The organism is Exiguobacterium acetylicum (genome assembly GCF_022170825.1).
Classification (GTDB): domain Bacteria; phylum Bacillota; class Bacilli; order Exiguobacteriales; family Exiguobacteriaceae; genus Exiguobacterium_A; species Exiguobacterium_A acetylicum_B.
Genome location: NZ_CP081878.1, coordinates 1,475,434 through 1,529,728, shown reverse-complemented (window position 1 = coordinate 1,529,728; position 54,295 = coordinate 1,475,434). Strand labels below are relative to the sequence as shown.

At 46.7% G+C, this 54,295-nt stretch carries 73 protein-coding genes (2 of these 73 running past the window's edge); 32 read left to right on the top strand and 41 right to left on the bottom strand.

Annotated features, from left to right (window positions below):
• The 4 genes from K6T22_RS07945 to K6T22_RS07930 all read left to right on the top strand — a co-directional run.
• Positions 1-125: the 3' portion of an ROK family protein gene (locus K6T22_RS07945; protein ID WP_238239866.1), read on the top strand. It extends 859 nt beyond the left edge of the window; 125 of the gene's 984 nt are visible here — the last part of the coding sequence; its start codon lies off the left edge, out of view; the stop codon is at positions 123-125.
• A complete protein-coding gene (locus K6T22_RS07940) occupies positions 122-1,285 on the top strand; it encodes an MFS transporter (protein WP_238239865.1) in 1,164 nt (387 codons plus the stop codon). Before K6T22_RS07945 ends, K6T22_RS07940 begins: the two co-directional genes overlap by 4 nt.
• A 20-nt stretch (positions 1,286-1,305) precedes the next feature.
• Positions 1,306-1,683: a VOC family protein gene (locus K6T22_RS07935; protein WP_238239863.1), complete on the top strand. Its 378-nt coding sequence runs from the start codon at positions 1,306-1,308 to the stop codon at positions 1,681-1,683.
• Positions 1,684-1,918: 235 nt separating this feature from the next.
• Positions 1,919-2,158, top strand: coding sequence for a hypothetical protein (locus tag K6T22_RS07930; RefSeq protein ID WP_238239861.1), 240 nt, complete (start codon positions 1,919-1,921; stop codon positions 2,156-2,158).
• A 34-nt stretch (positions 2,159-2,192) separates the two neighbouring features.
• Here the strand turns inward: K6T22_RS07930 and K6T22_RS07925 are convergent, their stop codons facing one another.
• Entirely contained in the window at positions 2,193-2,804 is a 612-nt protein-coding gene (locus tag K6T22_RS07925) for a DUF3885 domain-containing protein (RefSeq protein WP_238239860.1), read from the bottom strand.
• Between the two features lie 127 nt (positions 2,805-2,931).
• On the opposite strand from K6T22_RS07925, the gene K6T22_RS07920 reads away from it, so the two are divergent.
• Positions 2,932-3,399, top strand: coding sequence for a GNAT family N-acetyltransferase (locus K6T22_RS07920; protein WP_238239859.1), 468 nt, complete (start codon positions 2,932-2,934; stop codon positions 3,397-3,399).
• Positions 3,400-3,509: 110 nt separating this feature from the next.
• On the opposite strand, the gene K6T22_RS07915 is transcribed toward K6T22_RS07920, so the two are convergent.
• Positions 3,510-3,839, bottom strand: a complete 330-nt coding sequence (locus K6T22_RS07915) for a DUF3784 domain-containing protein (RefSeq protein ID WP_425293149.1) — start codon at positions 3,837-3,839, stop codon at positions 3,510-3,512.
• Positions 3,840-5,047: 1,208 nt separating this feature from the next.
• On the opposite strand from K6T22_RS07915, the gene K6T22_RS07910 reads away from it, so the two are divergent.
• On the top strand, positions 5,048-8,269 hold the full coding sequence (locus K6T22_RS07910; RefSeq protein ID WP_238239858.1) for an ABC transporter permease: 3,222 nt from the start codon (positions 5,048-5,050) through the stop codon (positions 8,267-8,269).
• Between the two features lie 136 nt (positions 8,270-8,405).
• On the opposite strand, the gene K6T22_RS07905 is transcribed toward K6T22_RS07910, so the two are convergent.
• A complete protein-coding gene (locus tag K6T22_RS07905; RefSeq protein WP_238239857.1) occupies positions 8,406-8,690 on the bottom strand; it encodes a hypothetical protein in 285 nt (94 codons plus the stop codon).
• Positions 8,687-8,989, bottom strand: coding sequence for a DUF2089 family protein (locus tag K6T22_RS07900; RefSeq protein ID WP_238239856.1), 303 nt, complete (start codon positions 8,987-8,989; stop codon positions 8,687-8,689). The genes K6T22_RS07905 and K6T22_RS07900 overlap by 4 nt, the downstream gene beginning before the upstream one ends.
• Before the next feature lie 186 nt (positions 8,990-9,175).
• Here K6T22_RS07900 and K6T22_RS07895 point away from each other — a divergent pair, with 186 nt between their 5' ends.
• From K6T22_RS07895 to K6T22_RS07885, 3 genes are read left to right on the top strand one after another with little or no spacing between them, the layout of a single operon-like run.
• Positions 9,176-9,589: a DUF4064 domain-containing protein gene (locus K6T22_RS07895; RefSeq protein ID WP_238239855.1), complete on the top strand. Its 414-nt coding sequence runs from the start codon at positions 9,176-9,178 to the stop codon at positions 9,587-9,589.
• A gap of 28 nt (positions 9,590-9,617) precedes the next feature.
• Positions 9,618-10,307, top strand: coding sequence for an ABC transporter permease (locus tag K6T22_RS07890; RefSeq protein WP_238239854.1), 690 nt, complete (start codon positions 9,618-9,620; stop codon positions 10,305-10,307).
• Complete coding sequence (locus tag K6T22_RS07885) at positions 10,307-11,236, top strand: ABC transporter ATP-binding protein (protein ID WP_238239853.1); 930 nt, start codon at positions 10,307-10,309, stop codon at positions 11,234-11,236. The genes K6T22_RS07890 and K6T22_RS07885 overlap by 1 nt, the downstream gene beginning before the upstream one ends.
• Before the next feature lie 118 nt (positions 11,237-11,354).
• On the opposite strand, the gene K6T22_RS07880 is transcribed toward K6T22_RS07885, so the two are convergent.
• On the bottom strand, positions 11,355-11,687 hold the full coding sequence (locus K6T22_RS07880) for a hypothetical protein (RefSeq protein ID WP_238239852.1): 333 nt from the start codon (positions 11,685-11,687) through the stop codon (positions 11,355-11,357).
• A gap of 75 nt (positions 11,688-11,762) precedes the next feature.
• On the opposite strand from K6T22_RS07880, the gene K6T22_RS07875 reads away from it, so the two are divergent.
• The gene (locus tag K6T22_RS07875; protein ID WP_238239850.1) at positions 11,763-12,338 is read left to right on the top strand and encodes a hypothetical protein; all 576 of its coding nucleotides are present in this window, start codon (positions 11,763-11,765) and stop codon (positions 12,336-12,338) included.
• Positions 12,339-12,445: 107 nt separating this feature from the next.
• Here K6T22_RS07875 and K6T22_RS07870 read toward each other — a convergent pair whose 3' ends face one another.
• Genes K6T22_RS07870 through K6T22_RS07860 form a run of 3 tightly spaced genes read right to left on the bottom strand, consistent with a single transcriptional unit; the run spans position 12,446 to position 15,373 of the window.
• On the bottom strand, positions 12,446-13,414 hold the full coding sequence (locus tag K6T22_RS07870; RefSeq protein WP_238239849.1) for a FecCD family ABC transporter permease: 969 nt from the start codon (positions 13,412-13,414) through the stop codon (positions 12,446-12,448).
• Entirely contained in the window at positions 13,411-14,394 is a 984-nt protein-coding gene (locus tag K6T22_RS07865; protein WP_238239848.1) for a FecCD family ABC transporter permease, read from the bottom strand. Before K6T22_RS07865 ends, K6T22_RS07870 begins: the two co-directional genes overlap by 4 nt.
• A gap of 58 nt (positions 14,395-14,452) precedes the next feature.
• Positions 14,453-15,373 (bottom strand): ABC transporter substrate-binding protein, encoded by a 921-nt coding sequence (locus K6T22_RS07860; RefSeq protein WP_238239847.1) that lies wholly within the window; start codon positions 15,371-15,373, stop codon positions 14,453-14,455.
• 183 nt (positions 15,374-15,556) lie between these two features.
• Here K6T22_RS07860 and K6T22_RS07855 point away from each other — a divergent pair, with 183 nt between their 5' ends.
• Both K6T22_RS07855 and K6T22_RS07850 read left to right on the top strand, forming a co-directional pair.
• Entirely contained in the window at positions 15,557-16,300 is a 744-nt protein-coding gene (locus K6T22_RS07855; protein WP_238239846.1) for an arylamine N-acetyltransferase family protein, read from the top strand.
• Between the two features lie 5 nt (positions 16,301-16,305).
• Complete coding sequence (locus tag K6T22_RS07850) at positions 16,306-16,776, top strand: NUDIX hydrolase (protein ID WP_238239845.1); 471 nt, start codon at positions 16,306-16,308, stop codon at positions 16,774-16,776.
• A gap of 44 nt (positions 16,777-16,820) precedes the next feature.
• On the opposite strand, the gene K6T22_RS07845 is transcribed toward K6T22_RS07850, so the two are convergent.
• From K6T22_RS07845 to K6T22_RS07830, 4 genes are all read right to left on the bottom strand, one after another.
• The gene (locus tag K6T22_RS07845) at positions 16,821-17,522 is read right to left on the bottom strand and encodes a DUF554 domain-containing protein (RefSeq protein WP_238239844.1); all 702 of its coding nucleotides are present in this window, start codon (positions 17,520-17,522) and stop codon (positions 16,821-16,823) included.
• Between the two features lie 16 nt (positions 17,523-17,538).
• On the bottom strand, positions 17,539-18,471 hold the full coding sequence (locus K6T22_RS07840; protein WP_238239843.1) for a DMT family transporter: 933 nt from the start codon (positions 18,469-18,471) through the stop codon (positions 17,539-17,541).
• The gene (locus K6T22_RS07835) at positions 18,471-19,139 is read right to left on the bottom strand and encodes a GntR family transcriptional regulator (protein ID WP_238239842.1); all 669 of its coding nucleotides are present in this window, start codon (positions 19,137-19,139) and stop codon (positions 18,471-18,473) included. The genes K6T22_RS07840 and K6T22_RS07835 overlap by 1 nt, the downstream gene beginning before the upstream one ends.
• A gap of 81 nt (positions 19,140-19,220) precedes the next feature.
• Positions 19,221-19,991 (bottom strand): CPBP family intramembrane glutamic endopeptidase, encoded by a 771-nt coding sequence (locus K6T22_RS07830; protein ID WP_238239841.1) that lies wholly within the window; start codon positions 19,989-19,991, stop codon positions 19,221-19,223.
• A gap of 158 nt (positions 19,992-20,149) precedes the next feature.
• On the opposite strand from K6T22_RS07830, the gene K6T22_RS07825 reads away from it, so the two are divergent.
• Positions 20,150-20,473 (top strand): PadR family transcriptional regulator, encoded by a 324-nt coding sequence (locus K6T22_RS07825; RefSeq protein WP_238239839.1) that lies wholly within the window; start codon positions 20,150-20,152, stop codon positions 20,471-20,473.
• Position 20,474: 1 nt separating this feature from the next.
• Positions 20,475-21,233, top strand: coding sequence for a hypothetical protein (locus K6T22_RS07820; protein WP_238239837.1), 759 nt, complete (start codon positions 20,475-20,477; stop codon positions 21,231-21,233).
• A gap of 59 nt (positions 21,234-21,292) precedes the next feature.
• Here the strand turns inward: K6T22_RS07820 and K6T22_RS07815 are convergent, their stop codons facing one another.
• Positions 21,293-21,865: a GNAT family N-acetyltransferase gene (locus K6T22_RS07815; RefSeq protein WP_238239836.1), complete on the bottom strand. Its 573-nt coding sequence runs from the start codon at positions 21,863-21,865 to the stop codon at positions 21,293-21,295.
• Between the two features lie 15 nt (positions 21,866-21,880).
• Entirely contained in the window at positions 21,881-23,116 is a 1,236-nt protein-coding gene (locus K6T22_RS07810) for an MDR family MFS transporter (RefSeq protein WP_238239834.1), read from the bottom strand.
• A gap of 102 nt (positions 23,117-23,218) precedes the next feature.
• Between K6T22_RS07810 and K6T22_RS07805 the strand changes: the two genes are divergently transcribed.
• Both K6T22_RS07805 and K6T22_RS07800 read left to right on the top strand, forming a co-directional pair.
• Positions 23,219-24,850: an ABC transporter substrate-binding protein gene (locus K6T22_RS07805; RefSeq protein ID WP_238239832.1), complete on the top strand. Its 1,632-nt coding sequence runs from the start codon at positions 23,219-23,221 to the stop codon at positions 24,848-24,850.
• Between the two features lie 139 nt (positions 24,851-24,989).
• The gene (locus tag K6T22_RS07800; protein ID WP_238239830.1) at positions 24,990-26,129 is read left to right on the top strand and encodes a globin domain-containing protein; all 1,140 of its coding nucleotides are present in this window, start codon (positions 24,990-24,992) and stop codon (positions 26,127-26,129) included.
• Positions 26,130-26,178: 49 nt separating this feature from the next.
• Here K6T22_RS07800 and K6T22_RS07795 read toward each other — a convergent pair whose 3' ends face one another.
• A complete protein-coding gene (locus K6T22_RS07795; RefSeq protein ID WP_238239829.1) occupies positions 26,179-26,919 on the bottom strand; it encodes a sugar nucleotide-binding protein in 741 nt (246 codons plus the stop codon).
• A 396-nt stretch (positions 26,920-27,315) separates the two neighbouring features.
• A complete protein-coding gene (locus tag K6T22_RS07790; RefSeq protein WP_238239827.1) occupies positions 27,316-28,515 on the bottom strand; it encodes an MFS transporter in 1,200 nt (399 codons plus the stop codon).
• Positions 28,516-28,689: 174 nt separating this feature from the next.
• Here K6T22_RS07790 and K6T22_RS07785 point away from each other — a divergent pair, with 174 nt between their 5' ends.
• Positions 28,690-29,007: a hypothetical protein gene (locus K6T22_RS07785; protein WP_023468204.1), complete on the top strand. Its 318-nt coding sequence runs from the start codon at positions 28,690-28,692 to the stop codon at positions 29,005-29,007.
• Positions 29,008-29,054: 47 nt separating this feature from the next.
• On the opposite strand, the gene K6T22_RS07780 is transcribed toward K6T22_RS07785, so the two are convergent.
• The 4 genes from K6T22_RS07780 to K6T22_RS07765 all read right to left on the bottom strand — a co-directional run bounded on the left by K6T22_RS07780 (position 29,055) and on the right by K6T22_RS07765 (position 31,708).
• Positions 29,055-29,990, bottom strand: a complete 936-nt coding sequence (locus K6T22_RS07780) for a cation diffusion facilitator family transporter (protein WP_238239826.1) — start codon at positions 29,988-29,990, stop codon at positions 29,055-29,057.
• A 75-nt stretch (positions 29,991-30,065) separates the two neighbouring features.
• A complete protein-coding gene (locus K6T22_RS07775; protein WP_238239825.1) occupies positions 30,066-30,686 on the bottom strand; it encodes a class I SAM-dependent methyltransferase in 621 nt (206 codons plus the stop codon).
• Between the two features lie 116 nt (positions 30,687-30,802).
• Positions 30,803-31,399 carry a methyl-accepting chemotaxis protein gene (locus K6T22_RS07770; protein ID WP_235515947.1) on the bottom strand — a complete coding sequence of 199 codons (597 nt, stop codon included), beginning with the start codon at positions 31,397-31,399 and terminating at the stop codon, positions 30,803-30,805.
• A gap of 87 nt (positions 31,400-31,486) precedes the next feature.
• Positions 31,487-31,708: a PAS domain S-box protein gene (locus K6T22_RS07765; RefSeq protein WP_238239824.1), complete on the bottom strand. Its 222-nt coding sequence runs from the start codon at positions 31,706-31,708 to the stop codon at positions 31,487-31,489.
• A 199-nt stretch (positions 31,709-31,907) separates the two neighbouring features.
• Here K6T22_RS07765 and K6T22_RS07760 point away from each other — a divergent pair, with 199 nt between their 5' ends.
• Both K6T22_RS07760 and K6T22_RS07755 read left to right on the top strand, forming a co-directional pair.
• Complete coding sequence (locus tag K6T22_RS07760) at positions 31,908-32,339, top strand: hypothetical protein (RefSeq protein WP_238239823.1); 432 nt, start codon at positions 31,908-31,910, stop codon at positions 32,337-32,339.
• Positions 32,340-32,507: 168 nt separating this feature from the next.
• Positions 32,508-33,083, top strand: coding sequence for a hypothetical protein (locus K6T22_RS07755; RefSeq protein ID WP_238239822.1), 576 nt, complete (start codon positions 32,508-32,510; stop codon positions 33,081-33,083).
• Positions 33,084-33,108: 25 nt separating this feature from the next.
• On the opposite strand, the gene K6T22_RS07750 is transcribed toward K6T22_RS07755, so the two are convergent.
• The 5 genes from K6T22_RS07750 to K6T22_RS07730 form a co-directional block, all read right to left on the bottom strand.
• Positions 33,109-33,303, bottom strand: coding sequence for a hypothetical protein (locus K6T22_RS07750; protein WP_238239821.1), 195 nt, complete (start codon positions 33,301-33,303; stop codon positions 33,109-33,111).
• Positions 33,300-33,593 (bottom strand): hypothetical protein, encoded by a 294-nt coding sequence (locus K6T22_RS07745; protein WP_238239820.1) that lies wholly within the window; start codon positions 33,591-33,593, stop codon positions 33,300-33,302. Before K6T22_RS07745 ends, K6T22_RS07750 begins: the two co-directional genes overlap by 4 nt.
• A 466-nt stretch (positions 33,594-34,059) precedes the next feature.
• Positions 34,060-34,308, bottom strand: coding sequence for a hypothetical protein (locus K6T22_RS07740; RefSeq protein ID WP_238239819.1), 249 nt, complete (start codon positions 34,306-34,308; stop codon positions 34,060-34,062).
• 36 nt (positions 34,309-34,344) lie between these two features.
• Positions 34,345-34,584: a hypothetical protein gene (locus tag K6T22_RS07735; protein ID WP_238239818.1), complete on the bottom strand. Its 240-nt coding sequence runs from the start codon at positions 34,582-34,584 to the stop codon at positions 34,345-34,347.
• A gap of 423 nt (positions 34,585-35,007) precedes the next feature.
• A complete protein-coding gene (locus K6T22_RS07730) occupies positions 35,008-35,757 on the bottom strand; it encodes an SDR family NAD(P)-dependent oxidoreductase (protein ID WP_238239817.1) in 750 nt (249 codons plus the stop codon).
• 82 nt (positions 35,758-35,839) lie between these two features.
• Here K6T22_RS07730 and K6T22_RS07725 point away from each other — a divergent pair, with 82 nt between their 5' ends.
• Positions 35,840-36,247 carry a MerR family transcriptional regulator gene (locus K6T22_RS07725; RefSeq protein ID WP_238239815.1) on the top strand — a complete coding sequence of 136 codons (408 nt, stop codon included), beginning with the start codon at positions 35,840-35,842 and terminating at the stop codon, positions 36,245-36,247.
• Here the strand turns inward: K6T22_RS07725 and K6T22_RS07720 are convergent.
• Positions 36,217-37,290, bottom strand: a complete 1,074-nt coding sequence (locus tag K6T22_RS07720) for a threonine aldolase family protein (RefSeq protein ID WP_238239814.1) — start codon at positions 37,288-37,290, stop codon at positions 36,217-36,219. The two genes, K6T22_RS07725 and K6T22_RS07720, sit on opposite strands and share 31 nt — an antisense overlap.
• Before the next feature lie 124 nt (positions 37,291-37,414).
• Between K6T22_RS07720 and K6T22_RS07715 the strand changes: the two genes are divergently transcribed.
• Together K6T22_RS07715 and K6T22_RS07710 are read left to right on the top strand one after the other, a co-directional pair.
• A complete protein-coding gene (locus K6T22_RS07715) occupies positions 37,415-38,092 on the top strand; it encodes a hypothetical protein (protein ID WP_238239812.1) in 678 nt (225 codons plus the stop codon).
• A gap of 204 nt (positions 38,093-38,296) precedes the next feature.
• Positions 38,297-38,590 carry a hypothetical protein gene (locus tag K6T22_RS07710; RefSeq protein WP_238239810.1) on the top strand — a complete coding sequence of 98 codons (294 nt, stop codon included), beginning with the start codon at positions 38,297-38,299 and terminating at the stop codon, positions 38,588-38,590.
• Between the two features lie 51 nt (positions 38,591-38,641).
• Here the strand turns inward: K6T22_RS07710 and K6T22_RS07705 are convergent, their stop codons facing one another.
• From K6T22_RS07705 to K6T22_RS07685, 5 genes are all read right to left on the bottom strand, one after another.
• A complete protein-coding gene (locus K6T22_RS07705; RefSeq protein WP_238239809.1) occupies positions 38,642-39,175 on the bottom strand; it encodes an Imm64 family immunity protein in 534 nt (177 codons plus the stop codon).
• Between the two features lie 30 nt (positions 39,176-39,205).
• A complete protein-coding gene (locus K6T22_RS07700) occupies positions 39,206-40,342 on the bottom strand; it encodes a GGDEF domain-containing protein (protein ID WP_238239808.1) in 1,137 nt (378 codons plus the stop codon).
• A gap of 134 nt (positions 40,343-40,476) precedes the next feature.
• A complete protein-coding gene (locus K6T22_RS07695; RefSeq protein ID WP_238239806.1) occupies positions 40,477-40,749 on the bottom strand; it encodes a phage holin in 273 nt (90 codons plus the stop codon).
• Positions 40,719-41,354 carry a M15 family metallopeptidase gene (locus tag K6T22_RS07690; protein ID WP_238239804.1) on the bottom strand — a complete coding sequence of 212 codons (636 nt, stop codon included), beginning with the start codon at positions 41,352-41,354 and terminating at the stop codon, positions 40,719-40,721. Before K6T22_RS07690 ends, K6T22_RS07695 begins: the two co-directional genes overlap by 31 nt.
• A complete protein-coding gene (locus K6T22_RS07685; protein WP_238239803.1) occupies positions 41,354-42,109 on the bottom strand; it encodes a helix-turn-helix domain-containing protein in 756 nt (251 codons plus the stop codon). The genes K6T22_RS07690 and K6T22_RS07685 overlap by 1 nt, the downstream gene beginning before the upstream one ends.
• Before the next feature lie 87 nt (positions 42,110-42,196).
• Between K6T22_RS07685 and K6T22_RS07680 the strand changes: the two genes are divergently transcribed.
• Positions 42,197-42,694 carry a DinB family protein gene (locus tag K6T22_RS07680; RefSeq protein ID WP_238239802.1) on the top strand — a complete coding sequence of 166 codons (498 nt, stop codon included), beginning with the start codon at positions 42,197-42,199 and terminating at the stop codon, positions 42,692-42,694.
• A gap of 36 nt (positions 42,695-42,730) precedes the next feature.
• Here the strand turns inward: K6T22_RS07680 and K6T22_RS07675 are convergent, their stop codons facing one another.
• On the bottom strand, positions 42,731-43,216 hold the full coding sequence (locus K6T22_RS07675) for an NUDIX hydrolase (RefSeq protein WP_238239800.1): 486 nt from the start codon (positions 43,214-43,216) through the stop codon (positions 42,731-42,733).
• Positions 43,213-43,746: a DUF402 domain-containing protein gene (locus K6T22_RS07670; protein WP_238239799.1), complete on the bottom strand. Its 534-nt coding sequence runs from the start codon at positions 43,744-43,746 to the stop codon at positions 43,213-43,215. Before K6T22_RS07670 ends, K6T22_RS07675 begins: the two co-directional genes overlap by 4 nt.
• A 157-nt stretch (positions 43,747-43,903) precedes the next feature.
• Between K6T22_RS07670 and K6T22_RS07665 the strand changes: the two genes are divergently transcribed.
• Together K6T22_RS07665 and K6T22_RS07660 are read left to right on the top strand one after the other, a co-directional pair.
• Complete coding sequence (locus K6T22_RS07665) at positions 43,904-45,013, top strand: GGDEF domain-containing protein (RefSeq protein ID WP_238239798.1); 1,110 nt, start codon at positions 43,904-43,906, stop codon at positions 45,011-45,013.
• A gap of 82 nt (positions 45,014-45,095) precedes the next feature.
• Positions 45,096-45,338, top strand: coding sequence for a hypothetical protein (locus K6T22_RS07660; RefSeq protein WP_238239797.1), 243 nt, complete (start codon positions 45,096-45,098; stop codon positions 45,336-45,338).
• Positions 45,339-45,386: 48 nt separating this feature from the next.
• Here the strand turns inward: K6T22_RS07660 and K6T22_RS07655 are convergent, their stop codons facing one another.
• From K6T22_RS07655 to K6T22_RS07645, 3 genes are read right to left on the bottom strand one after another with little or no spacing between them, the layout of a single operon-like run.
• The gene (locus K6T22_RS07655) at positions 45,387-46,073 is read right to left on the bottom strand and encodes a polysaccharide deacetylase family protein (protein WP_238239796.1); all 687 of its coding nucleotides are present in this window, start codon (positions 46,071-46,073) and stop codon (positions 45,387-45,389) included.
• Between the two features lie 15 nt (positions 46,074-46,088).
• Positions 46,089-47,216 carry an MGDG synthase family glycosyltransferase gene (locus K6T22_RS07650; protein ID WP_238239795.1) on the bottom strand — a complete coding sequence of 376 codons (1,128 nt, stop codon included), beginning with the start codon at positions 47,214-47,216 and terminating at the stop codon, positions 46,089-46,091.
• 53 nt (positions 47,217-47,269) lie between these two features.
• Positions 47,270-47,899, bottom strand: coding sequence for a DedA family protein (locus K6T22_RS07645; RefSeq protein ID WP_238239794.1), 630 nt, complete (start codon positions 47,897-47,899; stop codon positions 47,270-47,272).
• A 215-nt stretch (positions 47,900-48,114) separates the two neighbouring features.
• Here K6T22_RS07645 and K6T22_RS07640 point away from each other — a divergent pair, with 215 nt between their 5' ends.
• The 4 genes from K6T22_RS07640 (at position 48,115) to K6T22_RS07625 (ending at position 50,218) form a co-directional block, all read left to right on the top strand.
• Complete coding sequence (locus K6T22_RS07640; RefSeq protein ID WP_238239793.1) at positions 48,115-48,657, top strand: GNAT family N-acetyltransferase; 543 nt, start codon at positions 48,115-48,117, stop codon at positions 48,655-48,657.
• A 25-nt stretch (positions 48,658-48,682) separates the two neighbouring features.
• A complete protein-coding gene (locus tag K6T22_RS07635) occupies positions 48,683-49,486 on the top strand; it encodes a hypothetical protein (protein WP_238239792.1) in 804 nt (267 codons plus the stop codon).
• Positions 49,452-49,838, top strand: a complete 387-nt coding sequence (locus tag K6T22_RS07630; protein ID WP_238239791.1) for a hypothetical protein — start codon at positions 49,452-49,454, stop codon at positions 49,836-49,838. The genes K6T22_RS07635 and K6T22_RS07630 overlap by 35 nt, the downstream gene beginning before the upstream one ends.
• Positions 49,839-49,936: 98 nt before the next feature.
• Complete coding sequence (locus tag K6T22_RS07625) at positions 49,937-50,218, top strand: hypothetical protein (RefSeq protein ID WP_238239789.1); 282 nt, start codon at positions 49,937-49,939, stop codon at positions 50,216-50,218.
• A gap of 57 nt (positions 50,219-50,275) precedes the next feature.
• Here K6T22_RS07625 and K6T22_RS07620 read toward each other — a convergent pair whose 3' ends face one another.
• Positions 50,276-50,458, bottom strand: a complete 183-nt coding sequence (locus K6T22_RS07620) for a hypothetical protein (RefSeq protein ID WP_238239787.1) — start codon at positions 50,456-50,458, stop codon at positions 50,276-50,278.
• Positions 50,459-50,586: 128 nt separating this feature from the next.
• Positions 50,587-51,222 carry an NAD(P)-dependent oxidoreductase gene (locus tag K6T22_RS07615; protein WP_238239785.1) on the bottom strand — a complete coding sequence of 212 codons (636 nt, stop codon included), beginning with the start codon at positions 51,220-51,222 and terminating at the stop codon, positions 50,587-50,589.
• A 163-nt stretch (positions 51,223-51,385) separates the two neighbouring features.
• On the opposite strand from K6T22_RS07615, the gene K6T22_RS07610 reads away from it, so the two are divergent.
• Entirely contained in the window at positions 51,386-51,817 is a 432-nt protein-coding gene (locus K6T22_RS07610) for an Rrf2 family transcriptional regulator (protein WP_238239784.1), read from the top strand.
• A 17-nt stretch (positions 51,818-51,834) separates the two neighbouring features.
• Here K6T22_RS07610 and K6T22_RS07605 read toward each other — a convergent pair whose 3' ends face one another.
• The gene (locus K6T22_RS07605; protein ID WP_238239783.1) at positions 51,835-52,011 is read right to left on the bottom strand and encodes a hypothetical protein; all 177 of its coding nucleotides are present in this window, start codon (positions 52,009-52,011) and stop codon (positions 51,835-51,837) included.
• Positions 52,012-52,097: 86 nt separating this feature from the next.
• On the opposite strand from K6T22_RS07605, the gene K6T22_RS07600 reads away from it, so the two are divergent.
• The gene (locus K6T22_RS07600) at positions 52,098-52,958 is read left to right on the top strand and encodes a phosphotransferase family protein (protein WP_238239782.1); all 861 of its coding nucleotides are present in this window, start codon (positions 52,098-52,100) and stop codon (positions 52,956-52,958) included.
• A gap of 14 nt (positions 52,959-52,972) precedes the next feature.
• Here K6T22_RS07600 and K6T22_RS07595 read toward each other — a convergent pair whose 3' ends face one another.
• Positions 52,973-53,491, bottom strand: a complete 519-nt coding sequence (locus K6T22_RS07595) for a hypothetical protein (protein ID WP_238239781.1) — start codon at positions 53,489-53,491, stop codon at positions 52,973-52,975.
• 16 nt (positions 53,492-53,507) lie between these two features.
• Positions 53,508-53,909, bottom strand: a complete 402-nt coding sequence (arr, locus tag K6T22_RS07590) for an NAD(+)--rifampin ADP-ribosyltransferase (protein WP_238239780.1) — start codon at positions 53,907-53,909, stop codon at positions 53,508-53,510.
• A gap of 203 nt (positions 53,910-54,112) precedes the next feature.
• On the opposite strand from arr, the gene K6T22_RS07585 reads away from it, so the two are divergent.
• Positions 54,113-54,295, top strand: partial view of a hypothetical protein gene (locus K6T22_RS07585; protein ID WP_238239778.1) — the beginning only. 348 nt of this gene lie beyond the right edge of the window; only the first 183 of its 531 coding nucleotides appear in the window; the start codon lies at positions 54,113-54,115; its stop codon lies off the right edge, out of view.

The window sequence follows — 54,295 nt, the reverse complement described above, 5'->3', positions numbered from 1 at the left end:
TTCCGCTCGACAAATTACCACAGTTGCGCGAAAGCAACTGGGAAACCGATTATCTGGACGGTCTGATGCAACTCGGCATTCAGTCGTTCATTGAACAGATTCCGTTAGGAGGACTACCCCGATGACTCGTTTATTGTTACCTCTGATTTATCTAGCTTTCATCAGCCTCGGACTACCGGACGCCTTGCTCGGCACAGCGTGGCCGGTGATGCGGCTCGATCTCGGTGCACCACTTGATATGGCAGGTTGGCTCTTCATGACGATTGCTGCCGGAACGATTGTCTCGAGTCTATTTAGCGGTCGATTGATTGAGCGTTATTCGACAGGACCCATCACGGCAGCTTCCGCTGGACTGACAGCACTTGCATTGCTCGGCTTTTTCATTGCTCCGTCCTTGATTTGGCTCTTCGTCCTTGCAATTCCGCTTGGACTGGGTGCCGGTGTCGTTGACGCGGCACTGAATCATTTCGTCGCTACTCACTATCAAGCCCATCATATGAACTGGCTTCATTGCTTCTGGGGCGTCGGCGCGACAGCTGGTCCGCTCATCATGGCTGGTGTGTTGCTCGATTCCGGATGGCGTACTGGGTACCTCATCGTTGGTGCGCTACAACTTGTCTTGATGATCATCTTGATCGTCAGTTTACCGCTCTGGAAACGCGCTCCGAAACACAATCTAGAACAGGTTCAGACTACTCATACATCGTCCGGTAAACCACGCGGACTGCTGGCTGCCCTCGCTGCATTTTGCTTTTATTGCGGCGTCGAAGCGGTCGTCGGTCTGTGGGGCAGCAGTTATCTCGTCCAAGTCCGGTCGTTTTCGGTGACGTCGGCCGCAACTTGGATCTCCGTCTATTACGGTAGTATCACAGCGGGTCGCTTCATTAGTGGTTTCCTTTCTCTCCGTTGGTCGAATCGTCGCTTAATTCGCGTCGGTCAATGGACCGCCTTAGTTGGTGCTGCCTGCTTCATCCTCGCACCCGCTGCCTGGATGCCGCTCGGCTTCGTCCTTGTCGGGCTCGGTCTCGCACCGATTTATCCGGCAATGCTTCACGAGACACCGGTTCGGTTCGGGGAGGCCGCGGCGCAACGTCTGATGGGCGTGCAGATGGCATTCGCCTATACCGGCAGTACGTTCATGCCACCACTGTTCGGTTGGCTCGCGACTTCTTACTCCTTGTCGCTGTTCCATTGGTTCACGATTGGATTGATTTTCTTGATGCTGATCGCAACGGAAGGCTTGAACCGGATGTTATTCAAACAACGGTTAGCCAAAGCCTCTTAATGAAGAAAGGATGAGTAAAAATGAAGATTGAACATATCGCTCTCTGGGTGGCAGATCTGGAAGGAATGCGTCAATTCTACGAAACGCATTTTGATGCGACGGCAGGCGAGCAGTACCATAATCCGACGAAAGGCTTTACATCGTATTTCCTGACGTTCTCAAGTGGTGCACGCCTTGAATTGATGAAACGGACGGACATTACAGAAAAAGCATCCAATACACTCGGTTATGCTCATTTCGCCTTTTCACTTGGAAGTAAACAAGCTGTCGACGACTGGACGGCTCGTTTACGGGAAGCAGGTGTACAACATCTTGACGGTCCCCGGACGACGGGTGACAGTTATTATGAAAGTACGGTCGCAGACCCGGAAGGTAATGTGATCGAGTTGACAGTCTAATGATGAAACGAAACAATCCCTCATTCTAAATAGAGTGAGGGATTGCTTGTTGATCGATAAATGTTCAATGGTTTCCTGCTTGTTGTCATGTCTTTTGACAATAAAATGTATGACACAAATTTAATTTAGGCAATATTTAAGCGACTACCACAAAACTCTTTATATACCAACATTTGTAATGATATGCTTAAAAGAGACAATTTATGACTATATGTTTTTTTGGAGGAGGTAGTTTATGAGGGAAAATCTAGGATGGATCTCGATTGGCATCGTGGTTTTTACTTTCCTAACTGTTAAACTCTTACCGTTCAATGGTTTTTGGGGTACGAACTATATGTTAGCCGGACTGTTGCTTGCGCTAGTGTGCGCCATCATAAGTCTAAGAAATACGGGGAAAATCCTCGCTTTAACACTACTCGCTTCTCTATTGATCCTTTTCATTTTTTCAGTGATCGGCTTCTTAGCACTAGCTTGAGCGTTTCGCGAACCGATGAAAATACGGTTGACGATTAACTAATATCATTACGATATATATTCTTGAACACGTCATACGTCTCTGAATCACCGAACAGAAGGAAACAACCGCGATCATCATAGATATTCATGATGATATTTCGATCTACGTTTATGAAAAAGACTTCGGGATAGTATGTATAGGTTTGATGAAATCTTGGTTGTAGCGGTGGGAAGTCCTGATTGCAAATCGCTTTAATTACACGTTTGTATTTTAACGCTTTTTTGTTCGGTAATAAAACGGCATATTCGACCACTTCCTCTTCTTTATCAATCACTTTCTCTACATACTTTACTTTGTATTTATCTTCTTTACGCTTCAACTGGCGAAGCACTTTCGTCGCTGTTTTTTGATAATATCCCCGTTCACTTCTTACGTGAGTGACTAAATAAAGTTGATCCTCCTCTCGGAATATATCTTCAAACATGGCAATCGATTTTTCGTACACCTGATTGAAGTATTCCTCATTGATTTCATCTGAATCATCCTTTAACTGATACAGCTCCTTCACTAAGTCTACGTGAAATACTAAATCTTTTTTGACAAAGGAACGATCAAATAAATTCACTTTTCCATAATTTTTCTGCAAGTATTGTCCTAATCTCATTCTAGTTCTCCTTATCTTCTTTTAAAATTATAGTGTTATTACATCTATGTTTGACTGAAGATGTCGATATGTCTCTAACGCAACTATCCGATACTAATTCACTTACTTTAGATGGGGGAATAAGCTCATGATCATTGATACACTTTTTAATCGTCCTGAATATCTAGAAGTAGTCGCTAAAATGATTCATAACGAATTCGTTCAAAAGAAAAAAGGGACAACACCCTATGAAAAAGTAAGAGCATTTTTAGACAAAAAATCAGATGAGTCGTATCCTGTGACATTCGTAGCTTTAGACAATGTTACGTGTGTAGGAACCGTCTCTCTATTTGAAAATGACTTGAAAGAACGATCCGCCTATTCGCCTTGGCTCGCTTCTTTGTTTGTTGAAAAAGCGTATCGAAGTCAAGGTATCGCACAACAACTCATCGACCAATTAATTGATTACGCGAAGTCACAGCAGATTCCAACCATCTATCTAAAAACAGATAACGCTTCTGATTATTATAAAAAATTAGGATGGCTATCGATCGAAACGATCGAGACTTCAGGTTCACCCCTACATATTTTTGCATATAAAGTTGTGGACGCATGAATCACTCACGGAAAGGATAACGCGGATTGACTTCAACTTTAAGATTAGTCGTTCTCTTTCTCGATTACAGTATGATTTAAATGACTAAGGACTTGTTGACACGAACGTTATTACCTGACTTTTTTGAATCGATCCTTCGTGTTCGCGTAAACCCCAGCAAATAGTATAAAAAACAACAAGAGAACGAAACCTACTATGAATAAATATGAATACTTAAACATCTCACTGAATGCGATCAGTAATAGGCTAAAGCTAATCCCATACATGATTTTACCCATGAATTTACATAAGGCGACTTCGTCATATGTTTCCTTTTTACTTTCAGACATCGTATTATATCCTGCAAGTAATGAGGCGCCCTTCCCTCTTGATAAAACGATCGCAAACACTAACATGGGGACTAGGATTACAAAGTAAACGATGGATTCGTTCAAGACCATACACTCCTATCTCTTGTTTGAATAGATGTCGCACCATCAATCCATCTACGATCTAACGTCATGTCAAGTTTCACTAATACGAAAGAGCTACGAATGGTCCGCTTTTGACGTAACGCTTCGATATCTTTGCTGAAGGGCGGACTGCACCGTGCACGAAAGTAGATGTCCGAAATGCTTGTCCTGCTATCAGTGCAGTGACGATCAATCGCGTGTTGCGTTTCATACGGGATGAAGGCGTCATTGCTCCATCTAGTCTTGGTCGGAATGCAAAATAGATCAAGCGATGAAATCATTTAGTATTGCAAATATTTATGAAGAATATATACGTCATCACAATATAAGAACCTTAACTCGATCAACAAATAGAAAGAAAGCCCACATCTTGACGCAAATGCGGGCTTTCTTTCTATTCGTTTATACATAATACGATGTCTAAGATTAGAATAATTGAATTTTACATTATTGATGTGATGTATTTTTCTTAATCGACTTTTTAGAAAAAATACCTTCAGTTAATAGAAAAATGAAGACAATTGCCACAGTCTTAATTCCATACTCGATCCATGTATCAGTCGACTTCGGTACTCCCTCAAAAAACATTAGAAAAATAAGAAAAAACAATGCTGCAAAAATACTTTCTAAAACCTGGGTTTTCATTTCACTATTCATCTCCTCTATTACTCATAATAATTTTTACTTTTATAGACAAAAACACATTCACCATTTCCTATATTTATATAATGACATTTATTATTTACCAATTCAACCTATGAAGACAATGAAATAGACATATTGCTAGATGACACTGATATTTCGTTCATTGACGTCAGAACTCACAAGATACTGTTCTATTTAGTCAATTAATTATAAAAAAGATTTCTCACAGTAAAATAAGCCTGTAGAAATTTTCGTTCCAACTCTCTCAGTACATGTTAGAAGAGCCACTTTTATTAACACATCAAGTAAATCACTTTAAAAAGATTAGAACAAAAATTAACTTATTATTCAAAAATTTATGGATTTTAATGGTTCGACATCATTTAATTATGACTATAATAGGAAAGTAATGGTTTTTATTACTTACATATGGAATAAAAATAACCTTCAGGAGGGATACATTATGCCGTATTCGTTCACGAGTAAACATATCATCAAGTCGAACCAGACAGGTGACGACGAGACGTTCGCATTATTGGAGGTCTATGCCTATGCTTAAATTCATCTGGAACTCCTGGTGGCGCAACAAAGAACGATTCATCTTACTTCTCGTCGGTGTCCTAATCGTCAGTACCGGACTGAGCTATTTGATCGGAACGACGCAAGCCAATAACGGGACCGTCGTCGATGAACTGCAAAAGCGTTGGGGCTCTTCTTACGATATCGTCGTCCGACCAGAAGGTAGCCGGAGCGTGACGGAAGACTTGAAGTTACTCGAGCCAAACTATATGAGTGGTCTCGATGGTGGGATCACGCGCAAACAATATGAAACGATCAAAAAAATTGCTGACATCGAGATTGCTGCTCCGATCGCGATGATCGGTTATAACCAAACACTTTCGAGTATCGGTACGCATACGATCGATCAAGAAGGTATTTATAAACTGACGATTAAAGACACGCAAGATACTGGGTTACAAAACGAATCATCGAGTGGGGTCACCTTCTTAGCAGCAGGATGGGAACCTACAGGAAATGCAGTAAAATCAGGTGTGTCGCCCCTCCCCCTTGGAAAGCAGCCTCTATATGAATACGGGAGTCAGGTGATGATTGCGGGTGTTGATCCCGAAGCGGAGGCAGCACTCGTCGGTTTGGATCAAGCGACGACAAAAGGAGCCTATAGTAATTATTTTTCAAAAGAAGATCAAGTCACCTCGTTTGGTGAAGACGGTGTCCAAATTCCGATCTTGTTGAACAATCGTGAATATGTCGATGCGACACGCATTTACACGTACGAAAAGGTCGAGCTTCCATCGAAAGAAAAATCCATCAATGATATAGTACAACACGTTGAACAAAAAGGCGGAAAAGAATATTTACAGTCCTTACCTGCTAGCGGTGCTAAACGTTATACAATCACGACCCAAGATGTCCAGAAGAAACTCGTCAATGATATCTTAAAACACACGTTACCTACTGCTGAAGAGACGAACAGCAATTCCTTTACGTGGATCGCCTTAAAACCGTCCCCGATTGACTATCGCTCGATCAAAAGTCCTTATGCTTCACGTTGGCCGTTCACCTATCAAGTCCAACCGAAACAAGTCGACCAAGATTCCTTACTCGCTAAACGCAGCATGTACCGGGAAGCGAGGATGTTCGGAAAAGACAGCGCGGACTGGCCAAAAGTCAACTTGAACTATATCGGGGTCTTCGATCCAAAAAAGTTGAATATCTCGAAAGATCCGTTGACGGAACTACCGATGGAGACATACTTCCCGTCGAAAGCTCAGTGGGTGATGGACAAGAATGAACGTCCTGTCAATCCAGTTCGAGACGTCAAACCGACAAATGATCCGTACGATTTCTTGACAAAACCACCATCGATGCTGACGACGCTCGATGCCGCGTTCAAGATTCGTGGCGATAAAGCAATCTCTGCCATCCGCGTCAACGTCAAAGGCGTCGAGACGATGAACGCTGATAGCGAAAAGAAGCTCCAGCAAGTCGCAACAGAAATTGAACAAAAGACAGGCTTAATTACGGACGTGACACTTGGTTCCTCCCCGCAGCTTGCTTTGACCTATTTACCGGGTCTAAAAGACGAATCAGCGCTCGGCTGGGTTCAACAACCGTGGATCAAACTCGGGTCGTCGATCGCCATTTTCCAAGAAGCAAAAGTTGGGATGAGCGGCATCATCGCTAGTGTCATCGCCGTTGCACTCGTCTATGTCTTTAGCTCGAATATCATCTTGCTCTATGCTCGAAAAAAAGAGTTCGCGATTTTACTATCGCTCGGTTGGCGCCCGCGTCAGCTTTCGAAACTACTGTTCCTGGAAGCAACGCTACTCGGTACACTCGTCGTCTTGATTGCTTGGACGATTCTCGGTTCGTTCTGGGTCACGACGGACAATCCGATTGCAATCGGTCGGATTCTATTGATCGGTCTTGCTGGTTTACTCATTTACTGGGGTGGAACGCTCGTGCCGATGACGTTGATTCGTCGTATCAAACCATACGAAAGCATGCGTTCTGGCGAAGTTTCGAAAGGTCGCCGTTTCGTCCGTGCGCGTAGCGTCCTTGGGATGAGCATCAACCAGCTCGTCACCTACTGGCAACGGACATTACTGTCCATCGTCGCGATTGCCTTACCGACAAGTTTGTTCATCTTCTTCCTGTTCATCACGTTCCGCTTAAAAGGCGTCTTGTATGCAACATGGCTCGGCGAATATGTCGCGCTCGAAGTCGGTACGATGCATTATGTCGCAATGGGCGTCGCTCTACTGATCGCCATCCTGACGACGACCGAAATCATGTGGCAAAACGTTAATGAACGGAAGAATCAGCTCGCTGTCCTCAAAGCAACGGGTTGGCAAGACCGACAAGTTCGTTTACTCGTACTAAGTGAAGGGATGATGACGGGTCTCTGTGCTGGTGTAATCGGTCTTTTGACTGCACTTGGAATGATCGGTTTCGTTTACGGACAATTCCCGGTCCAAGAACTTGGTTTCCTTAGCATTATGCTCTTGATTCCGGTAATCACCGGCGTGTTAGGTGCCTTACTTCCCGCCGAGCGTGCCGTCCGGATCACACCGAATGCCGCACTCGGCAGCATCGTCGAGAATACACAGGCGACAGAACGGCGTTTCAAGTGGGCACTCGGATCCATCGCTGCTTCCTTATGTGTCGGGGTTGCGAGCCTGTTCTTGTTCGCCTCAACGGAATCCTCGACGACTACACCACAGAGTGCTCCTCAACAACAGACGAGCGGACAAAAACTAAAGGACTTGGCTTCGGAAACAAAAGCATCAGCTGACAAAAAAACAAGCAATCAAGATGCTGCACTTAAAAAACTAATGGAGAAAGGGGTCATCCAAACCTATCCGGGCGATCCGGAAGCAACATCTGAACTGTTTTACGTAAAATCACTCGCTCCGACGCCAAAAGAACTCAATCTAAAGGAAAAGACCGGATATCGCTATGTCACGATTCCAGTCTTCATGCACAACTCAGATACACAAAGTAAAGGTGCCTATTCAACTTACAGACCAGGAACATTTACGCTGACTTCGCTCGACGGCAAAGAATATTCCACTGTTGATTACGTCAATCACAATGAAAAAGCGTTCAAGAACGGCTATCAATATTTCGCCCCGTATAAGTCGCTTGTCGACTTAGTCTATCAAGTCCCTGTCGACCAAAAGACATTTGTTCTCTATGCAACAGACGAATCTATTCCAAAGGATACGACAGTAAAGATTGAACTCGATTAAAAACGGTATATGAATCGAGCGCATAACACGTAAAGAGAGTAGCCCCTGTTTCTTCAAAACAGAGGCTACTCTCATTTTTCATGAAAAAAAACGATCTCTTTCAAGATCGTCTTCATGTGAAGCTATATGTACGACTTTACAGCGTATCATGTACGCGCATCCGTTCTAGTTCTTTTTCTTGATTCTTTTTGAAGGTTTCTCGACCGCGCGACCATTCTACTGAAAGTACAATCCATCCAAACCCCAAAATCAAGGCATAGGCAAGAAAACTGTTATATCCACCATTGAAATATCGCCATGTCATGACGATTGTTAGCAAAACGGGCATGATGATGCCGAGATACGGATTATGCCGACTCGATAATAACTGCTGTAATCCTAATCCTACCGTAATAAATAAAGCCGAAATGATAAAATTCATTGGTTGTTCCCCCTCTCCAGTCGATATTTTTCGATTATTTTTTTTGCATCCTCAATCGTGATGCGATCCTCGATTGCCATTTGTTTAATGTATGTGATGAACGGTTCATTCTCGATTTTCTCATTCACTTCGATTTTCTGAATGATACGATCGACACGAATTCGGACGGTCGGATAGGAGACATCATAATGTTTTGCTAGTTCTTTCAAGGAACCTGAGCTTACAATGAATTTTTTTACGAATTCCACTTCTTCCAATTCTAGAGATAAAATCCAATCCGGAACATCCTCTTTCTTCATTTACCATTTCCCTCCCATGTATTCACAATAGCATTTATTTAAATAAAGTTAAAGTATTTTTCATATTAATTAAACATTTAACCAATAAACAATTAAGATATATTCATTTTTTCACTTGTCATGGGTTTCAAGTCATGGTAGTTTAGGAAAGTAAAATCGGAAAAATAAGGAAAAGGAGTGTTTTACTTGAAAAGAACAACGGAATACATATTTGCTGTCATCGGTATCGTTTTGTTCGGCTCACTGTGTTTAGGAGGTTTCCTGTTATCTGGATCGATTGCGGATCACTCTGGAATGAAGGACTTGGTCGATCAATTCATTCGTGACGAGAACATCACGGACGTCACAGCTTCTCAAATCCTCACATCTTTCCAACAATTCTTCTTGTACATCGGCGCCGTCTCGCTCTTATGTACATTAGGAGGTATCTTCTCGATCGTCCGAATCCGCAAAAGTGGTTCTGCTGGAAAGCTATTGATCATTACGGCGATTCTCGTAGGCATCTTTACGTTACTCGCCGGGCTCTTCGGTTCACTCGCTTACTTGATTGCCGGTATCACCAATGTATCGAAGAACAAAAAGCTAGCACGGCAATATTAATCTTACTTAGAGAAAGGTGCGTTTACATATGTTTGCCATAACGCTTCGCGAATTCAAATCGCTTTTTCAAAGCATCCGTGCCATCCTCATCATTGTCGTCTTGTTCGGCGTGACGATTGGTTCCGCTAAACTCGTCAGTCAGTTCAAAGGACAACTCAGTGATCTTGGTCTAGGTAACAATGCGTATATCATCGGATTGATGTTACTTCTGTTCTTAGCTGCTCCCCTATTCGTAACGAGCATCTCCCACAGTAGCGTCAATAAAGAGATCGAGTCAAAGACGATTCGTTTCCTTGCGACGAAAACGTCCCGTGAGAACATCATTTTCGGTAAGTTTTTAGGAAACGTATCATTTTGGGTGCTCTGTCTGACAGTTTCCCTCTTATTGATCGTCCCGTTTTCAAAGTCGTTTCATTTCGTCGATTTGATTCAAAGCATCATCTTCGTCTCTTACTTCATCGGATTGTCGTTGTTTCTTTCAACTGTCGTTAATAATTCTTCGATGACGATGTTCGTCGGAATCTTCATCTCGATCGCGCTACCGGTCATCGGGATGTGGAGTCTTCTTTCGAAGAATGTCATCGTCGATACGATCTCTTACCTGACGCCGTATTACTACTATACACAAGAAAATACTGCCTACACTTACCTTGTCTTGATTCATATCGCTGTTTTCGTCATGACGAGTCTAATTATCTTTAAAAGGAGAGATCTCTGATGTTAGCCCTTCGTGCCACCAATTTAACGAAACAATACGGCAACAAGACCGTCGTCAACCAGCTGAATCTCGAGATTGAGCAAGGGGCTATCTTCGGATTCCTTGGTCAAAATGGCGCCGGTAAATCAACATTCATTAATATGATCACTGGACTGGTCCGCCCGACGTCCGGGACGTTCGAGTTACTTGGAGCAACGAATGCTTCCTTAAAAGACGTCCGGGCACGCATTGGTGTCCTACCGGATTACTCGACCTTTTACGAAAATTTCACAGCACTTGATCACTTGAAGTATTTCAGTAAAGTCCTTGGCCTTAAGACAACGACGGACGAGTTGAAACAAGTCCTCCGTGAAGTACAACTCGAAGACGCGATTGATATGAAAACAAAGAACTATTCGTTCGGGATGAAAAAAAAGCTCGGCATCGCCCAAGCTTTAATCAATCGACCGGATATCTTGTTTTTAGATGAACCGACCTCTGGCGTCGATGCCAACTCGATTCTTGGCATCCATACCTTGATTCGTAAGATCGCTGCAGACGGAACGACGATTTTTCTAACGTCTCACAACTTGGACGAGGTCGAAAAATTGTGTACGGAAATCGCGATCATGCAAGATGGATCGATTCAAACGCAAGGTACGATGGAGGAGTTACGGGAACAGCATCAGAACAACATTACCGTTCACGTCAAACATGCGTTGCTCGACAATGAGATGCAACTACACTTGCAGTCCAAGTTGTCGACGCTTGCGAAAGACGTCAATGTCTCGCCTACTCAGTCAACGTTCATCGTCCAAAGTGAACAGGATATTGCGACGATCAATGCTTATCTTGTCTCACAACACATCCATATCTATCGACTCGAGGTAGAGGAAGCGTCTTTAGAAGAAATCTTCTTGAATCTAGGTACAGAAAGTCGCTCGGCATAAACATTCTCCTCGAATCGATCCACTATGAATTAAAAAATAGGCTTCCTAGCATCGTGAATAGACGATGGTAGGAAGCCTATTTTAGATAGCTTATTTCTATTTTATTTTAGATGTTCCTTTAAGGACCCGTACCACAGGATACAGCATATTTTTCCGCGTTTACTTTTTTCGAATAACAGATAAACGGCGTGCCTCCCGTTTCACTTTTCCAGTCATACCAAAACATATGGTAACGTTCCGTCACTGGATCTTGTTCCGTAATGATCGCAAAGTAGTTTTGATAGTAATAGCCTTGTTTGTATAGTTCGTGTCGAAGAGCTCCTCTAGGCGTAGCATCCGTAAACAGAATAGGTGAAAGGACCGGCATGAGTAATACAATGAGGGCTATAACTCCTAAAAAGAGTGCCAATAATTTCTTTTTCCTTTTTTTCTTAGAATTCGATTTACTCATTTTTATACCCTTTCCTTTTTTGGTTTTTTTTGTTATATAATAACATAATCCAAATAACAGAAAGAGGTCACGATCGTGAAAAAAACTATTTTTTCCACCCTCACTTTAGGTGTCATCCTATATGCTGGTTTCTTATGGAGTAATGCGATTGCCGATTCGAATGTTGCACAAGAAAAATCTAAGAGTAGCATCACCGAGGAACAAGCCTTCAATTTTTTCACTACAGTTCTTGAACAACAAAAAACGGATTTCTTAAACAATACACCGTTAGCACATAGTAACCTTTCAAAGTTATCTAAAGGGGACGAAGCTGTATTGATTTTTCTGTCCACTACAGAAGTGGATAAAATTCAGCTGAATTCATTCAAATACAAAATTTCTGATGTCAAAGTCTATTCAGAAAACCAAAAAAATTATGCTGAAGCGTATGTCTCACGAACTTTCAATTTCGGAAAAAGTGGTCTTGAAACGGGTTTAGGTGATCAAATGGTACTTGAAATTCCATCACATGTTGCCGATCAAAACACACCAATCTCTTCGAGTAAATTAACCATTACATCTAATAACAATCCTAAAAACGTTTCTGTCGACGACTTTTTAGAAAAGTATAAAGAAGAAGTAGAAAAATCAAACAAGCTTGAAGCCCAATAAATATAGAAAGATGTCGTCATGATTCGTCAGGTGCGTACTTCTTTCCTTTCATAAAAAATGGAGTCCTTCGCGTAATCGCTAGGACTCCATTTTTTATATATCAAACATCATGCCGTCCGTTCTCTCCGTAAAAGATACAGGAAATACGGTACACCGATGATTGCTGTGATCAATCCGGCTGGTACTTCAAGCGGCGGATGAATCCCCCGACCGATCGCATCCGCGACGACGAGTAACCCGCCGCCGAGCAACAGCGCCATCGGCAACACAGCGAGATGCTTATGACCGACGAGACGCCGCGCCATATGTGGGGCAATCAGACCGATGAAGCCAATCGCACCGACCGTCGCGACAGCAACACCAGCTAGAATAACCGCGAGCGCTAAGAAAACGTGCCGCGTCCGCTGGATCGGTAACCCGAGACCGATACTGACTTCTTCACTTAGTGATAAGACATCAAGTTGACGATGGCGATAGAAGAGGATCGCTCCAATCACAACGAGCACGGGCGCTAAGATCAACACTTCCTGCCACCCTTTCCCGAACAGACTCCCGGCGAGCCAGACGAGCGAATCGTTCGTCTGAAGTGGAAACTTGATCAACAGGTACTCCGTCCCGGAAGCACAGATCGCACTGACCGCAATCCCGAGCAACGCAAACGAACTACGGGAGACATTCCCGCCCCGCTCAAGCATCATCAAGGCAACCATGACGAGCGCCGCACCAATGAAAGCAGCGATTGGCGTTAACAAGAGCGGACCATCCGGCACGAGAGCGATCGTCAAGACGGCAAACAAGGATGCACCGTTCGTCACACCGATTACGTCCGGAGAAATCAATGGATTACGGATGACACTCTGTAAGATGACTCCTGCTATGGCGAAACTCGCACCTGCTAAAAAGGCAAGAACGGTTCGCGGCAGGCGGTAGTTTTGGACGATGAAAGCATCCTTCCCACCAAAGAACGACTGCCATAGTTCCATTACCGATAATTGAATCGAGCCGACCGACAGTAAAGCAAAACTCGCGCAGAACACGAGGACAGCTACAATCAGGATCCGACGCATGTCTTTCATCGTAATCCCCCTTTCATCTGGCGTCGTGCCAGAACAAGGAAGAATGGTGCGCCGAGTAGCGATGTCACGATGCCGACCGGTGACTCATACGGATAGGCGATGAACCGCGCGAGGACATCGGCATACGTCAACAGAAGTCCACCGATGACGGCAGATACCGGTAAGACGATTCGGTAATCTTCACCGACGAGTCGCCGCGTGATGTGCGGAACCATTAATCCGATGAAGCCGATCGCTCCAGCGACGGCAACGGTGACGCCTGCGAGTAAGACGACGCTGATTCCGGCAAGCAAGCGAATCCGCGTCACTTTTTGACCGAGACCGACCGCGACGTCTTGTCCGAGTTGGAAGACAGCGAGCGATTTCGCAAGACTCGCAGCAAGCAGCAATCCGGCAAGCGACCACGGTAAGACAATCCGAAGTTCGAGCCAGCTCGCGTCACTGAGCGAACCGGACAACCAGTACAAAACGTTTGTGATCCGGTCGTTGAACAGAATTAAGCCTTTCGTCAGTGACGTCAGTAAGAGATGAATCGCCATCCCGACGAGAGCGAGTTTCAACGCTGTCATCCCGCGGACGGAGGCGAACGAAAAGACAAGCACTCCACCGACTAAGGCGCCAGCAAAAGCAAAATAGATTAGATTTGCCGTTCCGAGCGACGGAAAGACAAGCAGACTGACGACAACGAGAAACGATGCGCCAGCGTTGACCCCGAACACTTGTGGCGAAGCAAGCGGATTACGCGTCACGGCTTGCATGATCGCCCCCGCGACGGCAAGATTCGCTCCGAGCAACAATCCGAGTAAGAGCCGTGGTAAACGCAGATTCGTCAAGACGAGTCCCGCTTTTGATGTCGTGCCACTGATCCACTCTTGAACTAAGTGAATCGGATTCATCTGTGTGATGCCAAAAAACAAGCTACTATAAACTGCTAAGCAGCCGAGTAATAGGAGTACGAAGATCAGACGTTTCCGCTGCACCGGATGTTTCCCCTTTCATCAAGACGAAAAGCCAGATTGCTCCGGCTTTTGTCGTTCATTATTTCTGTTGTAGTAATTGAATCGCTTCGTCGACGATCTGTTCTGCAGCGTCAAGACCACGATAGCGTGTCCAGAGGTCACGATTGACTTCGTAGACTTCCTCGTTCTTGACCGCAGTGATCTGATTCCAGAGCGGATTGTTTTTCCACTCCTTCAGCAGTTTCGGATCGGCTTCCGCCATGAAGATGACATCCGGATCCCACTTGACCATCTGCTCTAACGTGATCGTCACAGTCGGTTCCGCTGTTTTTGTAACAGCATTCTCGATCCCGATCTTCTCGAGCAATTCACCGTCAAACGACGTCTCACCGTGTGCTGTCAGTGAATCAGCGCGGAAGACACCGACCATGACTTTCCGGTCATCGTTTGGATCAACCTTTTTCTTTGCTGCCTCTAACCGCTCTTCATGCAGCGCAAGACGATCGTCCATCTGTTTTGTTTTACCGACCGCTTCCGCAATCGTCTTGAACGAATCGATATTCTCTTCGTACGTTGCATTGCGACTCTTCAGGATGATCGTCGGTGCAATTTCCTGTAATTGTTTATAAATCCCTTTGTGACGATTGAAGTCACCGATAATTAAATCTGGCTGCAAAGAACTGATCACCTCAAGGTTCGGTTGTTGGCGTGTACCGACTTCCGTGAACGAGATGTCTTTTCCGAGTAGTCCGGAAACATCGGTCTTGTTTTCTTGTGCGATCCCGACTGGTGTGATACCGAGCTCGTCTAGTGCATCAACGAATGAGAATTCGAGCGCGACGACCTTTTTCGGCTTTTCTGGTACCTTCGTTTTTCCTGCTTCGTGCGTGATCGTCCGCGTCTTTTGATCTGTTTGTTCTGCTTGACCTGAACAAGCTGCAAGCATCAAACTGCTCAACACGAGGAGCGTCAACGCTGTCATCCAAGTTTTCCGTCTCATGGTGAGACCCCCTTTAATTCGTGATTCGACATTGAGAATCATTCTTAATTAATCCTGTCTCAGCATATCAAAGATTTCCATCGAACAAAAGGGTTATCCTTATTTTCAGATAATATAGGCTAAAATCCACATTTTCTGAAGTAATATGGGATAATCAGGTAGTGAATAAAGGAGGAACTAGAGATGCCTTGGATGAAAGACTTAGCACAGCGGATTGCGTATCCGCTTGAGACGATTACATTTGATCAGTTACCGAGCTTACTGGAAGCCTTCGCCTACCATTTACCGTTCGAGAATACGACCGTGCTTGAAAAACGCATGCGTCCGTTTACCGATGCGCGTTTCATCGAAACATTCTTAACGGAGCGACGCGGCGGTGTCTGTTATGACTTGAATGGACTGCTACATCGTGTCCTTCTAGAACTGAACTGTCCTGTCCGACTCGTGCAAGCGACCGTCTATGATCAGAAATCAGAAGCCTGGTCAGCGACGGGTCCGACACACGTTGCAATCATTTGGAATGAGACACATCTGCTTGATACCGGCTTCGGTGTCAATTTACCGCTCGTTCCGGTTCCATTGAATGGGGAGACGGTTCATTCCGCAAGCGGTAGTTACCGAATTAGCAAAGGTGATGTTCTTGAAATGCTACGGACGGGACAAGCAGACTTTGCGACCGGTTACCGGTTCGATCGAGAGACAGCCATTACGACGGACGACTTATCAAAGATGGAACAGATCATCCAGCAGAGCGACGCTTCCCCGTTCAACAAGGGTCGTCTCGTCGCGATGCGGACGCCAAGCGGACAAAAGACGTTGACCGAACGGACGTTACGAATCGAAGACACGACGACGACCGAGTTACCGGTCGCAGGACCCGCTCAATTCGAGATGCTGTATAACACACACTTTTTAGGACAGGAGTAATGAACATGGATCGTTATACACTTTGTTTAATCCGTCACGCGGACAGTTTTTTACTCGTCAATCGACAAAAGCGACCGGCGATGGGCATGTGGAACGGAGTCGGCGGTAAGATCGAACCGGGCGAGACACCGGAAGCTGCTGTCATCCGTGAGACGTTCGAAGAGACCGGCATCACGTTAGATTCAGTGACACCAAAAGGAATCGTCCGCTTACACGGGGAAGAGACGTCTGGGATGTATCTCTATCTCGCTGAACTAGAAAATCGTCCGTTTGCGACACCGGTTATGACGGTCGAAGGCATCCTCGATTGGAAATCGCTCGACTGGATTGTCAGTGATGATAACATGGGAATCATCAGCAATCTCCGGCATTACTTACCGGTCGCTCTATCAACGGATCAACCGCTATTGCACGACTTCCATTACGATGGACATATGATCACTGCATACGAGACACACGAACTGATAGAGACATAACACAACATCCCCGCTCGTCCTCTCGGACAGGCGGGGATGTCTCGTTAGAATAGATGTAAGCCCGTCACGATGACCGCAACGATGACGATTCCTGGTAACAAGTTTGCAACACGAATCTTCGTAATGCCAGCGAGATTGAGACCGATTGCTGCAATCATTACCCCACCCGTCGCTGTCATCTCGAGGATGAATTCCTGCAGTGCGGCGTCCGGAATGAATTTCGTGATCGCAACGGCACTCAGTGCAATCGCTCCTTGATAGAGAAAGACGGGAATCGCTGAGAACATGACACCGATCCCAAGCGTTGAACTGAGGACGAGTGCCGTAAAGCCGTCAATCAATCCTTTCGTATAAAGGACGTCGTGATCTTGACGTAGTCCACCGTCGAGGGCTCCTAACACTCCCATTGCGCCGATGACGAAGATCAACGTCGCTGTCACGAACCCTTCCGCGATGTTCGACGGACGCCCGCGACTGATCTTACGTTCGAGCCACGCCCCCATCCGGTCGAGTTTCTCATCGAGCCGGAACCACTCCCCAATCGCACCACCAAGGACGAGACTACCGATTACAATCAAAAAGTTCGTACTTTTCATCCCCATTTGCATCCCGAGCACGACGACAGCAAGTCCAATTGCTTGCAAGACAGTCTCCTTCATGCGTTCCGGAATTCGGTGGAACATCAATCCTAGCAATGTCCCGATGATGATCAGGACGGTATTGACGAGGGTACCTGTTAAAACCATCTGACAGCCTACTTTCTCAATTGATTTTTCGTTTGGCGGAACGAACGACGGTTCGCTCTGCCTGATTCAAGCTATGCAGCGTCATTCCGAGCATGACGAGGATGATACCGAGTGTCGCGAGTCCTGTCGGCAGTGCCGCATGGAGGAATAGAATCTCCCCAAGAACGGTAAAGACGATTTCAAACGACTGGGTCGCCTCAATCGCTGCTAACCGAACCGGATCCGTCCGGACGAGCGATGTCGCATAGAAGAAGAGCGACGTTGCGATAACCCCGGAGAATAAGGCGACGAAGCCAGACTGAGTGACTTGACTGACACTCGGCAAGCCGACCTGTATGTAAGCAATCACGGAGAGAACGATCCAAAACGGTAGACTGGAGAGCGTCATTCCGAGAATCCGTTCAAACACGTCGAGCACGTCCCCGTAGCGTTCCATCATCTTCCGGTTCCCGAGCGGATAAGCGATCGCCGCGACGAGGACCGGTAAGGCACCGAACAGGAGTGACTGCAGTGAGAGGCTTCCCGCGACCGATAGTTGCATAACGACGACACCAAGGACGATCAAAACGGAATATTTCAGTGCCGACCACGGAATCCGTTGGTTAAATAGCGGTGCGAGCAGCGGCCCCGCTAAAATCGTCAACTGCCACGTCCCAGCGATCAACCAGCCTGGTGCATGATCGGCAGCAAGACAGATGCTACCGTAGAACAGCCCAAAGCCGATTGTTCCGTACAATAACCAAAAGCCGAAATCGGCTCGAAGTGCCCAGAAGACACGCCCAATCCCCCTGCGCATCATAACGATGACGATAAAGAACGGCAACATCAGGAAGAAGCGAAGCGATGCACTGTAAATCCAGTGACCACCTGCCCCTTGCATCGATTGATTGAGAATGAACGTAACAGCGAAGAACATCGCTGCGAGTATGCCGTAGAGAATCGGTCGCATCAGCTCTCCTCCTTTAGTGTCGAGACAAGTAAACGTCCGAGTCCGTTCCAGTTGTGTTCTGTCACCTGAACGAGCTGTTCGATGTCACGTTGTTCACAGGCAATCAGAATCGCCGCATGATCATTAATTGATTGACGCCCGAGTCGATCAAACTGAGCGTATTCGAGCCGGCGGATCAACGGTGTCAACCGACGGATCGTCTCTCGTAATTGATCGTTCTGACTGCGTTTTACGAAGACATCGTGAAAGGCATCGTCAAGCGCAAGCGCCGTTTCCGTATCCTGCTGGTCAATTGCCGTCGTGAATTGTTGATGGATTGACTTTAGACTCGATAGATCGTCTTTCGTCAGCATTGGTCCTGCAAGTCGTGCCGCTAGCCCATGCAGTGTCGCGATGATCGGATAGGTTTGCTGTGCTTGTTCAGCATCGAGTTCTGTCACGATTGTCCGTGAGCCCCGTTTGGCAAAAATCAATCCCTCCTCCTCAAGTCGTTTCAAGGCTTCGCGGACTGGTGTCCGGCTGACGCCGAACGCTTCCGCGAGTGCTTGATCGTTCACCTTCTCGCCTGGGGCAAGACGTAAGGTGATGATATGATGTTGCAGGCGCCGATACACTTCCTCACTTAAAGGAAGTCGTGCAATGGATAAGTCATCAATTGTAGGTTTCATATAAGTAATATATTACATATTAATCATTGTTACTAGCTTTATCGAAATAAAAACTCTCCATCTGAGGATGGAGAGTACTAATTATATGTTACGTGGATTCATCGGTCCCTTCAAATGACGGAGGTCATGTCGTTTCAATAAGATCAGTTGAATGATGATCGCGATGAGGAGATAGACTTGCGCCAAAAGAGCAGTGATACCTAAGTTGACGTTCACGAGATCCGCAGCAATGCTCGCGAAATCCCATAAGGCATGAAAAATGATCAAGGGCCATAGATTATTCAGTTTCAGTGCGAGAATGGCAAAGAAAACACCAAAGACAAACGTGTTCGCGAGTTGAAATAACATCGCTGTTGGTGGAATCAAGGCAATTAAATTGAGCAGATGGAAAGATGAGAACAGGAACGAACTGATGAAGACAGCACGATAAGGATGTTCATTCGGTCGGAGGTACCGTAAAATGATGCCCCGAAACAATACTTCTTCATTGAAGCCGACGAATAAGGTCGTCAAGAATACGATGCCGATGAGTTGAAGCGCCGATGATGAGATCGAGGTAGTAAACAACGCGTTGACAATCAGCCCGACTTGAAAGAGAACGATCAACAATAATGGAATGTACCAGACGAGACCCCTTGTTTGCAGTCTCGAAAACCCAACGGAAGCAAATGTGGCATGACGACGAATGTACCAGACGAGGAAGATAGCTGTTAAGACTTCACCGAAAATGGCGATACGTAACAACTCAGGCTCACCATAACGAATGCCGAAACCAAACGCAGAAACAGCCATGACGATACCCATGATGACGAAGGTGACGATGGCTGACACAATGGTGTTTCGCTTATCCACGATCAGGACCTCCTTTTTATACACACGCGACGTTTCTTCTGTATCATTGATTTACCTTTTTTTCGAGGAAATGAATCTTTTTTCACCACTACCTTGCAATACAAAATAGCTTAGCGTATCATTACCTTGTAATACCAAGTAGTGAAAGGAAGATGCGGATGTCATCGACGCAAATGTTAAAAGGAATTCTCGACGGCTGCTTACTCGCACTGATTGCGGAAGAAGAGATTTATGGCTATGAACTGGCGACGAAACTCAAAGCGTACGGTTTCGCTGACATCAGTGAGGGAACAATCTACCCTTTATTGATCCGGATGCAAAAACTGGACTGGATCGAAGCAACCTCACGCGTCTCACCGTCCGGTCCAAAACGAAAGTACTATTCAATCACGACAATCGGTATTGAAGAACTCACCGCCTTCAAGCAAAGATGGCACCACCTTTCGACGAGTGTCGAAAGCATTTTAAAGGAGGACGAATGAGATGACCCTATCGACAGAATCAACACGATTTTTGGAAGACTTAAAGGTATACCTGCTTGCTTCGGGTAAAAATGAACAGGCAACGAATGAGATCGTCACCGAACTCGAAGATCACCTGATCGAAGCGGAAGCAGACGGGAAATCGGTTCGTGCGATCACCGGTGAGAGTCCTGCCGACTACATCCAGTCGATTTCTAAAGAGATGGCGTTCGATCCAAAAGAAGCGTTTTGGCTCGTCTTGCAAGTTTTTCTCGGCGCATCAAGTTTTCTCTATCTCCAAAACCTCTTGAATGGGACAACGACGTTCAGCATCTTGCTCGTCGGTGGTTTTTTACTAATTAGCGCCGTTTACCTGACGACCCTAGCGTTTCTCTTCCGTCAAGATGCTTTACGTGATGGCGCGCGCCCTCGCATCATGCGTTACGGCATTCATGGTAGTATTCATTTTCTGATGATCATCGGACTACTAGTCGTCAATGGACTTATCGATTCGCCAAAGATCACGTTATCTCCAAGCGTCGGTTGGTTACTTGGTGCCCTATTGATTATCTGGATACTCGTCACGGCATGGAAGACGAAGACATGGATTTTACCGATTGCGTTGCTCGTCTATTTTGCTCCCCAGATCATCCTCCGTTCTGTATTTGATTGGTCGGAATTGACATCTGGACTCGTCGGATATACTGTTGCTTCCATTACGATCACAGTCGCTTTTATTCGTGAATCTAAACAAGATCAGTCAAAATCCCCGAGTCACTAAAGAATCTGCTTTCGTTCTAATAGTAAAAAACGACCTCAGCGATGAGGTCGTTTTGTGTATTACGTATTCTTTATCCCATACTCTGTCTCATACCGCTCACGCGTCCAGTTGTAAACGCGACTGATCACGGTTCGTCCGTCAATCCGTTCTAAGACGAATGGTCGGTCAAGAACATGCGTAAATCCTAATTTTTCGACGACACGGCGTGATTGATCGTTGAAATCAAAGTGTCCGCACCAGACGATATCGATTGGTAACTCACGGAAGATGAAATCAAGCATCGCTTCGACGATCTCCGGCATCCGTCCATCTCCCCAGTAGTCAGGAGCGAGGACATAACCAATCTCGACTTGACGATCATGCGTGATCGACGCATCCGGGCGGCGATTAAAGTGAAAACCAAAGCTCCCGATCACTTCACCGGTTGTCTTATCCGTCACAGCATACTCGCCGGGAGATTCTTGAAAAATCCCGATGACTTCCTGGCTCTCGTCAAGCGAGGCGTGCGGTGCCCAACCTGCTTTCGGTCCGACATTCGGATCCTTTGCGTACGCATACAGTGCTTCTGCATCATTTTCTTGCCAACGGCGCAACAAGTGCCGCGGTGTTTCTAATGTCTCTGGTAAATTCATCTCGATTCCCCCTTATTAAGATACGTTTCGCTGTCGCGCGACGGATTCCTTCACGAACAGACTTGTGTAGACTAATCCGAATCCTGTCAACAGGATCAGTCCGAGATAAACACTCATCATCGACGGGATCAAGAATGTCCCGACTAGAATCGTCGACCGGGAAAGCAAGTCGGCTCCGGCAAACGACGTTCCTGCAAACGCTGAGTACGCCCCGCGTTGATTGGCCGGCATCATGTTCGCTTTTTGTGTATTCAAGACCGGTGAGTAGAGCAACTCCCCGATCGTTGCGATGAAGATGAAAACCATCAGTGCCGTCATACTGTTGGCACTCGTCACGACAACGTATCCAATCGAATACAGCATGAGACCTGCAGCAAGCGTCCGCCGCGGAGACAAGCGCTTCGCTAGTCGCTGGACGATGAACGTCAACGTGACGACGAGTAATGTATTTTCAATGTTGATGATACTCATCATCCGGACTCCGTTGATTGACCAACCGGCAAATGCGAGCGGTTCGAACGAATCGGCGAGTCGAACGGCGACGTAACTGCCCATCGAAAACTCAGCCGCTAAGATACACATTGAACCAAAGACGACCTTGACGAACGGACGGTCCCGCCAAGCGAGTTGATAACTGTTAAAGATATCCGTGAGTACACCTCGTAGTTTTTGGCGCTGCCATGTCTGCGGCGTGTCGTCGAGAAACAGGTAGTAAGCAATCGGTAAGACGGACGACGTGAAGCTCAATATCCCGAATAAGAGTAACTGGTTGCTGACGTAGAGCCAGCCACCAAGCGCCGTACCGATAGCAATCGAGAGATTGATCAGCCAATAGTCGAGTGCATAGACCGCTTGTCGGTTCTCCTTCGTCGTCGCATCGATGATGATCGCGCTCATCGCCGGGCGACCAAGGTTACTCGTCACCGAGAAGACAGCATAGATGACCATGAACAGCAACATCCAGTCGAATGATAACGAGATCGTCATCGTGATGAACGTCAATGCCGTCAACATCGATGTCGTGACGAGCAGCCGTTTGCGCGAAAAACGGTCAGCGAGATATCCGCCGAGTAGATTGGTGATGAAGCTGACGAAGACCATCGCGATCAAAAACGCACCAGCGATGACCTCGTTGAATGCCTGGACGAACAAGAGGGCCATGAACGGCATGATCGAGAACGAGACAGCCCGGTTGAAAAACGATGTGATGAGACGTACTTTAATCGGTTTGGGTATTTCTTTCCATTTCATATTGTCACCTTCCATTCTCTACCTGTATCATAAACAAGACAATACATAATAAAAATGGACGTCATTCAAAAATGATGTCCCCTTTTAAGGAGGATGAATGAGATGGATGCTTATCTTTTTATGTTATGGAAGACTTGCCGAAATGGACACTATTCAATTGCGACACTCGCGGACGCCATCCATTTAAGTCCTAAACAAACAAAAAGATATCTCAATAAATGGCAGGATGAAGGCTGGATTGACTATACGAGTGGTCGTGGCCGAGGCAACTTAAGTGGACTCGTCTGGTTGCGCCACGTCGAACGGGAGTATGCGAAACAGATGTTAGAGCGAATCGACCGTGATTCAATCGAGTCGGTAACAGAAGAACTGACGTGGGACTGGTCACCGGCGCAAGCAGGACGGTTCATGCGCCAACTCGAGCGAAAGTTTGGCTATACGCAAACGACGTCGGATGCGTTATTGATTCCGCGAAAACGAAACTTCCTGACGACACACCCGTTAGAAGCAGCAGACATTCATAGCGCTCACCTCGTCCAAAATGTCTTCAACCGCCTGTTTACGATCGATGGCGACGGCAACATCCAGGGCGAACTGGCACATCATTATGTCTGGAATGGTTCGACGCTCAGTCTCTTCTTACGTAAGGACGTCCGCTTTCATGACGGCTCACTTTTGACGAGCAAGGAAGTGACGAAGAGTCTACGTGCTTTAATTAACTATCCCGCTTATGCCTATTCCTATCGGCACGTCAAACTCATCGTTTCAAACGGTCCGTACCGGGTCGATCTCACACTTGATCAGCGCAGGAGTTCAATCTTGCCGCAGCTTGCCTCGATACATACGAGCATCATCAAGGACGGTATCGGAACAGGACCGTTCCAACTGACGCAACATGACGATAAGAAGACCGTTCTAACAGCGTTCCCGAATTACTTTGGGATTCGCGCTCTGCTCGACCGAATTGAGTTCATCCAGATGCCGGAGCAATACGATCCGGTCTACCGGACATCGGCATCCGATTCGAGTCCGATTGATACAATCGCAACGCAATCTGGCTTTGGTCTCGTCTTGCTTCATCCGCGCGCAGGTGGTCCGTTCGAGTCCACGGAAGCACGACATTATATCCACCGGCTCATCGCGGAAGTCCGTGATGGCATTCATGACTTCCATGAACGGGCACAACCGAACGACTGTGGTTTTCTTGAGTCCTACAGTCAACCGTATGCCGTCCCGGAAGGTCCTGCTGTTTTATTCACGCAACCGATTCGGATCAAGTTGACCGATTTTACGGACAAGGTGACACGCTGGCTCTGTGAACGATTTGATCAGGATGGGATTCCGTACGAGTTCGTCGAGGTCGGATTTAAAGAGAGTATTACGGAGTTTCATGCGTACGACACGATCGATCTCGCTGTCCATGCTGAAGTGTTCGAGCGAAACTTACAATACGCGTTCTATCAGTTCATGACGAATACGTTTTCACCGCCAATCCGACTGTTTCAGCAGATGCCAAAGATGCTGACGTGGATTGAACAATACGATGCGACACCGTTCGAAGACTGGCTCCCGATTCATCAAGCAATCGAACGCTACTTGATTGACGAATCATATTTCATTCCGTTCTATCACGATACGCGACTGATTCCATATCCGATCGAACTGCAAAACATCACGATTGATTCATTCGGTTATTTTGACTTCGCCAAGCTCTGGATATCGAATCAATCGTGACGAATCATTGACAGAATTTTGACCTGCTTGTGACAAAACGCACGATGATTATTAATCTAGTATTTCAAATGTTGTATTCTAATGGTGAGTACGAAATACTAAGACTGTCTTCATTACTAAGCGAAAAGGAAGTGGTCTTATGTTATCAACCTCTACCATTCAAATCGTCCAATCGACGGTACCGGTCCTTGCGGCTCACGGCGCAGCAATCACAAAAGTCTTCTATCAGCGACTATTCCTGGCTCACCCTGAATTGAAGCACGTCTTCAATCAATCGAATCAACGAAGCGACCGACAATCGCAAGCACTTGCGACGGCTGTTTATGCCGCTGCTGCTCACATCGATCGACTCGAGACGTTAAAACCAGTCTTGTTACCGGTTCTGCATAAACACCGGAGTCTTCAAATCAAGCCGGAGATGTATCCACTCGTCGGTCAAGAATTACTCGGAGCGATGCAAGACGTCTTAGGGGAAGCAGCGACGCCGGAGATTTTGCAAGCGTGGGGTGAAGCGTACGGTGAGATTGCCGATCTGTTCATCGCACTCGAAGCTGAACTATACGCGCTGGACGAACAGGCGAAAGGCTTTTCCGGTTATCAGTCTGTCGAAATCTCTGATATCGAGGAACAAGCAGACGGAATTCGCTCGCTGACTTTCAAAACGAATGGTCCGCTCCCTGATTATCGAGCAGGACAATACATCACGGTACGGATTCAAGATCAAGACGGCTTATGGCACAATCGTCAATACAGTCTGACGACGGCATCGAACACGACGACCTATACGATTGGCGTCAAACGAGAAGGGATCGTCTCCGACTACTTACATTCAGCTCGAATCGGTGACTCGGTGTTGATTAGTGCGCCAGCAGGTGCCTTCACGCTTGATGCATCAGGCGAACCTGTCGTTCTGATTGCTGGCGGGATCGGGATTACACCAATGCTTGCAATGGCAGAGGAAGCATTAGCTGCCGGGCGACGCGTGACGTTACATCACGCCGTCCAAGATGAACACAATCGTCCGTTTAACGAACAACTCGTCTCGCTCGAGCAACGTGGCGCACGCGTCATTCGTTACGCGGAACACCAGCCGACAGATCAAGCGGGTCGCTTACCGAAAGACGTCATTGCAAGCATCACGGATCAGACATACGTCTGTGGTCCGGAAGCAATGATTCAATATGTGATTGAGCACTTTACGGCGTCACCAGATAAACTTCATTACGAAATCTTTGGACCAGCGCTTGCTTTTGCAGCTGAAACACCGGTAAAACAGTAAAAAACATCCCGCTCTCTTTGACGCGCGTCAAGAAGAGCGGGATGTTTGATTAGAGTGGCAATCGTTCTGACAATGGACGGACCAAGACGACGTCCGTCGCCATCCGGTTATCGCGGCGCGGTTCATCGACTGGATCAATCGTCCAGTTTTTTGCGTGAAGTGTATTTAAGGCACGTGCTAAATCATACATCGAATAACGTTCGTTACCGTTCAACTGATAGAGCCCCGCTTCGCGTTCAAGTAAAATCGTAACGAGTGCTTCCGCCGTATCTTCGAGCAACGAGCTCGATGGATACCAGTTTCGACTTGCTTGAATGACGCCATGTTGCTTCATCTCATTTGTAAAGAAGTCGACCATGTTGTTCGAACCTGCCTCTGTCCCGATTTGCCAACCGATTCGGACGATTTTCGCTTGTGGATCAATCGCTTGGATCGCTTGCTCGCAAGCAATCTTATAGGCACCATACTCGTCGGTCGCATCAGGCACCGCATCCTTTTCAATCGGTGCTGATACGTCATCGGAGAAAACAGACACCGTACTCGTGAAGAAGAATGGGATCTTATACTCTTGGCACAAGCGGACAAGCGCTTCCGTCCAACTGACGGACCCCATCCCGATATGTAAGAAATAATCCGGTCGTTCTGTCTCTAAAAATGTCCGCATCGCAGATTCATCAGTCGTTGAGACTTTCGTCCGGTCCCACGCGACCGTCTTTATGTCGTGTTTTGCTAAAACGTCCGCAACGACGGGTGCTACCGTCCCGTTCATGCCTGTAATAATTGCCTTCATGTTGAGTCATCTCCCTTATTTCTGAATAAAAGTAATGAAATCGTTTACTCTTTCAGTTTACACATGAACCGTTCAATTAACGAATTTCAAGTCATTCTTTTTACGTCTATTTAACGTGGTGCTCGTCTACAAAAGTATCAAATAAAAAAAGCGTCCGCTGTCCGATCTAAAATCGGTAGGCAGACGCGTTCTATTCGTTCCTCCTTACTCCGAAACGCCTTCCGTTTCCATTCGGCGCCACAGTACATTCAAGAAGACCGTCATCCCACTGATCGGAATCAAAAACAATAACGCCGTGATCCATAAACTCTCCATCGACTCCACTCCTCATCGTTCATTTCTATCTTTAGTTTACAAAAGTGCGAAACCGCTTACCTCCACCTCAAGGCGGATATTTCATCCGACCTTGTCCTGTCGTACCTCGGTGAAGGAAACAGTACGATGAATGAGTAACCAGATAGTTGTCATTACAAGACCACTTAAAGCAAACAATAGAAAAACGAACGAGATGCTAAAGAGCGACGTCAAGTACGATGACAGACCGTAACAGATCGCGGAACAGGCCGTCGATGCTGCGACCATCGCCGTCCGAACCCGTCCGAGCAAATGCGCAGGCGTCGAGCGTTGTAACAAGGTCGAGAACGGAATCCCGAATAATGTCAGTGCCATACCAAGTAAGACGAACCCGCCAATCGCAAGAGGAACGGACGAGACATAAGCAACGATCGCAATCGCGAGCCCTTGCAATATCACAGCGACGCGAAACAGCTTATCCTGTCTGATCGAGACGACCCACTTCCCGTAAAGGAGCGACATTGTAATTCCTCCGATCACCGTCGCTAGTTCAAGTGCAGAAAACGTCTGCGCATTCCCCGATAAGACGTCCTTGGCGTATGGTGCAAGTAAGGTGTTCATCGGAGTAATCATCCAGTTCGCGAGGATCGCACAACCGAGGATCCATTTCAGGCGTCCGTCATGAACAACATGACGAATTCCTTCGAGTAACGCTTCGCGGTACGAACCGTGACGCGCCCCTTCTGCCACCTGTCCCGTCATGTGACGAACGAGTAACCATGCGACGAGATGCAGTCCAAGATCGAGCCATAAGATACTCGCAATCGAAAAATGAGCAACCATCATTCCACCAAGTAAGAATCCACTTAACGTTCCGATTCGTTCAATCGTTGCGAGATAAGCATTCGCTTGCGGCAATTGGTCATCTTCGACTAAATCAACGACCCACGTGAAGACGGCATTTCCACCAACGATTTGCAGGATCGTCTGAACGACGAGCAACCCGAGTAACCACGGTAAGACGACGTCTGTCAGTCCAATTCCTGCTAACGCAATACCAAGCGCCAGCAACCGGATGAGTAACGACGTTTGATACAACGATGCACTGACGAAACGATCAATCCACGGTCCGACGAACGTCGAGACGAGAAAACGAATGAGAAATACACCAGTCGCGAGCAACGCGACACCGGAAGCGCTGATCTCTTCTGCACTCAGCCAGTAAATCGCGATATAGACAAAACTCGTTCCGACGGTCGATAACAAATCGGAGACATACATAAAACGAAACGCACGTGACATGACTCTCTTTTCCTTTCTTAAAACGACTTGTTGTTCATCTTACAATTTTTCTCAATTGTTGCCCATACTTTTTTCGTCATCACATCGTCATCGTCTGTTAAGGCATTCTTACCCATCTGTAACAGAGCCGACATGTTCATTCGCTATACTGAAAACCAAGGGAGGTGAAGATCCATGAAAACGCAAACGCGTTATGACTATGAAACCGAACAGGAACAGGTCGACGTTCCCTCCGAGGCACGTCTAGGCTACTACTTTCTATTGATCGTCCTGCCGCTTGGTCTCGCGCATCTTGTCCAGTCGCTTGCTCCTTCGCCGGATCAACACCACTCGTCCGTATTGACGGGTTTGACGTTCTTATCCATCGTCTTTTTCATGTACTTAGGTAACCGAGCTGCTGGAAATGCCAAAACGACCTTTTTCGGATACTCGATGTTCTTGAGTATCAGTCTGTTCGCGACGCTGTTTCTACCAACGGTGCCGATCATTTAAGCATAAGCAAACGAGCGCACGTCCGACTTGGACATGCGCTCGTTTTTTTAATGCGTATGCGATTCGTGTTTCCCGTCACAATATAACGTATCGTCATGCGCGTGTTGATCCGTCTCGACCTGAATCGTCGCATGAGTGATACCGACGTGTTTTAAATCGTGATCGATCTGTTCGCGAATCGACTCTGACTCCCGGACGGTCATGTCTTCCTTGACGACGACGTGACACGATAACGCGTTATAACCACTCGTGATCGACCAGATGTGCAGATCATGTAGTCCGAGGACCGCTTCGTTCGTCTGAATCGTCGCGACGACTTCATCGATATCGACGTCGCTCGGCGTCCCTTCCATCAAGACGTGAACCGACGCCTTCGTCACGTAATATCCGCTCCGTAGGACGAGGATCGCGACGATGACACTCGCGAGTGGATCCGCCCATCCCCAACCGAAGAACATGATGAGAAGAGCCGCAGCAATCGCACCGACCGATCCGAGCATGTCGCTTAAGACGTGCAGATATGCACCGCGCATGTTGAGGTTATGTTCATGTCCTCCGCCTCGTGTCATGATCCAGGCGACCAGTATGTTGACGAGCAAGCCAAGGACACTGATGATCAGCATCCCGGTCGTTGCGACAGCTGGTGGATCGATAAAACGCTGAATCGCTTCGATGAAAATATAGAGGGCAATGACGATCAACGTCACGCCATTTATGATTGCGGCTAAGATTTCAAAGCGTTTTGAACCGAACGTCTTATTCGCATCCGGCGCTTGACTTGAGAACTGAAATGCTAGTAAGGCGATGGCGAGTGAAATCGAGTCACTTAGCATGTGCCCAGCGTCTGATAACAACGCCAAACTGTTCGTCCAAATTCCGCCAATTACTTCGACGACCATAAAGACCGTAATGATCAGGAACGACAGGCCGAGTATCTTTTTATTATCCGTATGATGATGGTGGTGATGATGATCATGCGCCATGACGTTGCCTCCTTTACCAGTTCATTCAAACGTCTATTTGAATTATAACGTGCCTCCGTTCTTTGGTCAACGGGGTCATCTTTTATATCCCACAAGCGCTACCGTATGAAACGATCGAATGATTGGACCTCTTATTAATACGATCTCTTTGAAACCGGCTTGTTCAGCAAGTGGAATGAACTCCTGTTCGATTCGTTTTTGAAGATCTAACCACTCAATCCCTGCTTTTCCATCACAGTATGTTAAAACGAATCGCCCGCCTGGTCGTAAAGCGCGATACAGTTCTTGTAATGTCTGATCGACGGATTCCCAAAAATATACCGTATGAATGCTAAAGATCCCGTCGACCGTCTCATGGAGTAATTTTAAATGATTAATATCGGCTTGTTGAATCGTCGCTCGGTTTGCTTGAATCGCTTGCCGATTACGAAAAGTTGCTGACCGGACCATCGTCTTTGACAGATCGAGACCTGTAACGTGCTTCGTATCTGTTTGCGAAAGCAAATAGGCAATGCCATGTCCCGCACCTGTACCGAGTTCTAGAAAAGTTTCTCCTGCCTGAACGTTAAGTATGTCGATCGTCCATTTCATTTCTTCATGATGTTGCCGGACCATGATCTCACCAATTGACGCTCCAATGATTCCTCGTGGTTTCGCATATTGTTGATCGATGAATCTATTCCAAAATCGCTTCATTTTTATCCTCCTGACTATCTACTCCCATGACTCCATTATCATTTCCTAGATAATTCAACACTATCAAAAAAGCAATGTGATTCCCTCACATTGCTGAAATATCGCAGGTAATTGTTTTAAATGAACGACCGGAAATCCTCTGTTTGCTGCTCGAGTTGTCGTGCGACCTCTTCGATTGCGGTAAAGCGTTGCATCGTTTCTTTTACCGTCGCAAGACTCGACGCGACTTCGAGATGGGACGCTTCAATCTTTTTCATCATCGCCATGATTTGACGATTCATCGTTTCCGTATTCGTGCGCACTTCGACAACTGCACTGCCGACTAGGTCCGATAAGTTTTTGACTTCACTTGCAACGACCGTAAAGCCTTTACCGTGTTCTCCAGCCCGTGCCGCTTCGATTGCTGCGTTAAGTGACAACAGGTTCGTCCGGGCCGCAATCTCCTTGATCGTATCAGCAATCTTCGTGATCTCGATTGCTTGGGCATATAACGTTTCGAACGTCTGTTGGTTTTCTGCCGTTTCACTCGAAATCGTGTTCATCGTCTCTTGAAGTTGGTTGCCCTCTTTCGATCCTTGAATCGACTGCAGATTCAGCCCTTCAGCAAGCGTCTGGAAGCTTTTCGCATATCCTTGCACGCGGTCGATCCGGTCCGTGATGTTACTGGCGATCTTGACGACACCGACGACCTCTTCTCCTTCAAAAATCGGCATGTAGGTTGCTTCAAGCCATAAGATGTCGCCCCGGGCATCGACTCGTTTGATTTTATCCGCTGTACTGAAGCCCGAAAACAGACGTGTTCAAAAGTCCTGATATTCACGGCTGTTCGCGAATTCTGGTGTGCAAAACGTATGGTGCTGTAAGCCAATCATCTCGTCTCGTTTATATTTCATCGTTTTCGCAAACAAGTCATTGACGTCGACGACGCGTCGTTGGCGATCAAAACAGATCATTGCGACGTTTGCTTCAAGGCTCGACAAAATCGCTGGTGAGAGTAAACGTCTCGGTAAGGTTTCATTCATGATGTCATTCACTCCTTCAATGTATCATCCATGTTCTAGGACAGTTTCATCTATGAACATTCTGTACTTATCTATCGACATCGATTGACCTTTTTTACAGTTAGATTCACAACATTCTTCTTAAGCATTGCTGAAAATTGTAACACGTGCTACATTTAATTTATGTAGTGATTACTACACTAATAAGGAGGAGCTCACATTGAAAAATTCTAAGACGACTCATCCCTCAGCGTCTTTGTTTACAAAAAGGCAAAGTATCATCTTAATTTTACTCGGTGTATCGTTTTGGTTCGTCGGTGCCATGTCAGTCAGATTCGGTTCTGGGATCGGGATGTTCGAAAATGTCGGAAACGTGATCGCCTTTCTATTTGCTTTACCGATTTCGTGGATTTCCGTCATCATCATAAAAAAAGTAGCTCGTTTGAATGCTGAACAGCTAGTGCCTGGTGTAAGTCTCGGACTGTTAGTTGCGACGTTTCTAGACGGACTCGTTCTGACATGGGGCACAACTCTTTACGGGACGGATCCTCTGCTTGTCGGACGTGGTGCAGCGTGGATTCTTTGGGGTGTCTTTGCCTTTCTTGCCTCTGCCTTCGTCGAGGCACGACGGATGGGGCATAAGATCATCTAAAATACGGGGAAACCTACAATTGAATCTTGAAAAGTAGACCGTTGGATCCATCCGATGGTCTATTTTAAGGAAATAGCTGATGACCATTTAACCGCAAGTGCTCAAAAACTGAAACAGGTGAACTCGAGTGTAACGAAGAAGAACTTACTATATTCGGAGGTGATCAGCGTGGATTATGAAAAAGCGTCTCATAAGTTCCAACACCGGAAGCAACAGCTGACGTTTAAAAAAGAAACGGTCATCGAGCGCGTATGCCGGCGTTATAATGCAATCGAAATACCAAAAGACGACATCATGGATTTAGTGAATGACGATCAACTTGAATACGATGCCATCTTCTGTTGCCTAAAGATTGACGATGCTGCCGTCTTGGATTCGCTTTTCACGCCTAAGGAACTAGACGATTTCGAGTGGGAGATTCAAGATAACAAAAGGAGAAACCGACGTTACCGATTTGATAATCAAAAAAAAGCAGACTACAATCAATTGCTTCTCGATGAGATGGAAGGACGGCGGATCGATATCGTCTTAGAGAGTCTCGACGGCATCCATATCACCGGTTTCTTAGTCCGGAATCAATCAGAAGTGATCGACTCTTATTTATACGGTCTCGTCGGTGGTGCACATTTTGCCAATCTTCACGTAAAAGACCTCGTCATTCGTGCGAGAGAGTTGACGGAAGAAGAAGTCGAAGAATCGTATCGTGATTATCTCGAAGATTTAGTCCGGTGGAGACACATCTAAAAAGAACGATTGACTTCAGATGAAATCAATCGTTCTTTGTCTGAGCTTCGATTTTCTCGTTCTGAGCAGCCTCAAAGTTGCGATAAATCGTGAATCCTACTGTTGCAATTAGAAAAATTATTCCATACCCTAGTTCCCAGTCGAATCCAAAATATAAAATCGATGACGTGATAACGACGATCAGGATTAACCGAATGCTCGATAAATGATACTTACTCATGATTTCCCTCCTTTTCTTCCTCCACCGAAGTAGATGTATGTCACGAATAGAATCAACATCCACGTGAATACCGCGAATATAATTTTAAATAGACCGTCAGGCAGTATTTTTGAGATATATAACATGGTCATTAGGATTGAAAACGTTAAATGATTATTTCTCATTTGCGGAGAGAGCTTGTCCCAGTGGAGTAGGACGAGTAAAACTGCGACTGGCGCAAGGAGAACCGTGAGGAAGAAAAACGGAACGTTTTTCATGTAATACGGTATCTCGTCTTTGTTTTTTCCCATCACATATCTCTCCTCATCTTCAATATAGAATACCTAGCTTCTCTATTCATTTCATCGGAACGGATGTGATCGCATAAAAAAAGAAGTACGTCCACTCATCTATACACTTATCGTTCTCGTCATCTTGATAGCTGACTATCCGGCGTATCGATTCGTTTCTAAAACGATTACTGAAATCGAGATTGAACGAATGCTAGTTAAATCAGGATACGACCAAGATATTTCAAAAAAAGAAACGGTCTTTGAGTCGAAGACTGGAAGATATGTTTTGGAAGTCGAATACACGAATGAACCGGACTATACATACAACTATGAAATCATTGAAGATCACGTGCTGACTATTGTATACGACTAGCATCATGTCGAAGTGACTGGTTCCCTTCAACATGAGTTAAAGTAGAGACTTCACTTTAAATAACAATCGAGCCCATTCAGCTATCTCATGAATGGACTCGATTGTTGTCGCTTAACATTCATCTTTCATGTTCAATGATTCTGCCGAGCGAATCGTAATCTGTTTTGTAGTATCGTCGATGGAAATGACACAATCCCATGTTGGTTTTAACTGAAGGACATCATTTTGATCCAACCACAATACTGCGTTCAGTTCGATGAAGTTCCCCATCACGACCATTTTCCGCACTCTTTCATCCATGACAGCATACAGTTCATCATCTAAGTTAATTTTCCAGCCGAAAAATTCACTGACACTCATTCTTTATCTCTCCTAATCCTTTATACGTTTTCTACATCATTCCGCCGTAGAAAACGTAATCTTCCATTTCTTCCGCGCCATCAATACAACGATCAGCGAAACCAACAAAGATATTTTAAGCGTCGCATCATCAATTATATGTAGCCCGTAGTGAAGTGAAAAGAGCGTCGTAAGCAGGAGGACCACGAGTCCTAAGAACATCATGTTTTTCATTCTGTCACCTCTTTTCCAATGGTCATTCGGTTTGCTGTCAATGCTCTGAAATGCATCATCCAACTTCACTCCCCTTGTTTTTAAATTCTCAATATGTTTAAACTAATACAAGAATACAAAAAAAGGAAGTCGTTTATGATAAAAAAATTCATAACATACTTCTTAATCTTATTTTATGATGATTGTTTTAATCTTAAATTTATTAAATGGTCGAGTGATCGATAATGAACGATTAACGTTAGCCGTAAACATCGCTATCGTGTTGATGGCGTTATTCTTTATAAGCTTGAGGTTCTCAAAACGAAAACATAAATAAAATGCTACACCTCTAAAAAAGTATGTAAAGGTGATCAAACCGTAGGACAATTCATGATTTTCGGCGCTCTGATGATTCTTCTTTAGGGGATTCATTCATGCAATTCGTATCAATCATGCCTACATAAAGAAGGTCCCTTTCTCATTCGAAAAAGGGACTTTGTTTGATTTTTACCCCGCGTAATTAAACAACGGACCACGCAATTCGAACTCATATGTTTCGCCGTCAACGATGCCGACGATTGCATCACTCTCGATCAACTGATGCAGGAATCCTGCCATCTCAGCCGCTGTATGGTACTTTTTGACGTTCTTGCTGTAATCGAACCCTGCTTCCCCGCGCGAACGATCGGCGAATTCTGTCTCTGTCGCTGCCGGTGCCAGCACTTTTGCCTGAAGTTTCGCGCCGCCTTTTTGTAGTTCTTGCGCAAGACCTTCTGTGTAAGCACTAACATAGAACTTCGTCGCACAATACGTGACGGCGTTCGGAACGATCCGGTAACCACCAGCTGACGAGATGTTAACGAGTGTCGTTCCTTCGACGTCATGATGATCGCGGACGAACAGACTTGATAGGATCGTCAATGCCTCGATGTTCAACCGGAGCATCTTCTCGATTTTCCCGAGATCAATGTCTTGGACGAGATCAAAATCACCAAATCCGGCATTGTTAATCCATGTCTCGATGTCGAGTTCCTTCAGTCCTTCATATAAATCATGAACGTTTTGGTTATCAGCAAGATCGACCGACTTGAGGATGACGTCACTGTCTGGCGAAATCTGTTTGACTTCATCCCGAAGTTTTTCGAGCTCTGACGTCCGTCGCGCGACGAGGACGAGTGATTTCCCTTTTCCTGCGAGTAGTTTTGCCGTCTCATATCCAATTCCTGAACTTGCTCCCGTAATGACCGTGTACTTCATCTAGCATATCCCCTTTTCGATTTGGTATAGTGAGAGTCTATTCCTTAGAGTGAACTCTAAGTCAAGCAGAAAGGTGAGATTCATGTATACGATTTCTGAAATCAGTCGGCTGACCGATACGAGTGCCCATACGATCCGCTATTACGAAAAAGAAGGACTGCTGTTTCCGAAACGTCAGAACGGTCAACGTCGATACGACGACCAAGACGTGACGTGGCTTCGGTTCGTCCTCCGCTTACGCGAAACACATATGCCGATCGAGCAGATCCGGACTTATGTGTCGCTGTTTCTTGCTCACGGCGAGCAAGATACGACGCGGGAACGCCTCGCATTGCTTGAAGCACACCATGCGAACGTCGTGGCACAACTCGCAGCATTACACGAAACGGAGCGAATGATCGCAGAAAAAGTCGACACCTATCGTCGCCTCCATCCTACGATTCCCGCTCCTGATGCCGTTCAACCCTCTGAGAACGCCTCCGTCAATTGACGGTAGACCGTTTCACGCTCGTCAGGCGTTACCGCAAGAAAACTATCACCAATGTTGACTTCCGTTGCGCACCTCTTTTCTTTCTCAACAAGATAACCAGCGATGCCAATCGTTCCTTGCGACTGGATGGCAATCAACTTTTCTTCGACGACTGTTTTTTCTGCCTCGAAGTAGAGGTGAAACATGTTCGAGACAGGCTCTTCTGGACGCGTCGAAATACCCGGAACCGCATTCAACCTGCTCGCTAGCTCTTTTGCGACTGTATGGTACTCCGCCATGCGGTCTTTTCGTTGTTCATAATAATAGTCGGCGGACAGGATATACGGATAAAGACTGATCAAATCACCACCGTAGCGGCGTTTCCAGATCCGCGCCTCTTGGCAAAACGTTTCTGGTCCAGCTAAGATTGCTCCCGCGACGCCGCCTAGACCTTTATAAAAAGAGATATAGACACTGTCAAACAACTGCGCGATGTCCTTTGCTTCTGCCTCATAATACGGTAAGACTTCAAGTAAACGGGCCCCATCTAAGTGAAGACGGATTCCTCGTTCACGGGCGTACACACAGATCACTTCGAGTTCCTCACGCGACGGAAGCAATCCGCCGAGTTCGCGTTGCGGCAGTTCGAGTAATAGACAACTGACGTCCGGCAAAGCTTTGACGTCGTCAAAGGTCATCAACCGATCGGCTTCTCCGACTAATACTGGTTCAATCCCATGTAATTTCTTTAAACCGTCCTGTTCGTGGATTTCGAGATGACATAGCGGATGATAGGCGACGTGACGATTGTCCTGTTCATCCGACCAAATGCGCAGTGCAATTTGTTGCGCCATCGTACCACTCGGAAAAAAGACGGCATCATCGTGTCCGAGCAAATCTACCATCTTCCGTTCGAACATCTTGATTAGTTCACCGTTGCCATAGATATCACTCGGTTGATCAGCATCGATCGCTTGTAAGGCTTCTTGCAAAACACCAACTGTTCGGCTTCCATGTCCATCGAGTCGTTTTGTTGTTCCTTGATAGCTTGTCCGTAAATCCATCTCTTTCATTCCCTTCTAAAACAATGACTATTTTTTGAAAAAATCAAAAAATTCTCTCTCCACTTTTGCTATACTGTGTAGCGAACGTCTGTTTATCGTACTCGTTAAAGGAGGTGTCCCTATCGTGCAAACGCTTCGCTCTCGCCTGTTCATTCTCATTCCGCTCGTCTGTTTAGTTCTACTTAGCGTACAACATTTCGTCCCGTCACTTTATACGTCACTGCTCGGAAAAATCGATCCGGCAACGAATACGGCTTGTATAGATCGCTGTGGTCCAAAGGAATCGATCCTTGATACGGTCGAGGAAGGAACGTCTTACGGCGAGAGCACTGTCACGATGAGCGAAGCTAATCCACCCGCAGAGTGGTTTCGGACTGGTTTTGACTCTTCCGTGACAGCACCTCCTTATCTTCTCATTTTATGCCTCGTTCTCCTGTTTTGTAGCTGGTTTTTGTGGCATTATCTGCAATGGATGCGTCGTCCTCGTATTGATACCTCAGGTTATGTACTTTCACCACGTTTCCCGATTTTGACCTACGAGACAAAAGACCTACCTGCAGACTCTATACGAAAACAACTCGTTTACTTTAATGAGCAACTCCCGCTCTCCTTACAACGTCGGACATCTGAAACAGTAACGGAATGGTTCGATCGGATTGCTTTCCCGTCTCCTGTCGATCCACTCTATTTTGAAGTCAGGTATGGGAAGGTTCCAGTTATCTCGACCCATCAACTGACCTTTTTTATCCAAGCGATGGAGCACTATTTACGAAAATGCCACGTCCATTCATCGATTTCTTGAACCTACTCGTCTACCGCCATGCTCTTTGCTCAGCGGTTTTTCTTTTGAAACAGGACATGATGATCTTCTGAAAAATGATTTTAAACGTTTTTAAAGATTGAATTGACTTTTTTTCAAAATCAGACGATTAGTTGCCAGAAAAATGGGTAATATAGACTATAGTAGAGAAAAAGTCGTTCAACCAGGAGAGTGAGGTGAGAGAAGATGATCAGTGCACAAGAAGCCTATTACATTAAGAAGGAATTGAATGAAAAATTCGAGGATCCCCGGATTTCCTGCGATTTTTCCATCTTTTCGCTTGAACCGTTCCAACTTCTCTTACACGTACAAGAAGATGTCGATGAGCTCAGTACTGAAACACGGTATGGCTTAAGCCGTAAGATTCGCTCCCAGCTCAAACAACTCGATGCACGTGTCGGTGGTGAACCCGTCAAGACGGTCTATGTCATATCGGCACCTCTCATTTCTGATCGATCGTATTGTGTCATCTTACACTGAACAAAAATCCCCCGGATGAGAAGCGAACTCTCATCCGGGGGATTTTTGTGTTCATCGATTTGTCATGCCATCAATTTTCCATGCATTCTTCAAAAAAATCTGTTGCTTCGACCAATAGACGATTGCATACTCCCGATTGATGCGTTCACGTTCCGTTACCGGATGCTCGATTTCTGCGTCAAAATCACAAAAGGCATAGAAAGCGTTCGACCTGTCAGCAATCCTTCGCATGTCCTCCATGAAAATCGCTTCTTGCTGATCGAGTGACCACGTAGTTAAGTTCTCTTCTTGAACACCGAATCGAAAACCAAAGCAGTCAGGCTCTTGTTCAATCGTCATTCGAATAGGTAGTGTTCTTAACCCATGATACTCCGGTAGGACGAGTGAGGCACTCTCGTAATAATGATTCAGCAACGGACGCCACTCTTTCACTTGACCGTCTTGCTCAATCCAACACGCTTCGTCTTTATCCATCGCGTAACTGTACTTGAGACACTGTATGTCTTTATGAAGAGTGTCCAAGACTGCTCGAGCAGCTACTTCCATGTCGTGCGTTTTTTCAAAGACAAACCCTAGCTGTATCATTTCATTATCTCATTTCTGTCTGATGATGCATTACCCTGCTATATCACCAATCTGATTACGTCCATTTTCTTTTGCCCGGTACAACGCTTGATCGGCTTGATCGATGACGTCCTTCTCTGTCGTCTCTGCTCCTGGTACGAGCGACGTCAAGCCAAGACTGACGCTGACCCGACAAAGCGGTTCATACCGTTCATGCGCGATGTTCAAGTCGAGAATATCCTGGCGAATCCGCTCCGCAATCTGACGCGTCTCATTTGCTCCACGCGACAATAAGACTGTGAATTCCTCTCCGCCGTACCGTGCAACTTGTCCATGACGTGCTTGACGCTTCAAGACGCGGGCGACTTCCTTCAAACATTCATCCCCTTTTAAATGACCATACGTATCATTATAGGACTTAAAAGCATCGACATCGATCAAAATCAGGGAAAGTGGTGTCTGCTGTTGTTTTGCTTCTTCGAGAAGTTGCTCCAATCGCTCATCGAACGCGCGGCGATTCGGAATGCCCGTCAAAGCGTCTTGCAGGGAACGGTGAATCAAAGCTTGTTTACTGCGCTCCATCCGAAACGTCTGGATGAAGGCAATCAAAACGAGGACGGCGATGCTTGCGACGACGACGATGACCCACTTCGCAGCACTTGATGCTTGTTCGGAACGATTCGTTGCTTCGGCGATGATCCGGTTGACGTCCGTCCGTAGACGAGCATCGATCGGGCGAAATGTCTCGATATATTGCATCCCCTGATACCGTTTTGCCTCAGCTGCTGCTTGATCCCCACTTCGAGCGAGTGCCAATTGTGCGTCATAGAATCGCGTCGCTGTCTTGATCCTTGGGATGGCTTCTGTTCGGACGAGTTTTCGCATAATCGGGTGATTTTCATCGAGTTGATTCAGTCGCTTGACCGTTTGATCTAGCCGATCAATCGTTCGCTCATATTGAGCTAAATCCGCCTCGTTCGGTGAGAGGATGTAACTGCGGACGACCAGTTCAAGATTCAGTAACGCTGGAAAGAGCTCTGCTGCTTCCGTTGAGATCGGGATCGCTTCGTTTAAGATGCGGGCATTCTCTCGTTCGATTTTTAGAAAAGCCTGATAACTCCAAACGCTTGTAAATAAAAGCGCGCAGAGTGCTAAAAACAAATACCGTTGCAACGTTGACCATTTCACGAAAAGACCGACCTTTCTTTCTCTATCTAATTGACTAAAGTCTATCCTTTATATCGGTGTCTTGAAATCAAACTGTTAGTCGTTTGTATGAAATAATGCCCGTTGCCGACACATTCCAAACGCTCCCATCCCACTCAATCGGTTATGGATGTGTTTTCCATCTGTTCCTGCGCTTGTCTTTGTCTTAGTGCCCGTTCTGTCACGTCATTGTTCTTCCACCAAGCAATGAGCAGACCGACTAGTCCAATCAGACCGGTCACGAACCGCTCGACGTCACTTGACGACACCGGTAATGCTGTAAAACCGAGCGTCGGTAAGAGTAATTCAAGAAAGACATAGAGCGGAATCAACAGACGAATCCACGCCTGAACACGAATCATGGCGACACCGGAAACAGACGCCGCCATGTTTGCGGACCGACGACCCCGTCTACCGCAAGCCGACCTGTCTGTTGAAACGCTCGAATAGCTTTCGTCAATCGGGCATCAAACACTCCGGTTACCGCTAGACCTAATCGTTTTTCAATTGCCCGAACGAGTTCCGGTGCTTGGATCCGTTCGCGGAGATAATGTCCTGGTTTTGGCACGTGATGCCGCGCAAGACTGACATGATCATACAGTTCGAAGTGTGGATAGTCCGGAAAACGAGACCAATCACCTCCCCAGTTCATTCCGCGCCGCTTCATCGCCGCAACGATCCGCCGGAGTCGCGCATCTGGCGGAGACAGGAATAATGCGCCGTTTTCGTAAAGGAAGACGTCGATCGCAACACCAAAGTTATGGTTAGACTGACCACCGCGGGCTTGTGTGACGATTGGTCCTGATGTCGTCCGTCCTTTCGCATATAATGCATTTTGTTCCGCAATGCTCCGAAAGCTTTGCGCTATACCGAGCTTGATCCCTTGCGGATAGAGTTCTCGAATCACGTCACGCGCGATTCGGACGATAGTCGGATGCATGCCGGGGACAGTTAGTTTTTGATTGGCCCGTCGGAGTAACTCTTCTAGTTGCATCAGGCTCCCTCCCTTGTCAATGCTTGTAACAATTCAGCGATCTCAGCATCATCAGGAATGATTTGCTGCTCTTGTTGTTTCGCCTCGTAAGCGCGTTGTGCTACTTTTTCTCGTTCCATCCAATTTGGTAATTGAAATAATGAATTATCTCTTCTTGAACGTTTGGTTATTCGTTTCTGCCGTTCAGCTGGCAATCCGGTCGCGAGACGCTTGACGACTTGCTCGATGTAACCGAAATGACGACTGTTCGCTCGCGCCGCTTCTTCGATCGCATACCGAATGTGCTCGATCGGATGGTCTGTTGCCAGCTGCAGCAATTCTTGCTCGATTCGTGGTGTCGCCTTGCCGAGATTCGTCTCGTACTGCTGCACCAGTTCCTTTTTTAAAGTCGTGTTCTTCAAGACTTCTTCTTCGGAGGCAGCAGAAACCTCGGGAGCAGTCGTCACTTGACTCGCCGGGGACGGTGTCTCGACACGGGGCAGGACACGATAAGCATTCGAGGTCTGTCCTCCGTGTTTCGTGAACCGTTCGACTTTCTCGATCCGACCGCTTGCGATCAAGGACTGGATACATGACTTAACCGTCGATTTACTGCACGGAACAGCGTCGGCGATCGTCTGATAGGACGGGAACGCTTGACCGTCCTGACCGCTGAAGCTTTCAAGAATCAGGTAGATCATCTTTTCATGGACGGACGCAAATGCCGTCCCGCTCCGTAAGAGCGTATGGGGAACCGGAAGATATGGGTCTTGCATGGTGATTCCTCCTTTCTAGGTAATATGACAGGAAGAAGTGACTGTTTGTTCGAAAAGAATAAGGACTAGTTTTTGAGGAGGGACATGATGAACGATCTATTCGCGTTTTATTTGCACGAGCTTGATCACTATCGATCGGACGAATTAATTCATCACATCGATCACGACACATGGTCGATCAGCCAGATGTACGATCACTTAATCGTCGTCAGTCATGAATATTTAGATGAGGTCGAGGCGTGCCAGCATGCACCGGTAACAGAATCCAGGAAGTCTCCGTTCGGGGAACAATTATTTGCTGCCGGTGCGTTTCCAGCGACTCCGATCCGATTACCGGATGCGATGAATGCACCACCTGACGAGACGGATCAAGTCGAGCGATTACGGACGCGCTGGCGACAACTAATCGATCGTCACGCTACGCTTGCACCAATCGCTCAGTCGACACCATCTAATCAAAAAACGCAACATGGTGGGATGGGTTGGTTGAACACAACTGAGTGGTATGCGCTCATCTCGTACCATCTCACCCATCATCAGCATCAAAAACGACGGCTCGATGCTGCATTAGCGAATCGAAGATAAAAAAAAGCGCTCTCCGCATGCGAAGAGCGCTTCGATTTATTTTAAGACAGGCCAATTCGTAAACCGTCGTGCCTCAAGATCAAGCTGTTGTTCTTTTATCCAGCGGAATGCTTCGAGCACGAGCGGTGACGCGTTATCGATTGAAACTTCATCTGCCTTGACCCAGCGTGCACCGAGCGAGTCTTGTCCGACGAATTGTTCGGGGATACTCAGCGTTCCACCCGTCTGTCGGACGAGATAAAAGACGGCGATGTGATGGACTTCGTCGAACTCGCGCCAATCCCACGGAAGCTTGAAGTCCGCGACGCCAATCTGTCGTTCGAGTGCCACTTCGAGTCCTGTCTCTTCCGTGAATTCCCGGCGCATCGCCGTAGCGAGCCTCTCTCCTTCTTTGAGGCTCCCCCCTGGTAAGTCATAGCGATTGATATACGGTCCACCATTCTTATCGATGACGAGTAAGGCATCCTCCTTCATCAATAATCCATAGACACCAAATGCCCGGTGGCAACGAATCGTCTTCATGTGTCATTCCCCCTTCTCTTCATCTGCAGGACGGTCGGGATGAATGGATCCAAAAAGCCGTCAAACGGAAACTGTTGCTCCGCGATGCGTTGTTGTAAGTCAAGCAACGACGTACGGGTTCGTTCAACCAGTTCGACTGGGTAGTGATACAACTGCTGATTCTCTAAAAATTCGTCTTCATCGACGACCATCCATACGCCGTCTCGATAGACGAGATCAAGGTCAAGATCGATGAACGACAAGACACCACCTTGAAGGACCGGTGGGAGACAAATGTTACAGTAGTACGTTGTCTCGCCAGTAAGCTCCACATCCAGTCCGACCGTAAAATCGGCGTCAAGCGGATAAAACTCAAGACTGTAGTTATCGTACGTATAGATTGCTTCCCGTCGATGATGATGTAACGTCCGTCCTGGCACATTTGCAACAACAAGGTACGTCTCCGTCTGCTTGAGGACTATTCCCTCCCAAGAGTAATGCGGACGTCCGTCATATTTTTTCGCTTGAATCGTTAGACGCTTTGATTTCAACTTCATCCCTCCCGTTAGAGCTCTCTTATTTTACCAAATCATTTCATAGGAGCAAGTCTTTACCTGAATCTTTAAAATTTTGAGACTCCTGCGTTGACATCCCTTGCCAAACTGCTATCGTGAAAGTATCACTATCACACTCAAGGATGTGGAACCGATGTTCATTGCCGAGTTGTTATTGAATGCTTGTATCGCCTTCACCGGCTTTTATTTGATCGCTAAAATCATCTATAGTCAACGTCTCGCCTCAAGCAGCTTAAAATCACTCATCGTCGGTCTCGCAACAGGACTGCTCGGAGTGCTCTTGATGTTTAAAGGCATTGCCGTCAACGAATCGTTGCGAATGGATTTGCGTCATCTCCCGCTCGTCTTGCTCGCTTTTTATGGTGTTCGTTCCCCACTCGTCATCGCGACATTGATCATCGGTTGCTCCCGCTTTTATTTCGGTTGGACGCCACAAGCCGTCGTCGCTTTTGTTGCGGTCCTCGGTATCAGCACTGGTATGTACTTCATCCATAAGCGGTTGGTCCATCGGCTGTTTCTTCAAAACATCGTCATGAATGTCTGGGCGCTGTTCATGATCACGATTGCCGTTTCAATTAATCTTGGTTTTAGTGACGCAGCACTTCGCTTGCTCGCCTCCACGTGGTCGATTGGTCTTGCCGTTGGGGTCTTATCCAGCCTGTTGACATTAGATTTCCAAATGCTCAATCAGCAGGTCCAGCGCTATAAACAATCGGCGGAACTCGATCACTTGACCGGGCTCTACAATCGTCGCGTCTGGGATGAGCGGACCGCGATGTTAGAGACAGAAGGACGTTTCTATAATGTGCTCGCACTCGATATCGATCACTTCAAGCATGTCAACGATACATACGGGCATGCGAACGGTGATCTCGTCTTACAACAGTTCGCACGGATTCTACAAGAAGAGACGCGTCCGCACGATATCACAGCTCGGATCGGTGGTGAAGAGTTCATGGTCCTCGTCTATGATTTGACACCGTCTAAAGTGACGAAGGTCGCGAACCGGATCCGGGAACGGATTGCGAACACACGCTTTCAGCTCGACGGGTTCCCAGCGATTTCAATCACAGCGTCCGTTGGCATCGCCCACGGGAAACATATTGCTATCCAGCGGATGAATATTCTTGCAGATGAAGCGTTATATGCTGCAAAAGAGCAAGGTCGAAACCGAGTCATTCTGTATGAAGATAATGCCGAGGCAGCGATAACGACACATGACCGTGAACCGGTCCGTTCGTAAAAAGTAGCTAGACTTAGAGATCTCTGATTGTTTAGTAAGGTATACCGCAAAAAATTCCATACCCTCCCTAAGGAGTGAAGCAATGAAATCCGAGTTTGAGTTCATGACGACGTCGGAAGCAATTCTATTCGTCAGTTCCTTTTTCATGTGGTTGTATGTCGGTCGTCATTTCGTCATGATCACGACGTTCGATGACTTATTTTTGACACCATCTTGGTGGTTACTGCTTCCGATCATCACCTTCATCCTATTCTTACGCTCGTTCGTCGTGCGTCGCTTGATTCTCCATCATAGCCAAGAAGACGATATCTCACGTGAAGCGTGACCGTCCTCAAAAAGATAGGACCTACCGGATTCATGGTAGGTCCTATCTTTACGTTTGATCAATTCGACGGAACTGTAAGCCGCGTGCTTTCCACTCCGGTAACAGTTCTTTCAGCGCCGCAATCGTCTGGACGGGTGCTTGAGGGTCTGCGCCAAACGTATCCCCGTTATCGTGTAACAAGATGATATCCCCTTCAGCTACATCCGATAGCAATCGTTTGATTTTCGCTGATCCCCCCTCTAACTTCCAGTCCTCCGCCATCTTCGACCAAAGAATCATCTTATAGGATGGAGGACAGAGGACGTCGCCTGCATTCAGTGCGCCCCACGGTGGACGGTAGACCGTCGGCCGTTCGCCGGTGATCCGTTCAATGATTGCTGACGTCCGCTTGATTCCTTCTCGGACGGTCGACGGTCGCATCGACCAGTTTGGACGATGGACATAGTTGTGAATCCCAAGTTGATGCCCTTCCTCATGGATCCGGCGAATGATATCCGGATGTGCCTCCGCTTTATGACCAACGACGAAAAACGTCGCTTGAATCCCTTCTTGTTGTAAGAGGTCTAGTAATTCTGCCGTATAGACAGGATCTGGACCATCATCGAACGTCAACGCGACGTATCGTGAATCGAGTGACTTCGTGACGCGCCATCCGAAGACGCGCGACGCCATATACGGGACGACCGTATAGGCAAGCGTAGCGAGAACTCCCGCTGTGACAAGACGTGACCGCATCTGCATGATTCTCCTTTATCCGTTTACTTGACGTCGGCTATCTTTCAGACAGCCTGCAATCCGTTCCTCAAAAAATCGTCGATCGGCAATGACTTGCTCACTTTGATACTGAGAGATCGCTTGTTGCCATTGGTGCATGACGCTCGGGTTCTCAAGCGTTCGACGAATGACGTCAGCCAGTGTATCCGTTTGATCGAACGAAAACGCAAGTCCTTTCTCTAGTAAATAGGTACGGTTTATCTCTTCTTGCCCTGGTAGGACGTGTTGCATGAAAAGCGGCACCCGTTTTTCGAATGCTTCACTGACCGTCACGCCACCAGGCTTCGTGACGATCGCATCCATCCGTTCATACAGCTGATTCATCTCATCGCGTGAATCGATATAGGCGAGTGGATGGATGTGCGCATGTTGCTGTGACGACAATCGTTTGTACAATGAGCGATTATTACCACACAAGACGTAAAAGTCGGCTTCCGTACAGTGCTCGATTTGCGTCAGTAACGTCTCCAGTTGTCCAAGCCCACCGTTTCCGCCGGCGACGAGAATTTGTTTACGGGACTGGGGCGACCGGAAGATTGATCCACCACGGATCGCCGGATGTACGGCAATTCCCGTCACGAACAAGCGCTCTTCTGGCACAGCGTGTTGTTTCAGCAACTCTTGTTTTGCCTCGCGATTTGGTAATAAATGATACTCGATATGCCTCTTTCCCCAGACCCGACTGACGAACAGGTCCGTATACGCATTGATGACCGGTACGTCACACAAGTTTCGTTCCTTCAATTGATTCAACAGATAGGACGGAAACGCATGCGTACAGATGATGACATCCGGCTGCTCCGCCCGAATGATCCGTAACATTTGTTGTTGGAAATAATGCGACGTCCATCCTGTCGATTTTTCGTTGCTAGAGCGTCCCGCGATATGGCGATGATAAAAACGACTATAGCCATTTGAGAAATGGCGAATCCAGTTCAGATAAAACTTCGACGTCACCCATTCCGCGAACGGACTGATCGTACTGAGTAACTCCACTTCCTTGACTTCAACGCCAGGTCCCTGCAATCGTTCTGCGATTGCTTCAGCGACAAGGTGATGACCGGATCGCATCCTTAAAAAAGGAAAGATCACTATTTTTTGCATCGTCTGTCCACTCCTTCAAACTATCCCGGTGATTCTTCAAAAAGAAGTATCGCTTAGTTTTCTTTTCCCGCTTGGTTTTTTCCTGAAACGACGCGTTTTTCGAGTCGTTTACGTTTGAGCCATTTCACGAGCACACCTAAGAGGAAGAGCACAAGTAAGGCAAATCCGAAATAAGGCACGACTTCCGGCTTGATATGAAACGTCTTGCCGGCAAAGTGACCGAGTAAGACGAAAGGAACAACCCACAGAGCAGATCCAAGTGCCGATACCCAGAAGTATCGACCAAACGGAATCCGTTTCATCCCCGCAAAATACGGATTGATCTGTCGCACCCCTGGAATATAGAGACCGGCGATGATCGTCCGATTAATCCGCCCCATGTAGCCATTTGACACCCGTTCCCAGCGTTCCTTCGTCAATCCGATGAAACGACCGTACCGTAAAACGGTCGGTCCAAAGAAACGTCCTGCGCCATATGCCGTTAACATCCCAACGAATGTTCCCGCGTACGCTGTCAAGATCGAATAGATCAATCGCTCTTCGTTCTGTCCACTTAAGATACCGATCAAGACGAGTAGTGATTCTTCCGGTGCCGGAATCCCGACGATGCCAAAAAATAAAAAAATGAAAATAACGCCATATCCATAGGCATCGAGATACTGGTTGACCGTATCCATGTTCATGTTGTCACGTCCTCTACTGCTGTCTCGTTGTACTATTTCACCCGCTACTGAAACTATGTATTCGTTTCTGTTGATTCATTTCCTTTTTCAGAAAAATTATAACCTATTTCGAGTGAAAATTGACCTGTTCTTTCATCTCTCCTCGTGACAGTTCTCATTTTTTAGGAGATGATGAATTGACTAACGTATATCAAAAGAACAGGAGGAGAAACACAGTGAACGAGAACGAACGACTAACGATTCAACAACTCTCGTCCGAGAGCATTCCGCTTGTCAACGATGCCAACGATGCGTTCCCGATCATCGGACGCATCGTTCCGCAGTTCTCCGGTACCACGTGGTCGTACACGGAAGAACTTTATGAAACAGCTACTAAAACCCGTTTTCCGAACGATCGACTCGACTGGGCGACGTATATCGAAAACGAGAACCGAATTGTTCTGCTCGCCTTTTCCGGTGCTTCTTGCATTGGACAGATTCGTCTCGTTCGTGACTGGAATCGTTTTGCCTATATCGAGAACATCGCTGTCAAACAAGCGTTTCGTAAACATGGCGTCGGGCACCAACTGCTCGCCGCTGCGACGAACTGGGCACAGCAGCACGAGTTGATCGGTCTGTCACTCGAAGCACAGGACGATAATTTGATTGCTTGCCGCTTTTACGTGCGAGAAGGCTTCGTACTTGGTGGTGCCGATAGCTTAAAACAACATGCCAACCCACAGATTAATCTAACGCTGTATTGGTACAAATTATTCTGATCGTCAGCCGGAAAGGACTTGTTTCATGATGTCTATCGTAAAGAACAGTTTCATTACCACGATCTTGTTTGCTTTCTTCTATTCACTCATTGCCGGACTTGAGATGGGGGATCCGGTGAAATACGGTACTTCGTTCATCGACTTCTTCATGATTGGTCTGCTGTTTGGCGGTCCTGTCATTCTGATCGGTGCCTTTCTAACGGATGGTCTTCCACGCGTCCTGTTCCGTTCAAATGTCTCATTCGTACAACGAGTCATTCTCAATCAAGTCGGTGCTTTATTTGCTAGTAGCGTCCTCTACCTGCTTATGCAACCTAATCCATTTTCGTTCTATCTTGTCTTGTTCTGTGCTGGTGTAGCCTTGATTTATCTCATCGTATCGGAGTCGGCGCGGAAGTATCCATCGTTCCTAACGCATCTGTTCGGATGGCTCGGTCGGATTGTCCTCAGCTTCTTTTTGTTTCTTCACTTGTTTGGATCGATGACGATGATGGTGCCATTTCTATCCCACACAGTGCAACTGGTCAATGAGCATTTGGACGCTGTTGCGCTTGTATTCGTCAGCGGTATCGTGATTGCTGACGTTGTCTTATCTATCCGCTTCGCGAAGCGTTCGCTGCCTTGGACGACACATCTCCTCGTTCATCAAGGGACCGTCTTCGTGTTCGCCGGCACGTCCCTTTTGTTCATCCCACTCCCTGCGCAATTGTTTATCGGAAACGCAGTCGCTGCTTTCTTATACGTGATGGTGACCCGTCTATTCATCGTCATGAAAACCGGAAAGGAGGAGCACCATGATCCGTCTGTCATTTCGCCTTCTGATGACTAATTGGATTTTTCTGATGCTCTATCAACATCTCCCGTACTCGCCACGACTCATGCCAGACACGGACGTCGGGTATTATCAAGGTATCTTTGAGACGTTGCTGTCGTTTGCGATTATCATCACGGTCGGTGGCATCTTGACGGACGCGGTTCGCCACTTCGGATTCCGCTCCCGTCCATTATCGTGGTCATCGCACCTGTTCCTGAATCAAGGCATCGCCTTATTACTTGGTGGGATCCTATTGATCGTGTTCGATGGTCTGTTTCAACCGCTTCTTTTTCAGGCGATTGCGAGTAGTGCCGCTTTCTTCTACTTTTTAATGACGCGCTTGACGTTATTATATAAAGAAGACTAGTCTGTTTGAAATCAGCCACATTCTTACATTTTTGTTAGGTATGAAAGACGATCTAGGCTCTATACTGAATGTATCGCTCATTAAAGGAGACATGCCGCATGTTTCGTCAAAAATCGCTTCTGTACTTACTGATTTTATTGTCCTTCGGCTTCGCCTTCGATACGATCACTGGATCGTCTCTCATTCCGTTCGTCGAACCCCTTCATCAATTGATTGCCTCACTTGCGTTGACGATCACTACCGCCTGTTTGACCCTGTTCTTTATGTTCTACCACGGCGTTCGTCCGCACCTTGAATTACTGATCGTCCTCCCCTTTTTGATTTTGACGAGCGGCATCACGTTCCTCTTCGTCTTCTTAAGTGCAATGACGGTCATTTAACGTCACTAAAAGCCCGTCTCCTTCAAGGAGACGGGCTTTTAAGTCGGAATATGTACATCATGGTGTAGTGTGAAGATCCAGCAACGGATCGGTTTCACTCGGCCAATTGATCTGTCCTGCATAATGATCCTCAATCGTTGCGACCGGTTCTGAACGCTCGAATCGGGATGGTTGCGTAGACGTCGTACAGACGATCAAGACCGCTAACAGACTGATGATACTAAAGCATCGTCGCATCATGGTTTGAGCTCCTTTAATTGTTTCTACCTTCATTTTAGTTGAACACCATTACTGCGCCATCCGTCCTCCGCTGTATCTCGTACTCCGTCCATCAAAAAAGACCGACTACGTAAGTCGGTCTGTCACCATCATCCTTGTTCGCCAACGACCGAGAACCGTTCGTTGAAGTGTTTCCCGTTTTCAAGCTCATCCACTACAGCAATCGCGTAATCCGCGTAACTGATGTAACTCTCGCCTTTTGCGTTTAGAATCATCTGCTCGCCACCGACTGTATACGCTCCTGTTCGTTGACCGCTTGGGTCAAAGAATCCAGCCGGACTGAGATACGTCCATGTTACATCTTGCTGCCCTTGCAGTTCGATCAAGTTTTTCCCCATGTTCGAAGCTGTCGGATAATACGCTTCTGGGAAATCTGGTGTTTCCATGACGCGTACTGTCTGATCCGCATCAACGAACAGACTTCCCGCACCGCCAACGACAAACAGGCGCGTCTTGCTTCCTGCTAATACGTTGATCAAATGACGACCGACTTCGATGTGTTTCGTTTCCTCACCTGGTGCCGCATTGAACGCGTTGACGATCACGTCAAATCCATTCAGATCATCTTTCGTCAGCGCTAAGACATCACGCTCGAGAATCGTGACGTCTGCCGTCACTTTTGCCGCGTTACGGACGATCGCCGTGACGTCGTGTCCGCGTTCGATTGCTTCTTGTAAGATCAGTTGACCCGCTTTCCCTGTAGCTCCAATGATTCCGATGTTCATGATGATTCCTCCTTTTGATATGTAACTAATTTGATTACATGTAACCAATATAGTTACAAATAGATTTTTTGTCAACTTCAATGCTCTTATTCCCCGTTTCTTGCCAAATGAACGATACGACGTATAATGAGAGAACAATGTTTTTATAAAGGAGGGTCATCCGTTGGCCATCAGTACACGTTTTTCAGTCGGTATCCATATTCTCTCGTTGATCGCGACTGACGAGAAGATGACGTCCGACTTGATCGCCGGTAGTGTCAATACGAATCCGGTCGTCATTCGTAAAATCATGGGGATGTTGAAAAAAGCCGACTTGATCGAGGTTCGCCCGGGTGTTGCCGGAGCACGACTCGCTCGTCCGTTATCTCGCATCACACTACTTGATGTCTACCACGCCGTCGCTGTCGTTCCGGATAAGGAACTGTTCGGCGTCCATGCAACACCAAACCCAGACTGTCCGGTTGGACGAAACATCCAATCGACGGTGACACCAATCTTTGAGCTCGCGCAATCCGCGCTTGAGAAGGTGCTCTCTCACGTCACACTTGATGATATCGTTAGCGAAATCGAACAAAAAGAAGCATCGTCCTCGTAAGGATGATGCTTCTTTCATTACATGAACCACCGATAGAACAGGTACCCACCACCGAGAACGACGAGCACCGCGAGCATCTCAAGACCGCGCATCCCGTCGTTTTGTCCACGGGGTACGGCACTACCTAGACCTTGATCGACACCATCGCGGAGATGATCGAGTATTGGTTTCTTCTCTTGTTTGAAGCGAGACATTGAAACGCCCCCTTTTTACATATTGTACCACTTAATCCTTCTCTTGTAAGATGAAAGAAGTAAATAAAAAAGGAGTTCGGTGCTTGATGTCTGAATTGAATTGGTCACACTATGTTTCAAGTGATTCTCCCATTACGGCTCGTCGTCTAACTGGTGGGTATACGAATGATGTCTACCTGATTGAATCGGATTCGTTTCAACAAGTCGCAAAAATCGGAGCTCAGCGCTCGATTATGACCGAAGCGAATGTACTTCACCTGTTACACGAGGCGTCAATTGTTCCAAATGTATTGAAAGTCGTTGATTTAAATCCAGCTTGTTTACTGTTGATCGAGTATCGAACAGGTCAACCGATGCAACAGCTGATTACACAAATGAAGGACGATGAGATCGAAATCCTATACGCTCGACTAGGAGAACTTCTGGCGACTTCGATTCATTCGATTGAAGATTCAACTCAATCATCACTTCCTATAACCCCAATTGCATGGACGGATTCTGTTTCCTTTGTCTCAAATAAGTGGATGGATGAGAGCCGTTCGTTAATTGAACGTTTTCCTGGCAAGTCCGAATATGTGTTATCACACGGCGATTTTGGAATTCATAATGGTTTGATCGATGAAAGGACTATTACCTTACTAGATTGGGAATGGGCATGTTTCAGTGACCCATTACTCGATATCGGCTGGATGTGCTGGTTTACTTCGTTCCATTATCCGACATCGAGTCAACCGTGGTTGGTCCGCTTTTTAGACGCTTATCAATCTGAACGTACATGTCTTCTCACTGTCGATCATCTACTAGCTGCAAACCTCGTTTCCATTTGGCGTATCTTACACAGACTTGAAAATGCGCCTCTCGATACGCAGCAAGAATGGACCAATCGTCTCGTCTTCACGCTATCAAAAGACTACCGGCGACAGCTCGAACGACTCGTCAACCGATGATGGGAGTGACGACGTCATACTTTGCTTCTGATCAACTCCATGCACCCCATCTTTTCAACTGTCAAAACATCCTGCTCGAAACGTTTGATGGATCGTTTCGACGCTTGGTCCTCTACTAAATTCGGATGACCGAAGCATACATTCAATATCGAATTAAGTTTCTCTGCGTCACCACCGATGAAATAGTGGGACAGATATGTGTTGTCTTCTGAAGCAATGACGACGAAGGTCGCCATATCGAGCACCCCTTCGACATTTTCTGCTGTCAGGAGTTTGTCTTTTGAGAACGTTCCTTTGAAGTCATAACTATTGACAGAGCTAATCTTTCCTTTCAGCAAATCTAGAATTGATTTCCGGTAGACACAATAGACTCCAACGATTGTTTCAACAGGCGGGATGAACGGATCTTCCATGATCGTAATCAATCGCTCGTCGTCTTGATCCAGGCGAATGGTATGCAAGTCATCGACTAGCAGCTGATCAATAGCGGTCACGGTCTTTGGCTTGATCGATTCATCGTCCTGTACAGACACGTTCTTTCCTCGTCTTTTAGTCAATGATCGTATCCTTCCCTTCTGCTCGTAATTGCTGAAGCGATGCTTTCATCGTCTCAATCTCCTCGTCCGTATGACGTTCCCACGTTCCGAGCTCGGCGATGATCTTCACCGGTTCAGTCGAACGATAGGACCGGGTCGGATTACCAGGGAACCGTTTATTCGTTAGATTCGGATCATCCTCATACGATCCAAGTGGTTCAACGAGATAAATGTGTTCTGGAGCGTCAGATCGTGCGAGCTCCGCCCCCCACTTCGCTGCATCGAGCGTTGCCGTGAAATAGACGTGCTCGAGCGGTTGCTCCCGAAAATTCGATGCATGTCCCGGCGTCAATACATCTCCGATTTGAAGAATAGCTTTTGTTCCGTGAAAAAACGGACCTTCGACTGTCTTCATCTGATCGCCTCCTAATGGATGAGTTACATTTAGTATAGAGAGAAGATGGCGTGAGGTGTAGTCTGTTTCAAAACGAAATTTCACGGTATACTTGTAACAAAGGAAGAGGATTTGTCGTCAGATTGTAACTCGTTTTTTGTCTACACGTCAGGCATGATGGGAATAGTCATTTTACATACACTTTAGGAGGTCATCCGTTCAACGTGAAGTTCTTTAAAGCTTTAGCGAAAACCGAAGAGGCTGTCTGGATTCCAGAAGCCGAGTGGCAAACCGTTTGTGAGCAAGAAGGACTGACCGTGCCGCATCACCCGCAGGAGCAAATCGTTGGTCTCGCGTACAACAATCAGCGGCAAGTCGTCGAAGTCACGCGTAATTTACGTCCGCCG

Bases quoted from the DNA above. Each gene is read 5' to 3' on its own strand.
- K6T22_RS07940 (WP_238239865.1), top strand. From the start codon at position 122: ATGACTCGTTTATTGTTACCTCTGATTTATCTAGCTTTCATCAGCCTC.
- K6T22_RS07935 (WP_238239863.1), top strand. From the start codon at position 1,306: ATGAAGATTGAACATATCGCTCTCTGGGTGGCAGATCTGGAAGGAATG.
- K6T22_RS07930 (WP_238239861.1), top strand. From the start codon at position 1,919: ATGAGGGAAAATCTAGGATGGATCTCGATTGGCATCGTGGTTTTTACT.
- K6T22_RS07925 (WP_238239860.1), bottom strand. From the start codon at position 2,804: ATGAGATTAGGACAATACTTGCAGAAAAATTATGGAAAAGTGAATTTA.
- K6T22_RS07920 (WP_238239859.1), top strand. From the start codon at position 2,932: ATGATCATTGATACACTTTTTAATCGTCCTGAATATCTAGAAGTAGTC.
- K6T22_RS07915 (WP_425293149.1), bottom strand. From the start codon at position 3,839: ATGGTCTTGAACGAATCCATCGTTTACTTTGTAATCCTAGTCCCCATG.
- K6T22_RS07910 (WP_238239858.1), top strand. From the start codon at position 5,048: ATGCTTAAATTCATCTGGAACTCCTGGTGGCGCAACAAAGAACGATTC.
- K6T22_RS07905 (WP_238239857.1), bottom strand. From the start codon at position 8,690: ATGAATTTTATCATTTCGGCTTTATTTATTACGGTAGGATTAGGATTA.
- K6T22_RS07900 (WP_238239856.1), bottom strand. From the start codon at position 8,989: ATGAAGAAAGAGGATGTTCCGGATTGGATTTTATCTCTAGAATTGGAA.
- K6T22_RS07890 (WP_238239854.1), top strand. From the start codon at position 9,618: ATGTTTGCCATAACGCTTCGCGAATTCAAATCGCTTTTTCAAAGCATC.
- K6T22_RS07885 (WP_238239853.1), top strand. From the start codon at position 10,307: ATGTTAGCCCTTCGTGCCACCAATTTAACGAAACAATACGGCAACAAG.
- K6T22_RS07880 (WP_238239852.1), bottom strand. From the start codon at position 11,687: ATGAGTAAATCGAATTCTAAGAAAAAAAGGAAAAAGAAATTATTGGCA.
- K6T22_RS07870 (WP_238239849.1), bottom strand. From the start codon at position 13,414: ATGAAAGACATGCGTCGGATCCTGATTGTAGCTGTCCTCGTGTTCTGC.
- K6T22_RS07860 (WP_238239847.1), bottom strand. From the start codon at position 15,373: ATGAGACGGAAAACTTGGATGACAGCGTTGACGCTCCTCGTGTTGAGC.
- K6T22_RS07855 (WP_238239846.1), top strand. From the start codon at position 15,557: ATGCCTTGGATGAAAGACTTAGCACAGCGGATTGCGTATCCGCTTGAG.
- K6T22_RS07850 (WP_238239845.1), top strand. From the start codon at position 16,306: ATGGATCGTTATACACTTTGTTTAATCCGTCACGCGGACAGTTTTTTA.
- K6T22_RS07845 (WP_238239844.1), bottom strand. From the start codon at position 17,522: ATGGTTTTAACAGGTACCCTCGTCAATACCGTCCTGATCATCATCGGG.
- K6T22_RS07840 (WP_238239843.1), bottom strand. From the start codon at position 18,471: ATGCGACCGATTCTCTACGGCATACTCGCAGCGATGTTCTTCGCTGTT.
- K6T22_RS07835 (WP_238239842.1), bottom strand. From the start codon at position 19,139: ATGAAACCTACAATTGATGACTTATCCATTGCACGACTTCCTTTAAGT.
- K6T22_RS07825 (WP_238239839.1), top strand. From the start codon at position 20,150: ATGTCATCGACGCAAATGTTAAAAGGAATTCTCGACGGCTGCTTACTC.
- K6T22_RS07820 (WP_238239837.1), top strand. From the start codon at position 20,475: ATGACCCTATCGACAGAATCAACACGATTTTTGGAAGACTTAAAGGTA.
- K6T22_RS07815 (WP_238239836.1), bottom strand. From the start codon at position 21,865: ATGAATTTACCAGAGACATTAGAAACACCGCGGCACTTGTTGCGCCGT.
- K6T22_RS07810 (WP_238239834.1), bottom strand. From the start codon at position 23,116: ATGAAATGGAAAGAAATACCCAAACCGATTAAAGTACGTCTCATCACA.
- K6T22_RS07805 (WP_238239832.1), top strand. From the start codon at position 23,219: ATGGATGCTTATCTTTTTATGTTATGGAAGACTTGCCGAAATGGACAC.
- K6T22_RS07800 (WP_238239830.1), top strand. From the start codon at position 24,990: ATGTTATCAACCTCTACCATTCAAATCGTCCAATCGACGGTACCGGTC.
- K6T22_RS07795 (WP_238239829.1), bottom strand. From the start codon at position 26,919: ATGAAGGCAATTATTACAGGCATGAACGGGACGGTAGCACCCGTCGTT.
- K6T22_RS07790 (WP_238239827.1), bottom strand. From the start codon at position 28,515: ATGTCACGTGCGTTTCGTTTTATGTATGTCTCCGATTTGTTATCGACC.
- K6T22_RS07785 (WP_023468204.1), top strand. From the start codon at position 28,690: ATGAAAACGCAAACGCGTTATGACTATGAAACCGAACAGGAACAGGTC.
- K6T22_RS07780 (WP_238239826.1), bottom strand. From the start codon at position 29,990: ATGGCGCATGATCATCATCACCACCATCATCATACGGATAATAAAAAG.
- K6T22_RS07775 (WP_238239825.1), bottom strand. From the start codon at position 30,686: ATGAAGCGATTTTGGAATAGATTCATCGATCAACAATATGCGAAACCA.
- K6T22_RS07770 (WP_235515947.1), bottom strand. From the start codon at position 31,399: ATGCCGATTTTTGAAGGAGAAGAGGTCGTCGGTGTCGTCAAGATCGCC.
- K6T22_RS07765 (WP_238239824.1), bottom strand. From the start codon at position 31,708: ATGAATGAAACCTTACCGAGACGTTTACTCTCACCAGCGATTTTGTCG.
- K6T22_RS07750 (WP_238239821.1), bottom strand. From the start codon at position 33,303: ATGAGTAAGTATCATTTATCGAGCATTCGGTTAATCCTGATCGTCGTT.
- K6T22_RS07745 (WP_238239820.1), bottom strand. From the start codon at position 33,593: ATGGGAAAAAACAAAGACGAGATACCGTATTACATGAAAAACGTTCCG.
- K6T22_RS07740 (WP_238239819.1), bottom strand. From the start codon at position 34,308: ATGAGTGTCAGTGAATTTTTCGGCTGGAAAATTAACTTAGATGATGAA.
- K6T22_RS07730 (WP_238239817.1), bottom strand. From the start codon at position 35,757: ATGAAGTACACGGTCATTACGGGAGCAAGTTCAGGAATTGGATATGAG.
- K6T22_RS07725 (WP_238239815.1), top strand. From the start codon at position 35,840: ATGTATACGATTTCTGAAATCAGTCGGCTGACCGATACGAGTGCCCAT.
- K6T22_RS07720 (WP_238239814.1), bottom strand. From the start codon at position 37,290: ATGGATTTACGGACAAGCTATCAAGGAACAACAAAACGACTCGATGGA.
- K6T22_RS07710 (WP_238239810.1), top strand. From the start codon at position 38,297: ATGATCAGTGCACAAGAAGCCTATTACATTAAGAAGGAATTGAATGAA.
- K6T22_RS07705 (WP_238239809.1), bottom strand. From the start codon at position 39,175: ATGATACAGCTAGGGTTTGTCTTTGAAAAAACGCACGACATGGAAGTA.
- K6T22_RS07695 (WP_238239806.1), bottom strand. From the start codon at position 40,749: ATGGCGGCGTCTGTTTCCGGTGTCGCCATGATTCGTGTTCAGGCGTGG.
- K6T22_RS07690 (WP_238239804.1), bottom strand. From the start codon at position 41,354: ATGCAACTAGAAGAGTTACTCCGACGGGCCAATCAAAAACTAACTGTC.
- K6T22_RS07685 (WP_238239803.1), bottom strand. From the start codon at position 42,109: ATGCAAGACCCATATCTTCCGGTTCCCCATACGCTCTTACGGAGCGGG.
- K6T22_RS07680 (WP_238239802.1), top strand. From the start codon at position 42,197: ATGAACGATCTATTCGCGTTTTATTTGCACGAGCTTGATCACTATCGA.
- K6T22_RS07675 (WP_238239800.1), bottom strand. From the start codon at position 43,216: ATGAAGACGATTCGTTGCCACCGGGCATTTGGTGTCTATGGATTATTG.
- K6T22_RS07665 (WP_238239798.1), top strand. From the start codon at position 43,904: ATGTTCATTGCCGAGTTGTTATTGAATGCTTGTATCGCCTTCACCGGC.
- K6T22_RS07660 (WP_238239797.1), top strand. From the start codon at position 45,096: ATGAAATCCGAGTTTGAGTTCATGACGACGTCGGAAGCAATTCTATTC.
- K6T22_RS07655 (WP_238239796.1), bottom strand. From the start codon at position 46,073: ATGCGGTCACGTCTTGTCACAGCGGGAGTTCTCGCTACGCTTGCCTAT.
- K6T22_RS07650 (WP_238239795.1), bottom strand. From the start codon at position 47,216: ATGCAAAAAATAGTGATCTTTCCTTTTTTAAGGATGCGATCCGGTCAT.
- K6T22_RS07645 (WP_238239794.1), bottom strand. From the start codon at position 47,899: ATGAACATGGATACGGTCAACCAGTATCTCGATGCCTATGGATATGGC.
- K6T22_RS07635 (WP_238239792.1), top strand. From the start codon at position 48,683: ATGATGTCTATCGTAAAGAACAGTTTCATTACCACGATCTTGTTTGCT.
- K6T22_RS07630 (WP_238239791.1), top strand. From the start codon at position 49,452: ATGATCCGTCTGTCATTTCGCCTTCTGATGACTAATTGGATTTTTCTG.
- K6T22_RS07625 (WP_238239789.1), top strand. From the start codon at position 49,937: ATGTTTCGTCAAAAATCGCTTCTGTACTTACTGATTTTATTGTCCTTC.
- K6T22_RS07620 (WP_238239787.1), bottom strand. From the start codon at position 50,458: ATGATGCGACGATGCTTTAGTATCATCAGTCTGTTAGCGGTCTTGATC.
- K6T22_RS07615 (WP_238239785.1), bottom strand. From the start codon at position 51,222: ATGAACATCGGAATCATTGGAGCTACAGGGAAAGCGGGTCAACTGATC.
- K6T22_RS07605 (WP_238239783.1), bottom strand. From the start codon at position 52,011: ATGTCTCGCTTCAAACAAGAGAAGAAACCAATACTCGATCATCTCCGC.
- K6T22_RS07600 (WP_238239782.1), top strand. From the start codon at position 52,098: ATGTCTGAATTGAATTGGTCACACTATGTTTCAAGTGATTCTCCCATT.
- arr (WP_238239780.1), bottom strand. From the start codon at position 53,909: ATGAAGACAGTCGAAGGTCCGTTTTTTCACGGAACAAAAGCTATTCTT.